Below are 57,671 nucleotides of genomic sequence, written 5' to 3' on the forward strand. Positions count from 1 at the left end.
GAGCAATTGCGGCCAAATCTGCCAGTTTAAGCAATGGGTTGGTTGGCGTTTCCACCCAAATCATTTTTGTATCAGGTTGGATAGCCGCTTCCAGTGCCGCAGTATCTCCCGCTTCGACATAGGTGACACGCAATCCGGCAGTCCGGCGACGCACTTTTTCCAGTAATCGGTAAGTACCGCCATACAGATCATCCACAGCAACGATGTGACTGTCTTTATCAAGTAATTCCAGAATCGTCGAACTGGCTGCTAAACCCGAGCCAAATGCATAACCCCGGCTGCCATTTTCCAGTTCAGCAATCGCCCGCTCCAGAGCATCCCGCGTGGGGTTGCCACTACGGGAATACTCGTATCCCGTATGCTGACCCGGTGCAGGTTGCGCATAAGTGGATGTGGCATAGATTGCAGGCATTACAGCCCCTGTATGATCAGGGACATAGCCGGCGTGAACGCTTTTAGTATCAAATTTAGTCATTAAGTTATTCCTGAAATAGGTTAATTGAGTTGTTGACGCCATGCGTTCAGCACATCAGTACGGGTAACAAGGCCAATAAAGTTTTTATTATCATCAACAATCAGCGCCACATGACCCGCATCAAAGGTTGCAACCAGTTGCTCCAATGGTGCATTTTTATGGAGAGTCTTAACCTGGCTGGTCATGGCCTGACTGACTGATAAAGAGAAATTATGAGAATCAGCCTGAATGGCATTCATCAAGTCCCACTCATCAATAATGCCGACAATCTGGTCATTATCGAGTACAGGGAGTTGCGAAATGTCATACAACCGCATTCGCCCATGAGCAATCTGTAGGGTATCCTGTGGAGAAACAAAAACTGTCGCGCCATCCCGGTAGCGATATGTCACGTAATCACTTAAATCATTTTCTTTCTGCTGTGAACGCAGCCCTTGTTCCAGTAGCCAGTAGTCATTAAACATTTTGGATAAATATTTATTGCCACTATCACAAGCCAGAGTTACCACACGCTTTGGTGTTTTCTGTGCCCGGCAATAGCGTAATGCCGCAGACAATAACGTGCCTGAAGATGAACCAACAAGAACACCTTCCTGTAAAAGCAGCTCCCTAGCACAAGAAAATGCTTCAGCATCAGTGATCCGGTAAGCATGACTAATATTAGAAAAATCCCCCAGCGGTGGGATAAAATCCTCGCCAATCCCTTCAACGAACCAGCTTCCCGCTTCATCGTAATGGCCGTATTCAACATAATCAGCAAGAATAGAGCCTTTAGGATCAGCAAGAATAAATCGGGTATCGGGAGAAACTTCCCGGAAATACTGGCTTAAACCGCCAAGCGTTCCGCCTGATCCCACACCAACAACAACAGCATCTACATCGTGTTCCATCTGCTGCCATATTTCAGGGCCGGTCGTTGTCATATGAGCCAGTGAATTAGATGCATTATTAAACTGATCAATGTAATACGCGCCACTGATTTCCTTCGACAGACGCAACGCATAATCCTGATAATATTCCGGATGCCCCTTACCCACATCAGAACGGGTCAGACGGACATCCGTTCCCAATGCTCTCAGGTGATATATTTTTTCCCTGCTCATCTTATCCGGTACAACCAGTATCAGCTTATAACCTTTCATGGCAGCAACCAGTGCTAACCCAATACCGGTATTACCAGCCGTTGCTTCAATGATGGTGCCACCGGGTTTCAGTAACCCCTGTTTTTCTGCCTGTTCAATCATTGAGAGTGCAACTCTGTCTTTAATAGAACCGCCCGGATTCTGGTTCTCTAGCTTAATAAAGAGTTGGCATGGGCCGGTATCCAGATGGGTCAGTTCCAGCAACGGTGTATTCCCGATCAACTCCAGAACCGAACGTGGTGCAGACATATTAGCCTCTTAATATTCAGTAATATTTGAAAGTAAGACTTATAGATCCGTGAAGAATAACGCCGTTAGACAATAGATTAAAAAGAACAAATCAAAACTACATATAACTAAAAGTAATTAATTAATTCGATATTGAACAATAGTAAGTACTTTCTAATACAGACTCTTAACTAAAATGCTATATCAATGACTCAAATTCTCAGAAATCCTGTCAGGATGATATACGCTTAAATTATCCTTTCTGTATTTTTTATGCTGATAAAATTTGATATTGCAGTACAACAAAAATGACAGATACACACAGCCAATAATAATATACCCGCTGAATTTCCAGTTTCGCCTCGGCGAATGAAAAGGAACGACACAGCTAAAAGGCCACCGGAAAAACGAGCGGTATCAAGAGGAGTTAATAATAATGTATAACAATATGTTAACCAAAGAAGCTCAACAGGCATCATTGATACTGTATGCAGCAGAGATGAACAGTCAGTATTACAATAATCCGACTCCCCCCGCAGACCCGCGTTTAGCAGAAGATGGCTGGGATCTGGTAGCCTATATTAGTGGTAATGATCTCTCTTTTTCCGTAAACCCCAAAAGTAATCAGCAATTTTTAATTATGCTGCCTAACCATGTTTGTTATGGATATATTGCTAAGAATAAAAAAACGCCGGCAGAGTATGTCATTGTTATCAGGGGTACCGACAGCTCCAATCTGTTTGAAGCATTACATGATATCGTACCAGTCTTCACCTCACCGTGGGCTGATACTCCTCAACAAAAAGTCAGTATGGGATTTTATAGTGTTTATAATTCACTGAAACTGACTATTGTTGAGCCTGAATCTAAAGATAGTTACAGCCACCTCAGATTTCCCAATGCGGTTGCTCAATTCATCGGTATCAATACTGCATACACTATATTGGGTCATAGCCTTGGCGCAGTCATTGCGACCTATCTTATGAGAGATATTCCCTTGCTTGGCGATAAACACAAAGCAATCCTGTTTGCCAGCCCAAAAGCCGGTAACCATGAATTTATTAACTATATCGATAACCATTTTGCAAACTATGAAACATTCAGATATGAAAATGATCTGGTGCCTCATCTGCCTCCTGACATTCCATTCATACTGGAGTATGAATCCCTGACAAAATCAACGATCCTTAAAGCACCGGATGGCCTCAATATCACTGACAGTCTGAGATGCAACCATTATTTAACCAGTTATATCGCCCTGCTGGATCCTGAACAGTTCAAAAAACTGCTCAATGAACCTCAGGACGCAGACTCAGAAGATGTAAAAAAAACAGCAAAGTGTGTCTCTCTGACACCACCATCCAATCAGTAATATAGGCAATTCACTGAGCCAGAATACAATCATTCAGTAAAGGAGGAGAGACAATGAAACGGGGAAGTTACTCATACAGAATGTTATTGATATTAATGATAAGTGGCTTTTTCAGCCCGGTACTGTGGGCACAAGGGGAAGCTCACCTGTTATTCCACATGGGATTGGGAGCAAAAGGACAATTCTTCGTCGGGGGAACAATGCAAAATCAGGGAGATGAGCCTGTGGCTGGTGGATATCTGGCAATTTTACCCCTTAATACAACCTGCGACCCGCAATCACTCATTGTGTATTCATTTGATTCACTGGCACCGGGAGAAAAAAAGGAATTCCGTATTCCTGTGGATGCCCCATTCAGTAGTTACCATCTGACCGGTTTCGGAGCCTATGATGATATGGGATTTTCACTTCCTACTGTAGATGAAACGGCGAAAGTGATTAAAGATCGTGAATCAAATGAACGTAAGGCATGCCAATCAGCAAGGGAAGCCAAAGTAATTAATGGACCAAATACAGAGGAAAAAATCCATAAAATTCGGAGTTGAAGAAGTGCCAGCGACCAATGGATTTCAGGTTGCTTCTTTAAGACAGCCTGAAAGACGACAGGTAAAATTCTCGGTAGATCTCTGGCTGAAATACGCCTGACGGTGCCACCAGCAGGGATCTACCAAAGGGAATGTAACTGGAATTTTACCCTGCCCGAATTAATTCACGTCATCATTTATCCGTAACAATGCAAATCCATCCCAGCCTTTTTCGCCTACAGTCTGCAAAGCAGTTACGGTGATTTCCGGACGATTAAGTATCTTATCCAGTGTCTGATGAATACCTTTAGCGAATTCATCACGCTGATCATGGATAACTGCACCGCCACGAACGACATTATCCATGATGATAATACTGCCCGGACGCCCCAGTTTAATTGCCCAATCGAGATAAATCTGGCTACTCCGTTTATCAGCATCAATAAAAATCAGATCGAAAGGTGCTCTTTCACTCAACGTTGGTAAAGTCTCATTGGCATCTCCCTCGATAACTTCAATCTTATGAGTGAGTTGAGCTAATTCGATATTACGCCGTGCAATCTGTACCATTTTGGGATTTTTTTCCAGCGTGATGAGTAAACCATCATCGGGTAATGCTTTGGCCATATATTGAGCACTATAGCCACCTAACGTGCCGATTTCGAGAATGCGTTTTGCTCCGCTGATCTGAACCATCATCATCAAAAACTGCCCTTGCAGGGCGGAAACATCAATGGCAGGTAATCCCTGACTGGCGTTATATTCAAGGGTTTGTTCGAGATGAGATACAGGATGTAACAGGCTCTTCTTTAGATAACTATCAACTGATGACCATTGTTGTTGTAATTCTTCGTATTGCAGATTGCTATTCAAGACAACACTCCTCTTTATAAAAAAATAAGACAAATGTTTACTCATGCCCAGATTCAACCTGAATATAAGTTAACCAAAAATAAAAGCCAGCCATTTATGCCTGATTTATCAACTGGCTTGCCCCCCTGCTTGCCTGACAAATGTAAATAGACGCTTGCAGGCCAGTTTTTATCTGGTATTCACTTTCGATGGCCTGTCTCACATCGCTCTCCAAATCAGAGGGAAGCAATACAACGATACAACCGCCAAAACCACCTCCCGTCATACGAGCCCCTCCCTGCTCTCCAATAACATTTTTCACAATCTCCACCAGAACATCTATTTCATGGACAGTAATTTCAAAATCGTCACGCATGGAGTGGTGAGATTCAGCCATAAGCTGGCTGAGACGGGATAAGTCTCCTGACTTTAAAGCTACAGCAGCAGCCTGAGTCCGGGCATTTTCAGTGACAACATGGCGGGCACGTTTGGCAAGCACAGCATCCAATTGTTTCTGCTTCGCATTGAAATCATGAATAGAGACATCGCACAATGCCCGGACACCGAGAATTCGGGCAGCTGCTTCGCACTGCTGACGCCGCATATTGTATTCGCTGTCTACAAGACCGCGCTGCCGATTGGAATTAATAATCATCACTGTGATATTTTTCGGCATCGGAACAGCCTGTATTTCAAGGGGGCGGCAATCAATCAGCAAAGCGTGACCTTCTTCGCCGCAGGCTGAAATAAGTTGATCCATGACACCGGATTTACAGCCGACAAATTGATTTTCAGCCTGCTGTCCATTAACGGCAATCAACTTCCGATTAATGCCGAGCTGATAAAGCACGTTGATGGTCAGGCCGATAACCACTTCCAGCGATGCCGAAGAGCTGAGACCCGCCCCCTGTGGGATATTCCCGCTTATTGCGATATCCATTCCACCAAATGAGTAACCATGTTGGATCAACATCACCACCACACCGCGGATATAATTCGCCCACATTTTATCCTGATGAAAAGGGATCGGCTTAGAGAGATCGAATTCATCACGATCATTTTGATAATCAACAGCAATCACCCGGATCAGCGTATCATCGCGTTTGGCAGCAGCAGCTACCGTCTGATAATCAATCGCACAGGGTAAGACAAACCCCTCGTTATAGTCGGTATGTTCGCCAATTAAATTCACCCGTCCGGGAGCCTGAAAAAAATGAGTCGGTGAAGAGTGAAAAACTACATTAAAAGATTCAGTGACTTTTTGAATTAATGCCTTCATCACCGCGCTCCTCGTAAAATGCTGTATCAGGGATTTCAACTCCTGAAATGAACATCACTGACATCCCGCAGCCGTTGTGCAGCCTGTTCCGGTGTCAGATCGCGCTGGGATTCAGCCAGCATCTCATAACCCACTAAAAATTTACGGATAGTTGCAGAACGCAATAATGGCGGATAAAACAACGCATGTAACTGCCAGTGCTCAATATCGGCCTGTTTATTGGTAAAAAAAGGAGCGAAATGCCAGCCCATAGAATAAGGAAAGGAGCATTGGAACAGGTTATCGTATCGGCTGGTCAGTTTTTTCATCGCAACGGCCAGGTCTTCACGCTGCACTTCTGTCAGTTCATTCATACGCCGGATAGGGCTTTTCGGCAACAACATTGTTTCAAACGGCCACACCGCCCAATAAGGCACAACAGCCAGCCAGTATTTGGTATCCACGACTGTGCGCACACCGTTTTTCTGTTCAGCTCTGGCATAATCCAGTAATAAATTAGCGCCATGCTGATCATAATATTGCCTCAGTAACTCATCTTTGCGAACCAGCTCATTAGGCAAAAAATCACTGGCCCATATTTGTCCGTGTGGATGAGGCTGGGAACACCCCATCATCTCCCCTTTATTCTCAAATACCTGAACCCAGATATAGCGTTGTCCAAGTTCTTCTATTTGACTGTTCCAGACATCAATAATACGGCGGATATTTGTCAGAGATAATTCAGGAAAGGTTTTACTGTGGTTTGGTGAAAAGCAGATAACGCAGCAGGTTCCTCTTGCCGGTTGACTTATAAACAGCGGATCGTCAGTAGTGGCGACAACAGGAGTTTCCGGCAATAAGGCTGAATAATCGTTCTGAAATACGTAGATATCCTGATAATCAGGATTAATATCCCCTGAGGCACGCGTGTTATTCGGGCATAGAGCACACTGTTTATCGTAAACTGGAGATACAGGAGGCTGTAATGGTTTCTCTACCTCAATCCACGGTCGTTTCAGCCTATGTGGTGAGATAATTACCCACTGCCCTGTTAAAGGGTTATAGCGCCTGTGTGGATAATCAGCCTGATTAAATTGCATTTTTGACATAACCTAAATGCTCATTCAGGTGTCAATCCCTGTACTCATGAACGGTACATGAATCGATGGGCATAAATACCTTTATGCCCGTGTAGCTGCTATGTCTGTATGATGCGATTAAAGCACCAAGTGCGTATTATCCTGCTTTATAACCATTAGGATTTTGAGACTGCCAGCGCCATGCATCTTCGGTCATTTCCACAATAGTGCGGCTTGCTTTCCAGCCCAGTTCGCGCTCAGCTTTTTCAGGACTTGACCAGCATTCTGCAATATCGCCCGGGCGACGAGGGCAAATTTCATAAGGAACCGGTTTACCACATGCCTGACCGAATGCGGCCACCATATCCAGTACGCTTGTACCTGTTCCTGTTCCCAAGTTATAGATATGCAGACCAGATTTTTTACCGACTGCATTCAGTGCCGCAATATGACCATCAGCCAGATCCATCACATGGATATAATCGCGGACGCCTGTTCCATCCGGAGTAGGATAATCATCGCCATAAACAGACAGTTTTTCTCGACGACCTACCGCTACCTGAGCAATATATGGCATTAAATTATTAGGAATGCCCTGAGGGTCTTCTCCCATCGTACCTGATGGATGTGCGCCTACCGGATTGAAATAACGTAATAATACGACTGACCAGTCACTTTCCGCATGATGAAAATCAGACAGGCAGCGCTCAACCATATATTTACTTGTACCGTAAGGATTGGTGGTATTACCTACCGCAGACTGTTCAGTAATCGGAACAATTTCAGGATCGCCATATACCGTTGCCGATGAGCTGAAAATAATGCTTTTTACGCCTGCTTTGTGCATGCTGCGCACTAACACTAATGTACCGTTGACATTATTATCATAATATTCAAGGGGTTTTTCGACTGATTCGCCAACCGCTTTCAGACCGGCAAAGTGGATAACGGACGCTATAGAGTGACGGGAAAAAACAGAATCAAGGAAGGCTTCATCACGAATATCCCCCTGATAAAACAGTGGCCTGATACCCGTCAGCGCTTCAATGCGGGCCAGAACTTCCTGACTGGCATTACACAGGTTATCGATAATAATCGGCGTCATCCCTGCTTCAATCATCTGGACGCAGGTATGGCTACCAATATATCCCATCCCACCTGTCACTAATATTTCCACATTTACCTCTTTTTTAAATTGGACTGAATCAAACAGTTATTCAACCAATAAGATACACCCTGCTTTCAGATCCCTGTTCTTATTGGTCGAAGTACAGTATAAAAAGAGTTAACCATTTAGTGAACTAAAACTAAATGTGGCAAAATTGGCTATACACTTCGTCTTTCAAGTTGCCTCTTTGTTGGCTGCGCTCGCTCACCCCAGTCACATAGTTATCTATGCTCCCGGGGATTCTCTCTCTTGCCGCCGCGATGCATATTGAAATCCATTGTGTATAAAGACAATTTATTAACATTTCCGATGAACAATCAATAATGAAAGAAATTACTTTTACCCCTGTACAGACAACTGCCATCAATGACCCCTTTTTCACTGCGATACAAAAGGGCTTACTATCAGGGCATCCAGATATCCAGATTATGTTGGCTTATTTCACTCAAGGCAGCTATCGGGATGATTTATTTACTGAGTATGGCGTGACCTACCCTGAACGATTGCGAAATGCTGTCACTAAACGTCGGGCGGAATATCTGGCTGCCCGTTACTGTGCCTGTAATATATTAAATAACATGGGATACCCTGAATTTCAGGTGGAATCAGCTCAGGATCGTTCTCCTATCTGGCCTGAAAGAATTTGTGGCTCAATCTCTCACTCAACCAACTGCGCTGTTGTTTTCGCGGCTTCAAGTGATAAATATCAATGGGTGGGGATTGATATCGAAAAAGAGATAAAACAGGAAACTATTGATAGTGTTTCAGCCAGTATTATCAATGAAACTGAGAAAGAATTACTGGCAAAATCTCCGCTTACTTTTATTCAGGCATTCACACTTGCCTTTTCCATCAAGGAAAGTCTTTATAAAGCGCTTTACCCCCATGTGAAGCAATTTTTTGATTTCCATGCGGCAGAAATTGTGGAAGTTGACTGTATTCATCACACTGTGACCATAAAATTGCTGAAAACACTCACTGATGATTATCAGGCCGGATCTCTGTTTCACGGAAATTTTGTTCTGATGCCGCAACAACAGTTATTGACCTATATCGTTGGATGAAGAAAGCCCGAAACAAATATGCCAGCTTATAATCTGCTGGCATATTTTCTGGATTTCCAGTTGCTTCACGGCGGTAAAAGAGCAACAAAGAGGCAATTTGAAAGACGACGGGTATATTATTTTATCCGGCCGGTTGCCCGCGCATAAGAGAACAGCCCACCAGCAGCAACAATATTAGCCAGTTCTCCGACAGGATCGGTCGGGTATTTTTCACCGCTTTTCAGTATCGTTACAGTCTGATTTTCAATATCGATCTCAATGCTGTCACCGGTCACTAAGCTGTCACACAAGCGTTCCTGTGCGGCGACAGGCAATAATTCACCAGTAGAGACACAATTGCGGAAAAATATCCGGGCATAAGACTGTGCCAGAATCGCTTTTACACCCGAAGCGCCCAGTGCCACGACGGCATGTTCACGGGAAGAACCGCAGCCAAAATTCTGCCCGGCAACAATAATCGGATATTTCGCCTTACCTTTTTCTTCATCAATAAAAGGCAGCGATCCTTCAGGTAATCCACACATCGCCAGTGACGCTAATTGAGCATAACCTTCAGGTGAAGAGGGATTTACCTTGATATATTCCCCGGCCAGAATCTGGTCAGTATCAATATTATCCTCCAGAACATAAACCTGACCACGAATGATATTTTCCTTATGTTCATTTAAAACAGCATCATTCATAACGACATCACTCATAAAAATTCTCCCGGATTAGTGATCTGGCCAGTAATTGCTGCCGCAGCAACAGAGTACGGTGAAGCAAGGTAAATATTAGCGCGCTTATGCCCCATTCTTCCGACGAAATTACGGTTAGTCGTGGATATCACGGATATCGGATCATTAACGCGACCAAAAGTATCCAATGGGCCTCCACAACAGGCAGCACAACCCGCTTCAGCAGAAAGTTTCACTCCCGCATCCGTTAAAATCTGATAAACAGAAACGCCCTCAATCTGGGTTGTGATGGTTTTATGGAATACTTCTTTTGTTGCTGGTACCGCGTAAGTCGGAATTTTAACCTTATGGCCTTTTATAATACGGGCAGCAGCAACGAAATCTTCAATCTTGCCGCCGGTACAGGAACCGATATAGGCCTGAGAAATAGCAACATTGGCAACTTTTTCAATGGAAACCACATTATCCGGAGAATGCGGTTTGGCTATCTTCGGCTGCATATCCGATACATCAATATTTAATACACGGGTATATTGGGCGTCTTCATCCGGGTAAACAATCTCAAACGGCACCTCATTCCGCTCTGCCAGATAATCAAGCGTTGCCTGATTCGGTACCATAATGCCATTTTTGGCACCGCACTCGACGACCATATTACAAATCGTCATACGCTCTTCGACAGATAATTCATCAATGACATTGCCACCGAATTCAATCGCCTGATAGGTCGCGCCATCTACTGTCAGTTCTGACAATACCGCCAGGATCATATCCTTAGCCAGAACATGAGCTGGCTTCGTGCCGGTAAAATTCACACGAATGGTACTCGGAACTTTCAGCGGAATTTCTCCCGTTCCTATGGCATAAGCAGCATCAGTAATCCCCAGTCCAATCGCGAATGTTCCGAATGCGCCGGCGGTAACAGTATGAGAATCCGTCCCCAATAAAACTTCTCCGGGGCGAGTATGGCCTCCCTCCGCCAATCCGATATGACAAACACCTTTGTAATTGGGGGTTCCGACATCATAGAAATACTTAACATTCTGTTCTGCGGCAAATTCACGCATTACCCGTATATTCTGGTTAGCCTGCGGATCAGCAGAGTAAACAAAATGGTCTGGGATCATAATGAAACGGGTCGGATCCCAGATCTTGGCATCCTGACCAAACTCTTTTTTAAATACGCTGGCAACGCCGGGGGCACAGGGATCATGGGACATCAGGATATCCACTTTTGCCCAAACCACTTCGCCCGGTGTGACCTGTTTACGCCCACTCGCCCGAGCGAGAATCTTTTGTGTCATAGTTTGGTTCATCTCACATTGCCCTCCAGAATATTTAGACATGCTGAAAAAGAACAGCTTGTTATTGTTATAAAATAATTACTCTTTATCGCAGCAAAATGCCACCGTTCGGCTCACTGTTTCTGTCATGGAACAGTCGTTCGTTAAATGAAAAATTTCTACAGAGAATAAAGCCCTTCTGAACAGAACCTGTGATATGTTATCGTTTTTCGGAGTAAATCATCAGGTTACTTTATGAATAATATTGAGAATCTCAGCTCAATGGTGATCTTTGCCCGTGTCGTAGAGACATTGAGCTTTACCGAAGCGGCAAAATCATTAAGGCTTTCTAAGTCTTCCGTCAGTCGTGAAATCGCACAGTTAGAAATCAGGCTCGGTACTCAGTTACTCAACCGAACCACACGCAAGATTCAGGTGACAGAAGTCGGAATGAGCTATTACCAATATTGTCAGCGTATTCTGAATGAAGCCAAAAATGCCGAACGTTTTATCCGTAATTTCCATGAAGAACCGATGGGAAGCCTGCGCCTGATTGCACCGGTATCTTTCGGCAGTCAATGCATTGTTCCGGCCCTGAACAATTTTGTTGCCGGAAATATCCATGTCAGCGTCGATCTGGAACTGACCGACAGGATCATTAACATGGAAAAAGATCAATGTGATATCGCCATTGTGGTAGGCCGTGAAACACCAGACCATCCACTTGTGATGCCCCTGATTGATATCACCTGGGGGCTTTACGCTACTCCGGACTATCTCAGCCAGTTTCCGACTATAGAGAGGCCAGAAGATCTTCCCCGTTATGATTATCTGCTGTTTCGCGGCCCTGCTCATACTATCTCCCTTCCGTTTCAGAAAGAGAGAAATAAATTTGATATTGAAGTGCGCAGCCGTTTTCGCATTAATAATAGTGTAGCATTAATGAGTTCGGCGCTGGCTGGAGCGGGTATTGCTTACCTACCGGACTATATCACCCATGAATCCGTCACCGCCGGAAAACTGATAAGGCTTCTGCCCGAATGGGACATGGATATCTATCAATCCTGGGTCCTGTTTAAATCTGAAGAAACGCTCTCTTCACGTGTACGGCTTTTTGCCAATACCTTGCAGCATAAGCTGATGGATCAGATGCAACGTACTGAGTAAACGATGACGCTGCTCTGATGTTAAACGCAGATAACGGCGGGTCGCCGGAAACCGGCTGACAATTTCAGAAGCAGCAAAATGTTCAATTTCGCAACACCATTTTCCTTCCGTGATTTGCAGGCTGCATGACCGGAAATCCAGTTCCTCTAACGTCTGTCGAATCACAGGATATTGCGCCAATTGTTCAATCAATTTGAGTCCATCTTCCTGTTTTGAACAGAATCTCACCCGCTTTTTACGCAGGCTACCTCCCGTCTTTACCTGTATATCGGCATTCAAAGGTTGATCTATCACACCGGAAACAGAAAAACGCGTATAAACGATGAATGCCATAAACAACTTTTTCACCCTTTCGCTGACACATATTGCCAACTGGTCTTCTGGTCTGACGATCAGCTCTCCCGGCTCCGTCCTTTCACAATCATAAGGCTGGAGATCACGCTCCAGCCGATTAAGAGTCAGGCCTGCCTGATAGTCGGCAGGCAAGCGCTGTTGATTGATCTTTTGCCAGAAAGAAGATTTAGCGGAGGCTGCGTAATGGCTCAAGTTTAATCTCCTTCAATTCAGTTTCAGAGAACGTTTTAGACAGTACGTCTTCCACCTCGACAGGCTTAAATGGATTAACTTTCTGAACAAATATCGTCCATACCAGTGCATAGGCCGCTGTTAAACCAAGCATTATCATAAACGGAATATAAACATCCGCTTTATCCATGCCCGGAGGCGTAATGTAAATAAGAGCGATGACAATTCCCACACCGGAAATAATCTGCGGTAAAGGGAAAAACGGTGATTTATAGGCACGATGCAGGTCAGGACGACGGATACGTAGCAGGATGACAGAAATTGTGACTAACAGATAAGCCGTTCCCCAAGAACAAACCGCAGCCAATACCAGCGGCATAATGCGATTCAAATCGCCCTGAATGGCAAAAGCATGGATACAGGGGATCAAAACAGCCACTAAAATACCAAATACGGGCGTTTTAAATCTTGGGTGCAGGTAGATGAAAATACGGGGTAAAGTACCGTCAAGTGCCATACCGTATAAAATACGGGGAACAGCAGCCATCAGCGTATTAATCGTTGCCGCTCCCGCCAGCAGCAGGCCAAAACCAATCCAGTATTTACCAAAATCCCCCATGACCTGACCGGCAAAAGCCGGAATTGCCATCGGAGTTTCCAGTAACCTGACATTATTTGCTGGGTCAACAATGACGTTTTCCACCTGATGTGTCATCGCAGCACCGTACATAAACATACAGAACGCGACACCACACAATCCGATTGCCATTGCACGAGGGATGACTGTTGCTGAATTTTTAATTTCTGGTGCCATTGGCGTCACCAGCTCACAGCCCATAAACATAAACATCGCCATGCCGATCAAACTTAATATCACGGTCGGTTCAGCAATATTCAGCGGCTCACCAAACCAGCCATCAACTGAAGTGTGAAATGGCATAAGCAGGCCACACAAACTAAAGATCACTAACGTACTCCACATGGCAAACGTCAGTACAATCTCCACTCTACTGAATGCCTCGATCCCAAACGCATTAAGTAGACCAAAGGTGATCACTAGCCCTACTCCAACCATCCAGGACGCATTATTGCTCTCCATCACGGTATTGAGGCTTTCAAAATTCACCAATGCCATAATGCCGGAAAGAATGGTTTCCGCAGTACCGGCAAAAACATGCACGATTAAATAGGCAGAAAGTGCTCCGGTTATTGCCCAGAAACGTCCCATACCACAAGAAATATAATCATATACTGAGCCGGAAGTAGGCAAAATCGCGGCAGCCTCAGCAAACGTTGTTAACTGAGCCTGCATCACAATAAAGCTGAGAAACACAGCCAGAGCGAATGTATCACCCCCTATCCCGAACCCGCTGGTGACGGTTAAAATAACCGGACTTGCCATAATCACACCAACAGAACTGGCAAGTGTCGTCGGAAAACCGACTTTACCCTTCTCAATATGTGAGATTAACTTTGAGGACATATTCATTTTTCTTCCCCCTTTTACCCTGAGATACAGTCGGTTTAATTGTGAATTTTTTGTAAACGAACGGTGACTGTGATTTAACTATAGGGATAAGGGGAAAAGTGTTGCCATCATTCTAAAGAACGATACCCAAAAGGGGTATCTCATACTGTTTTTTGCCGAAAAGTACCAAAGAAAAAGATAAAAAATACCGTAACTCAAGAAATATCAGGCGATAATGAAAAAACAATCAATTAATATGTTAATAAATAAAAGGCAATATGTACAAAGTCAGTCTAAAAGCAGATAAAACATGAAAGAATAAGTTTTTAATAATGCAATCAATCTCACATTATTAATATGTATATTTTGTATTCATAATCAGAAAAGCCATGATAAATTCACAACTGGATCAGATAGGTACGATCAATGAATACATCACCACTCAGCCATCATCAACAGACACTGGTTAATTGCTGCCTGAATACTATTGCTCACATCATTCCCGTGTCTGCCGCTGTTTATTATCTCGTTAATGAAAAGTGGCAGCCCGAACACCATATCCTGTATGGCATCACACCCGATATGTATCAGGCATATGTCGCGTATTTTTGTCAGTTAGACCCGCTGCATCCGGAAAATTTCAGACACAATGAACAGCGTCTTGTCAGCATGAACGACAATATGAAAGAGAGTGGCCAACAGTTCTATCATGATTTTATGCAGCCCAATAAATTAACGGATAGAATCGAAATCTTTATCCGCCGTGGGAATAAAATTCTCGCGGGTCTTTCAGTTTTCAGGGACTATCCGTTTCAACATCAGGAAATCATCAGACTTCACTCTATTATTCCTGTGGCCGAATTAATGACTTTTGATATTTTGCCCGATGCACAGGTCACGTTCACCGCAAAAGAACAAGAAATTATTCAGTGGGTCAGGGAAGGAGCGAGTAATAAACGCATAGCATTACAGCTCAGTATTTCTCTCTCTACGGTAAAAACTCATCTGCGTAATATTTTTGCCAAAGCCAGTGTGACCAACCGGACAGAATTAGTTTCTTCTGGCTTTATTCGCCGTAATTTGAGCGGGTACGGTGCCGCACCCGCAGCGATTATCAATAATAGTTGCCGTGACGGTAATCCCATGTTGTGAAAATATCAGACATTATTACCATGATCTTATGGACATCCAGCCCCTTACGGATCAATACCGGGCACGGTGTAATATCACGCTGACCATTTTGTGTCGGTACTAATTTACCATTGTCATCTACCATTGAAATCATCACACCCTGCTCATAACGGGTTTGCTCAGTCTCATTCGGCTGAATAGATTTCACATAATCATTGGCAGTAATAATCAGATCTGCACGCTCCTCAATGCGTTCACCAATACACTCCACCAAACCACGATTACCTTTGCCTGATGGGTTAGCTGAGCTGGCGAAAGAGAATTTACCGTATTTTTCCCACAGCTCTTTCGCCAGAATTTCACCGGGCTTACCAAATTTAATGACAAAACAGCTTGTACCACGACCATCCATCATCAGCTCTTTGGAACCATCATCGGGAATACGATTAAGCGCTTCTTCTTTCCACGGCAAGATACAGCCCAATAACACATCTGCATCCCAGTGTTTCTGATAAAGCTCTTCAATTTCCGGGTTAAGCTGAGCCAGCTCTTTCAACTGTTCCAGAGATCCACACAATACAACTCCGGGCTTATTACGATTGCGCTGCTTAGCCTCAAATTTGCGCTCCAGCCCTTTCGCATCAGACGTCATAATGATGTAACCCACTTTAGTCGGGCAGACAATCATTCCGCCATCATTAGACAGGATCTCGACGGCTTCCTGTTGTAATCCCTGATTCCATTGAACTTTCTTTGGAGAAGAAAAAGAATTGCTGCTCATATATTGATACCCTTTTTTTATAAACTGAAGATCTTAAAACCGGAAAACAATGAATCAGTTAACGCTGGTAATAACCGGTAATAGTGGCGGTTGCCAGACTATTGGCGTAGATCATAAAACGTGCGACCGCATTTGTTATTTCAGCGTCAATACCCAGTTTTTCTACTGACATAGCATGTACCGTGAAAATATAGCGATGGGCTTTATCTCCCTCTGGCGGACACGCTCCACCGAAACCAAACTGCCCGTAATCATTTCTGCTCTGAATGATGCCAGCTGGTAATTTGCTGCCATCACTCCGTCCGGCATCTGGGGATAAAGCCTGTATTTCCAACGGAATATCAAATGCCACCCAGTGCCAGAAACCACTGCCCGTTGGGGCATCAGGATCATAAACCGTGACCGCAAAACTTTTTGTTCCGGCAGGTGCATCTGTCCAGACAAGCTCAGGTGAGCGATTACCACCGTTACCACCAAACTCATTGAATTCCTGCTCTTTACTCAGGAAATCATTATTCTTAAATTCAGTTGAAGTGATTATCATGCTTGTATCCTCATAAGAATGCCTTTTAAAACATCCTAACGCAGTTTTTCTATGCTGCAAGGTTAAGCGATGGTTTTGCGGGATTGTTTCAATTTGGGAACAATAGGTGCGTTTGGGAATACTTTTTATCTGAATGGAAGCTAACTAAGCCATCCTTGGCCTGAAGTATTAACTAAGATTAATACCGCTTATCATTACATTAATCGTCTTTTTTTGAATTTCCGTTCAGCATACTAACAGCACGGGCAATACAATAAGGCACTACCGAACATGCAACTGCAATAGCTGCTCCAGCGGCTTCTTGGGGAGCACTGTTAGACAAAAATAACGCGGGCAGTAGCCCCATTATGAGTCCTAAGACTGAACCAATAATTACAACAAACCATAAGATGCGCATATTTAATACCTTTAAGTTATAGTTAATAATAGAAATTATTATGCGCTACTATAGACCAACATCTTTTCTTTGTCTCATTTGTTGCAAGGATAATCCACAAGATGTAACAAAACCGACATGTCAATATACCATCCGAATTACCACTGATTTTCTCTTTATAGATATAAATGGCAGCTTTAATAGCACTCACTGAAGCGAGTGCTATTACAACATTAAGAGGAACTTTCAAAATGGAAATTATAATCGCGGTTGAAGCTAAACAGCTTTTTTCGAAGCCTGCAAATACAGTAATTCCAGACCGATTGTTGCTGCTGCCAGCGCGGTAATTTCTGACTGATCATAGGAAGGAGCAACTTCCACCACATCCATACCAACGATATTCAGCGGTTGCAGAGCGCGCAGAATTTTCAGCGCACGATCTGAAGTTAAACCACCGATCACTGGTGTTCCTGTACCGGGCGCAAATGCCGGATCAAGACAATCAATATCAAAAGTCAGGTATACCGGCAGATCGCCGACAACAGATTTGATCTGCTCAACAACATCTTCAACGCTGCGATCATTCACCTGCCCTGCATCTAATACCGTGAAATCATTATCTGTATCGTGTTCAGTACGAATACCGATCTGGACAGAATGCGCCGGATCGATCAACCCTTCGTTTGGCGCATGGTAAAACATCGTACCGTGATCAAACTTACTGCCGTTAGGATAAGTATCGGTATGAGCATCGAAATGAACCAGAGCCATTTTACCGAAATGCTTCGCATGAGCACGCAACAGCGGTAACGTGACAAAGTGATCGCCACCAAAAGTCAGCATTTTTTTGCCTGATGCCAGCACTTTCTCAGCATGAGCCTGTAGTTTGTCGCTCATATCCTGCGCATCACCAAAATTAAAGACCAGATCACCACAATCAACCACATTCAGGCGCTTGCGCAGGCTGAAGTTCCAGGGCCACCGGCTGCTTTCCCAAGCCAGATTTGTCGAGACCTGACGAATAGCGGCTGGCCCGTGGCGACTACCAGCCCGGCCGGATGTTGCCATATCAAAGGGTACACCGGTAATAACCCACTCCGCATCACCGGAATAAGGCTGGAAATTCAACGGGAAGCGCAGGAAGCCAAAGGCGTTTGAAACCAGAGAGTTATCGATTTGGTTTCCTAAGGAACTAATACTCATAATATATCCTCTAAAGCCTTCTGTTTAATTAACATAGGGCTTGATTACATTACGCTAACTTCACAAGAAGTCTGACTTTTTAAATAACCTTTAAAAACAACCAATTAATATCAAAAAACAGATAATTACTCATACCTACCAATATTCGGGCATATAGTATTAGACATCATTTTTTCTTGCTACACTTTTGAGGTAATTAGATGAAATAAACGCAGCAACTATCTGGAAAAAATGGAACCCCTCAATTTAGTACACAATAACCATGCTTCCGTTACACCAATTCTATAAGAATCGTTGAATAGTCTCCGCTGTTCCGGTAATTTTAATTTTGATTGAATCTCTAGCTAAATCATCTCAGTTATCGTCTTTTTTGATTCTATTTTTTTATTCTTGATATCTTGATATAAAGAGAGTAACCATGCTTTCAACAAAACGATTATTTGACGAAATTCCCTATGAAAAACATTTCGAAGCTACTGTCATCTATGTAGGTGATGATCACATAGTTCTGGATCAGACATTATTTTATCCTCTTTCCGGGAATCAGGATTTCGATATTGGTTCCATTGGCGAATATCCGGTAACCGCTGTACATGTCGACAATACCGATGAAGGGAAATTAGATTTTAGTGCTCCGATAAGACACTATGTCACAACTGATAATTTCAGTATCGGGCAGAAAATCGAGGGGCAAATCGATAGTACCAGAAGACTGAATACAATGAGGCTGCATACTGCCAGCCATATTGTCGAATTCTTCATGCGAAAAATGCCCACTTTTTTGTCTATCGAAGGCTCTTTTGTTAATAATGAAAAAGACCGTGCAGACTATTTTCTTTCACAGAATATTGATCCTCAATCCCTCTCTGCACTGGAACAAGAAGTCAATCGCTTTATCAGTCAAGGACACGAGATAGTTTTTAAATATCAGGATGGAATAAGATTATGGTGTTGCAACGAAATAGAAATGCCTTGTTGCGGTACGCATGTGAGCAATACAAAAGAAATAGGAACAGTTAAATTATCCAGAAAGAATAAAGGAAAGGGATTAAACCGAATAGAGATTAAATTAGTTTGATTTTTTGTTATAATAAGCGCTGTTCACAGCGCTTATTATGTTAATAATTATGAAATAACCCATTATGAAATTCCCCTGAAAATTTTTGTAAATTATCCACATAATATGTATTTAATCGTTCAAATAAAAATGACAAAGAATTTGGTTTTTTAAGTTATGTTTACATTATTATTTTCGAAGGTGGATAATCCCAGTCTTTAACTTTTATTATAGAACGAAATTCTGGATTGAAAATATAAACATCCAGTGAAGAATCGATAAAAACGTTAACCGCGCCAATAGTATTATCGTTTTGAGTAAAATACATGATTCCAACAGCATACCCATGCGTTAATTCTTTATTGTATGCATGCTTTGATGCTTCTGATTTGTATACATAGCAAAAGTCTTCACTAGTAAATGAATAATCTCTAATTTTATATTTATCTAATCCAGACTCATTATATATCTCATTAATTGTTATATTACTAATTGCTTCATAGTTTTGTTTTTTCATATGGAAATAAATTTCAGCAGTGGGCCAGGTATTTTTTAGTTTTTCAAATATATCATTTTGATCAATAAAACAAGATTCAAAGGTAAAAAGAGTATAATCTTTAGAAGATACATATCCCCACTCGTCATCTGCTCTGCAAAGGAACATGTCTGTTCCATTATTATCCCAAATAAGTTTATACAGGTCACCCACTATCGATTGCCCAGCATATTCTACTCGCATCCTTATTAATAGCTCTTTAGAGCTTTCACCTGCTTTATCCCAATAAATCCAATTCCATGATGTTTCGGGTCCATTAGCATAAAGAAAATATTTATCATATTTATTTTCCTTATAACCAGTTACTAACTGACCACCTTCGCTTGGATCTCCATAAAACTTGATAATAACCACATCATTTGTATGAAAAGGTATATCTTTTGCAAAAAAAACGTATCGTTTCCCGGATATAATTCCCTTTCTATCCATTGCTAACAAAGAGCCATCTTTAGCCCTTAATTTATATGAAATATTATGTGATATTTTACTAAAAATTTGAGGTGATTTTTTTTCATACATTAATTCACATTTATTGTTAAAATTATCGTCTTTATACTCTGAAATATTCGGCTCAGGAAAAACATCCATCTCTTTTTTTGGTGTAATTTCATTTTTATTTTTCATAATATAAACCTTGTTTTATATTATTTAAATTAATCCCCATTCCGTCTCTCCAGACTATCTAATATTCACTCAGGAGAGTCATCTATAACAACACCAATAAGATATACATATGGAGGATTAACTTTCAAATTAACTTTTTTCTTAGATAATAAAGCCATCAACAGAGCTATATACATCTCTGTTCCTTCCAGTGCATCCCTCCGAGAAAAATAATAGGGTCCATAATCAGTACGTTTTTTTCCATCGAAAGTATAAAAATAGAGTTTAACAGTATTGGCATTATCTATATATTCAGGAGGAAGCACCTCTAATTTAGATATATATACGTTTTCAATAACTTTAAGTTCAGTCATGATAATACTCCTAATTTTTTAGATAAAAAATAGAACTTTTCTCTAGAAAAAGAAACATTTCTTCGTTTCTCAGAAAGGATGTATTTTTATAATATAGGATTATAATTAAGATTAATATAAAGTATTAATTGTTTCACCCCTCAATCTAACTTTAATATTTTTTCATGAAAAAATTACGCTTTAATTATATTAAGTGTAGATTGATATTAATATAATTCAAATTATTTTTTATTCATTAAATTAAACTAAACTATTCTTTTATTTTAGTATAATTATCACTGACTATATTTAGCTGTTTTTTTTCAGCATTCAATATATTATGATCGTTTTAAAACATTAATTATTTTAATTTAAAAATTAATTAATTGTAACAGAATATCAACCTTGTTGGATTGAGAAGCGCCTGAAAGGCGCTTCCATTCTGAATAAAATTACCCACGGTCCTCTTTGTTGGATTCATTCCTTTACCACTTCAATACAATCCAAGATCCATGAGAATATAGCACCAACTAATTATTAGAATTACTCATCTTCTAAATAAGTATAACCATACAGGCCACTTTCAAACTCTTGCAGGAACTGTTCCTGTAGATTTTCAGCCAAATCGGTCGATTTCACCTGATCACGGAAGCGGGTCAGCAGTACCTGAGGCTCCAGTTTCACATATTGCAGCATATTAGCAACTGTATCGCCCTCTTCACTCTGTTGATAAGTCACTTCACCGTTTTCGCTAACGTAGACATCAACAGCCGCAGTATCACCAAACAGGTTATGCATATTACCCAGAATTTCCTGATAGGCACCAACCATAAAGAAACCGATCAGTGGCGGATTTTCCGGATCATAGGCTGGCATTGGCATTGTTGTTGCCACACCATCACCTTCAACATAATGATCAATGATACCGTCAGAGTCACAAGTGATATCCAGCAAAACAGCGCGACGATCCAGCGGTTTATCCAGCCCTTCAAGCGGCAGAACAGGGAACAGCTGATCGATCCCCCAGGCATCCGGCATGGACTGAAACAGAGAAAAGTTCACATAGAGTTTATCTGCCATGCGCTCCTGTAATTCGTCAATGATCGGACGATGAGCACGGTTACTTGGATCAAGATCCTGCTGAATACGGCGACAGATATTTAAATATAATTCCTCTGCCCAAGCTCGTTCAGATAGATTCAGAATTCCGTGGGCATACTGGGTATGAACATCATACAGATCAAACTGACTATCATGCAGCCATTCACGCAAAGAACGTTTGTAGCCATCATCCTGCATTTCCAGCCATGTATCCCACAAACTTGTCAGAGGACGTGCAGCATCTTCTGCCGGTGGTGTCGTCTCGGTGAATTCATTACATTCCGCTCCAATAACATTGGAGACTAAAACTGTATGATGAGCCGTTAATGCACGACCAGATTCTGTGATGACCGTCGGATGTGGCAGGCCATTTTCCTCACAGGCATCCCCAATTCCCCAAATAACGTTGTTCGCGTATTCGTTCAGGCCATAGTTAACAGAGCATTCTGATTGGGAACGTGTACCTTCATAATCAACACCCAGTCCTCCTCCCACATCAAAACACTGAATGTTGACACCCAGCTTATGCAGCTCGACATAAAAACGGGCGGATTCACGCACACCTGTTGCTATATCACGGATATTTGCCAGCTGGGAACCCAGATGGAAATGCAGCAATTGTAGGCTATCCAGTTTTCCGGCTGATCGAAGAGTTTCAACCAGTTGTAGAACCTGTGCGGCCGCCAGACCAAATTTGGACTTTTCCCCGCCACTGGACTGCCATTTACCCGCTCCCTGTGAAGCAAGACGCGCCCGCACACCAAGACGAGGTACGACATTAATACGTTCCGCTTCTTCCAGCACCATTGCGATCTCAGACATTTTCTCAATGACCAGATACACTTTGTGTCCCAGTTTTTCACCGATCAGTGCCAGACGGATATACTCACGATCTTTATAACCATTACAGACAATTACAGTCCGTGTCATACCTGCATGAGCCAATACAGCCATCAGCTCAGCCTTGGAGCCAGCCTCCAGACCGACAGGTTCGCCAGAATTAGCCAGTGATTCAATCACGCGACGCTGCTGGTTCACCTTAATCGGATAAACCAGAAAATAGTCACCTTTATAACCATAGGATTCACGCGCACGTTTAAAGGCGGCATTAATGGAACGCAAACGATGTTGCAGGATCTGAGGAAAACAGAACAATGCTGGCAACTGTAATTGTTTTTTCTCTTGTTGAACTTTCTTTACCAGATCAACAATCTCAACCTGAGCTTCCGGCAAATCAGGATTTGGACAAACACTGACATTACCCAGATCATTGACGTAGTAATAGTTGCCGCCCCAGTATGCAATATTGTAAGTCTGGCGCATTTTACGAGCGATATTATCATTCATGGCAGTCTCCTTCATGGAGTAGAGGTTTGCCTTCACCTGTAGTCAATAACCCAAGACACTATATTTAGTGTGCGTATCTTGCGCATTTATAAATGTCAGGGAATAGCATGCTCTTAAATTATAAAAACGTTTAGAGGGAGCTAAACAATATGTATATTTACGGTTTGGTAATACGGCTTCTGTCCGAAGCAACCTGTCTACTCGAATGTTTCAGGTAACATCGGAATGAATTCATATTGATAAGAAAGGAACAAGATGTGGATACACCAATGGCATAATGTGGCTGTCGGTTGTTAACAAGCAGCAAATAATGGTTCATAACCCCATTCACCCCACATGGCTTTACGAAAGCCGTTTCTCAATTGATGAGACGCAGAACACGCATAAAACGTATCCGGCAAACGCCTATAACTTGAAGTATAAAAAACCTATCAGTTATAGGGCGCTGTTTATACCTGTAATCCTACAAAATTGCAAAATGAAATTTATTGATGCCTAACAGATATAGATAATCATATCCGATAAATTTCCATCGTTATCTTTATAGAAAGTAAACAATCTCTTACTAATATAAAACACTTCTATCACTATTTACTTGGATAAATAAACCCCACCAACAAAATAACAATTTGAAAATAAAGAAATAATTATTTTTTGTATTCCGTCAATTCCGGGTGATATTAGGGCACAAAAGAACAAACTAGCCCAATCAACAACACACAAAGAGATAACGCGCAAGAAGTTAGATTTCTTTAAACTGCACATTTCAAGGAATGACAGATAAGAAATCCAAAATGTCACACAACAGAAGGTATTTGGAACCAAAAAAACTGGTATATTTAGTGATAGTGACTTAGACTAGCCGTCTAGATGGTAAAACATCCACCCTTAAACCAAGATTATATTTAAGGTATCGAAATATAATGACTACACACCTTTTTACTTCTGAATCTGTTTCAGAAGGTCATCCAGATAAAATTGCCGACCAAATTTCCGACGCTGTTCTTGATGCAATCCTAGAACAAGATCCTAAGGCTCGTGTAGCCTGCGAAACTTATGTAAAAACCGGCATGGTTATGGTTGGTGGTGAAATCACTACCAGCGCCTGGGTTGATATCGAAGAAATTACCCGTAATACAGTACGTGAGATTGGCTACACCAGTTCAGAAATGGGCTTTGATGCTAATTCCTGTGCAGTAATCAGTGCGATTGGTAAACAATCTCCTGATATCAATCAGGGTGTAGACCGAGCTGACCCTCTGGAACAAGGAGCAGGTGATCAGGGATTGATGTTTGGTTATGCAACCAATGAAACCGATGTTCTTATGCCAGCACCTGTTACCTATGCTCACCGTCTGGTTGAGCGTCAGGCGCATGTACGTAAAAACAATACATTACCTTGGTTGCGTCCGGATGCCAAAAGTCAGGTTACATTCCAGTATGACAACGGCAAAATTGTCGGCATTGATGCCGTTGTACTTTCTACTCAACATTCAGAAGAAATCGGTCAGAAAGAGCTGCAAGAAGCAGTTATGGATGAGATCATCAAGCCTGTTTTACCAGCAGAATGGCTCACTCCGATGACAAAATACTTCATCAACCCAACAGGCCGTTTTGTGATTGGTGGCCCAATGGGTGACTGTGGTCTGACAGGCCGTAAGATCATTGTTGATACGTACGGTGGTATGGCTCGTCACGGTGGTGGAGCATTCTCAGGAAAAGATCCATCTAAAGTTGACCGTTCTGCGGCTTACGCGGCACGTTATGTAGCTAAAAATATCGTTGCCGCAGGTCTGGCTGACCGCTGTGAGATTCAGGTTTCTTACGCTATCGGTGTTGCTGAACCAACTTCTATCATGGTTGAGACGTTTGGAACTGAAAAAGTGCCAACATCAACATTGGTTCAACTGGTACGTGAGTTCTTCGATCTGCGTCCTTATGGGCTGATCAAAATGCTGGATCTACTGCATCCAATCTATCGTGATACTGCGGCATACGGTCATTTCGGTCGTGAGCAGTTCCCGTGGGAAGCAACAGATAAAGCTGAGATCCTGCGTGATGCAGCCGGGCTGAAATAATCCCACAACATTAAAAAGCCCGCTCATAACACGCGGGCTTTTTTTGTGTTAAGTTACTATTCAAATTCAGTTACCACATAATTATCGCTGTTTATGAAATCCGTTAAGGTTCCTTTTCCACTACAGCAAGCAGTCATGCGCGCTTTACGGCAAAAAATGATTCAGGCCAGTGAATTCCTTCAGCAAACGTTTCCTGAACCCTGTGTGACCTACCAGCAAAGAGGGACAATTGCAGGAAGTGCTCGTTTACAAGATTGGGAAATTCGTCTTAACCCAATTTTGCTTATTGAAAACGAGCAGTCGTTTATTGATGAAGTCATCCCCCACGAATTAGCTCACTTATTGGTTTATCATCAGTTTGGCAAGGTTGCTCCTCACGGCAAAGAGTGGCGTTATATTATGGAAACCGTGTTTAAAGTACCTGCCAACCGAACCCATCAATTTTCAGTACAATCCGTTTGCAGCAAGATATTCATCTATGGTTGTCACTGTCAGCAGCATGAATTAAGCATCAGACAACATAATAAGGTGCTCAGAGGTAAAAGCTGCTATATCTGCCGACAATGTGGGGAACGATTAACGCTTTTGGGAAAAAATAAACCGGATAAGCCTCAATAACCGCTAAAATGCCCCGCAATCAGGGCGCTTTATTATTTTTCTTAATTTTTTCTGCTTCATTAATAATCTGATCAGCGGTTTTCCCATTCAATGACTGGTAAAAGCTTTTTTCCAGGCTTTCCATAGCATCATATTTTATTTTTCCCTGCTTGTTGTTCTTAAACAGTTCATCAAAGTCGATATTATGAAACATAACAATATTCAATGAATCATCGAATTTTAGTTTTTTATCTTCAGGTAAGGTATCCCTGATTTTTTCAATGGATGTTTTTACCGCTATTCCATTCGTTCCATCAATCTTCAGCGGATTGTCACACCCTGCTAATGTAAAACCCAATAAACAAATTACTAACAATTTTCTCATAATCAACCCCGCCCAATTAGCTGTAGTGTAATAATAGCAGAGAGCGATAAAAATAAACTCACTTAACTGAAAAAATTATTATTAAATAAGGTGCATTTACAAATTGTTTACCATCGTCTTGTATTTTTAGATTAAGCTATTTTTATTCTATAATATTTTTCACTAGTTACCTGAAAAACCTATAATGTAAGTCGATAGCGATAATAAATTATATTGATAATAAAATTGACGAGATAATAATTAAAAATCTATTTATGATTTAATGAAAAATAGAATGTTTATATTAAAAACACAACAGAACCGCACATAAATAATAATAAAACCACATCAACAATCATTCACTGAATTTATTTCCAGTGTTTATTACTTCGTTAAAATATACACATTACCCTCTTATTTATTGATACAGGTCTTATATATTTAAATCCAGAATTAAGAATAGACTCAATAATTTTTTTGAATATATGGTTTAGCATACCAAAAATCAAAGTATCTGGAGAATATAATGAAGAAGTTACATGATATCGCAACAGAACTATTACCAGCCAAATCTTATAGAATGCTGATTGGCGGCGAATGGGTAGATAGCACTTCAAAAGAAACCATGAAGAGCTATAATCCGGCAACCGGAGAATTACTGACTGAATATGCAGCAGGAAATGCTCAGGATGTTGAACTGGCTGTCCGGGCGGCAAAAAAAGCTTTACCGGCATGGCGAAAAACTTCAGCCGAAAAAAAACAATCCCTCCTACTGAAAATTGCCGATTTACTGGAAGCTGAAGCAGAACGTTTTATCACTCTGGAAACCTTAGATGGGGGTAAAACACAATCTTTATGCCGTAATTTTGATATCCCATTCGCTATCGATCATTTCCGTTATTTTGCTGGAGTGATCCGTGCTCACTCTGATGCATCTGATGTCATTGATGAAAATACTCTCAGTCTGGTTATCAGAGAGCCAATAGGTGTCATTGGTCAAATTATTCCCTGGAACTTCCCTCTGCTGATGGCAGCCTGGAAAATTGCGCCTGCTCTGGCTGCCGGTAATACTATCGTTATCAACCCAGCCAGCCTGACGCCTATCACGCTGTTAGAACTAGGCCGTATCATTAATCAGGTTCTTCCTGCGGGCGTTGTCAATATCGTCACAGGCCGTGGCTCTGTTGTTGGTCAGGCGATCCTCGATCATGAAGGCATTGACAAGGTAGCCTTTACAGGCTCAACAGAAGTCGGTTACAACGTTGCCGCCGCCGCCGCTAAAAGACTTATTCCCGCGACGCTCGAGCTGGGAGGTAAATCTGCCAATATCGTTTTCCCTGATGCCAATATGAAAAAAGCAGTCAAATGTGCAGCCCACGCTATTTTGCTGAATCAGGGGCAAGCTTGTGAGTCTGGTGCTCGTCTATTCCTGCATAAAGATATCTATGATTCATTCCTGCAATCATTAAAAACCGTCTTTGAATCTATCCGCGTCGGTGACCCGATGGAGCCGGCCACTGAGATGAGCTGTCAGGTCAGTGAAGAGCAGATGAATACGATTCTGAGCTATATTGACCTCGCTAAACAGGAAGGTGCGACTATTCTTACCGGTGGTAAACGCATTACTGGTGCAGGTTATGACGATGGCTTCTTTGTCCAGCCAACGATCCTGACCAATGTGACTAATAATATGCGGGTAGCTCAGGAGGAAATTTTCGGGCCAGTGCTTTGTGTCATTCCTTTCAGTCATGAAGACGAAGTTGTGGAAATGGCTAACGATTCAGAATATGGTCTGGCGGGAGCAGTCTGGACACAGGATATCAACCGTGCCCTGCGTGTCGCCAAAGCCATTGAGGCAGGCCGTATATGGATTAATACCTACCATGAACTGCCAGCTCACACACCATTTGGCGGTTATAAGAAATCAGGACTTGGGCGGGAAACGCATAAAATGATTCTGGATGCCTATACTGAAGTTAAAAATATCTACATCAGTACCAAAGAAGATTAAGCTATGCCATAACATCCCTTGTTAGGGTTAAGAGGATGCCAACCGGCATCCTCTTTTTTCTTGCTATGAATATCAATTAAATCCAGAAGAACCAAGCCACTACAGAGATAATTGCGATACATGCCAAGTTCAATACGATACCCACACGTACCATTTCAGTCTGCTTGATATAGCCGGAGCCATAAACAATCGCATTCGGTGGTGTTGCTACAGGCAGCATGAATGCACAGGATGCACCAATACCAATAATCATAGTCAGCACAATCACCGGCATGCCTAACGCTTCCGCAACTGTGGCAAAAATAGGAACAAGCAGTGCTGCACTGGCTGTATTACTGGTAAATTCCGTCAGGAAGATAATAAATGCTGCGATAGCAACAATGATCACAAACCAAGGACTTGAACCAAATGTTGCCGCCATGCCATTTGCCATCACTTCGCTGGCACCAGAGTTTTTCAGAACAGCACTTAATGTCAGGCCGCCACCAAACAGCATCAACACGCCCCATTCAGTGTTATTTTGGATCTGTGACCATGTTGATACGCCTGTGATACCAATCAGGATAGCCGCACTCACCGCAATGATGGTATCCAAATCTTTAATGCCGCCCAGAGCATCACTGATGAGAGAGCTGGAAATCCAACACACAACTGTCAGCAGGAAAATAAACATGGTGATAATACGTTTACCATTCCATTCCAGATGTTCAAGTTCCAGATCAAATTTATGATTCAGATTCGGACGCAACATGATGTACATCAGCATAACCATAACCGGCAACAGAATAATCACCATTGGTACGCCATATTTCATCCATGTCACAAAATCCATGCCCAGCTGTGCCGCGGCAATTGCGTTAGGCGGGCTGCCGACCAACGTACCCAAACCGCCAATACTGGCGCTATACGCTACACCCAGTAACACAAAGACAAATGTATTACGTTCGGTACGTACATCCAGATTAGCCAGAATACCCAGAATAAGCGGCAACATCATTGCAGCAGTTGCCGTGTTGCTGATCCACATTGAAAGCAGAGCTGTGATACCAAATATCAGCATCACCGCCACTGACAAACGCCCACGGGCAATCAGCAGAAGACGGTTGGCTATCAGTCTGTCCAAACCTTGGATATGTAGCGCCGTCGCCAGTGCAAAGCCACCAAAAAATAAGAATATAATTGGGTTTGCAAAAGATTTCAGCGCGTCACCGGTATTCATCAATCCCATTCCAACCGCCAGAATTGGAATACACAGTGCAGTAATTGTGACGTGAATAGCTTCGGTAAGCCATAACACACCGACAAATGCCATCAATGCCAAACCTGCATTTGCTTTTTCGCTATAAGGCAAAAACTTCAGCAAAGCAACCAGCAAGATGATATCCAGCGCAAGAATAATAAAGCCTCTTTTATTTGAGGGCATCGGCCCGACCGCTGGGGTTAAAGATTCTGAAGCGTCCATGAAGACTCCATACAACAATGAAACATAACTCCGTAATGTATAAATAATAATTAATGAATCATTGCTCTAAATGTTAAAGAATTACATTACATGTGAAATAATAAGGAGTCTGAACGATAAATAAAATACGAGGTGTGCGATTTTGGGATCTGCTACGCGAGATTTGCTTAATTAATAATTAAAAGAGCAAAAAAACAGCATATTTTATGGAGTTATGTCACATTTCTGGTTTTTGAGTTGCCTGAATAATTATCTATTATCCGGCAGAGAAAGAAAAGAAGAATAAGGCGAAAGGGTATAACTCTTTCGCCAAATCATAAATAAAAATTACTATTTATTGAAGTAAATCAGCAATTATGCCTGACCTTTAACTTCTTTCAGACCATTGAAAGGAGCACGGTTGCCCAGCGCTTCTTCGATACGGATCAGCTGATTATATTTAGCAACACGGTCAGAACGGCTCATTGAACCTGTTTTGATTTGACCCGCCGCAGTACCTACTGCCAGATCAGCAATGGTTGCATCTTCAGTTTCACCTGAGCGGTGAGAGATAACCGCTGTGTAACCCGCTTCTTTTGCCATTTTGATTGCAGCCAGAGTTTCGGTCAAAGAACCGATCTGGTTGAATTTAATCAGAATGGAGTTAGCGATACCTTTTTCGATACCTTCTTTCAGGATCTTGGTATTAGTTACGAACAGATCGTCACCAACCAACTGAATTTTATCACCCAGAACTTTAGTCTGGTAAGCAAAGCCGTCCCAGTCAGATTCGTTCAGGCCATCTTCGATAGAAACGATTGGATACTCTTTGGTCAGACCTTCCAGATAGTGAGTGAACTCCTGAGAAGTGAAAGTTTTACCTTCGCCTTTCAGTTCATAGTTACCCGTTTCTTCGTTATAGAATTCAGAAGCTGCGCAGTCCATCGCCAGAGTGATGTCTTTACCCAGTACATAACCCGCTTGTTCTACCGCTTCTTTGATAGCGGCCAGAGCAGCTGCGTTGGATTCCAGGTTTGGTGCATAACCACCTTCATCACCCACTGCAGTGTTCATGCCTTTTGCTTTCAGAACTTTTGCCAGATTATGGAAAACTTCAGAACCGATGCGTACCGCTTCTTTCAGCGTGCTCGCACCTACTGGCTGGATCATGAATTCCTGAATGTCTACGTTGTTATCAGCGTGCTCACCACCGTTGATGATGTTCATCATTGGCAAAGGCATAGAGAATCGACCCGGAGTGCCGTTCAGTTCAGCAATGTGCTCGTACAGAGGCATACCCTTTGACGCTGCTGCCGCTTTAGCGTTTGCAAGAGAAACAGCCAAAATCGCGTTAGCACCGAAGTTGGATTTGTTTTCAGTTCCATCCAGCTCGATCATGATTTTGTCGATATTCGCCTGATCTTTCGCATCCTGACCAGCCAGAGCCTGCGCAATCGGGCCATTTACCGCAGCAATTGCCTTCAGGACACCTTTACCCATGAAACGGGATTTATCACCATCACGCAGTTCCAATGCTTCACGGGAACCTGTTGATGCACCTGATGGTGCCGCAGCCAGACCTACAAAGCCGCCTTCCAGATGTACTTCCGCTTCTACCGTTGGGTTACCACGGGAATCGATGATTTCACGGCCGAGCACTTTAACGATTTTGGACATTAGGTTTTCCTCAGTACAAGTTAAATTCCGGGCAATTGATGGTTACTCAAAAGGTAGAGCAAAACTCCATCAATCGCCCTATATCTTATTTCAACTGGCTTTTCTGGTATTTGCCTGCGGCTTCAACGAAACCGGCAAATAACGGATGGCCATCGCGAGGCGTTGAAGTGAATTCAGGATGGAACTGACATGCCACAAACCACGGGTGATTCGGGTTCTCAATAATTTCCACCAGCTTATTATCGATTGAACGACCAGCAATGCGCAGGCCTGCATCTTCAATACGTTTCAACAATAAGTTGTTCACTTCGTAACGATGGCGGTGACGTTCGATAATATCGTCCTGACCATACAAGTTACGCACCAGACTGTTTTCAGTCAGACGGCACAGCTGGCCACCCACACGCATCGTTCCGCCGAGATCACTCTCTTCGCTACGTACTTCAACGTTGCCGTTCTCATCACGCCATTCGGTGATCAGACCTACAACCGGTAACTTACATTCAGGTTCAAACTCAGTCGAGTTAGCCCCTTCCATACCCGCAACATTGCGCGCAAATTCAATCAGAGCAACCTGCATTCCCAGACAAATTCCCAGATAAGGGATTTTGTTTTCACGGGCGTAACGTGCTGTCATAATCTTGCCTTCGATACCACGGCCACCGAAGCCGCCCGGCACCAGAATCGCATCCAGACTTTTCAGGACTTCAACACCACGGGTTTCAACATCCTGAGAATCGATCAGTTTGATGTTGACGGTCAGACGATTTTTCAGACCAGCGTGTTTCAGTGCTTCAATCACGGACTTATAAGCGTCCGGCAATTCGATATATTTGCCCACCATACCGATGGTCACTTCGCCCGATGGATTAGCTTCTTCATAAATGACCTGTTCCCATTCGGACAGATCCGCTTCCGGGCGTTCGATGCTGAATCGATTACAAATATAATCATCTAAGCCCTGAGATTTCAAGAGGGCTGGGATTTTATAAATAGAATCAACATCTTTTAAAGAGATAACTGCTTTCTCTGGTACGTTACAGAACAGAGCAATTTTTGCCCGCTCGTTGGCCGGAATAATGCGATCTGAACGGCAGATCAAAACATCAGGCTGGATACCAATGGAAAGCAGTTCTTTCACTGAATGCTGAGTAGGTTTGGTTTTCACTTCACCGGCTGCTGCCATATAAGGAACCAGAGTCAGGTGCATGAACAGCGTGTTCTCACGGCCTACTTCTACTGCCATCTGACGAATGGCTTCTAGGAATGGCAGGGATTCGATATCACCGACAGTACCGCCGATTTCCACCAGCACAACATCATAGCCTTCTGCGCCACGGATGATGCGGTCTTTGATTTCGTTAGTGATATGAGGAATAACCTGAATAGTTGCGCCCAGATAATCGCCACGGCGTTCTTTGCGCAGAACTTCGGAATAAACACGACCCGTCGTAAAGTTATTGCGACGTGTCATTTTGGTTCGAATGAAACGTTCGTAATGACCTAAATCGAGATCAGTTTCAGCGCCATCTTCGGTTACGAAAACTTCCCCGTGTTGGGTTGGGCTCATTGTACCTGGATCAACGTTGATGTACGGGTCCAGTTTCATAATGGTGACATTGAGTCCACGGGCTTCGAGTATGGCCGCCAAAGAGGCTGCGGCAATGCCTTTACCCAGAGAGGATACGACCCCGCCGGTCACAAAAATATAATTAGTTTTCATGCTGAACCTGAAAGTTTAGGTTTAAAAGGATGATGAATATAACAGGACGGGAAAGCAGTATACCCTAACCTTAAATGCGCTACAAACCCTATCTCTTTTATCTATGCAAGTGTAGCAATTTCCAAGAGAAATTAATCACTACCCAGATCAAAAAAGTCCGGTTATCTCTGGAGATACCGGACTTTTATGTAAAATCAAGCTTGCTGCTTTTTCACCTGCTCCCACATTTTATCCATTTCCTCTAATGTCGCAGTTTCCATTGTTAAGCCACTATCGAGGATGAGCTTTTCAACATTACGAAAACGGTTTTCGAATTTCTGGCAGGCTTTCTGGAGTGCCATTTCAGGTTTATGTCCCAGATGACGGGATAAGTTAACTACCGCAAATAACAAATCACCCAGCTCTTCTTCTACGCGCTCATCATCCACAACTGCCTGTTTAGCTTCATCCATCACTTCATCAATTTCTTCATAAACTTTGTCCAATACCGGGCCGACTGTATCCCAGTCAAATCCGACAGAGGCACAGCGTTTCTGGATTTTATAGGCTTTCATTAGTGATGGCAGGCTGGCAGGAATATCATCCAGAACGGAGTGCTGGTCTTTTTCCGCTCTTTCTGCGGTTTTGCGCTGCTCCCAGCTACCGATAGCTTCTTCGCTGCTGATACCCGCCTGTTGGTTGAAGATATGTGGATGCCTGCGTTCCAGTTTGTTACAAACAGCTTCACAGATATCGTCGAAATCAAAAAGCTGTTCTTCCTGCGCCATTTGGGCATAAAACACAATATGGAACAGTAAGTCGCCTAATTCTTCTTTCAGAGCACTGGTATCATTACGCTCAATGGCATCAATGACTTCATAAGTCTCTTCCAGCGTGTAAGGTGCAATGGTAGCCGAAGTTTGTACCTTATCCCACGGGCAACCGTGCTGAGGGTGGCGCAATTGCGCCATAATCTCTTTCAGTCTTTCAATGCTTTTCATACTATCAGTCATATTTGCAACTGAGTGCGTGTTTACTTTATCCATAACTGTTTAATTTCCATGCAGACGTCTGGCTTCAATCACATCAGGCAGTTGATTCAGTTTTGCCAGAACCCGACCCAGTACCTGCAAGTTGTAAATCTCAATATTCATATCGATAGTTGCCAGTTGCTGCTTCACATCGCTGCGGCTACTGACACCTAATACATTCACTTTTTCGTTAGCAAGGATTGTGGTGATATCACGCAGTAATCCGCTGCGATCATTGGCGAGCACTCTCACCACCAGAGAATAACCACTGGAGTAACTTTCTCCCCATACCGCATCCACCACACGCTCTGGCGCACTTGCTTCCAGTTCAGTTAACTGATCACAATCTGCCCGATGGATGGAAATACCGCGTCCGCGTGTAATAAATCCGGTAATCTCATCCCCCGGAATCGGCTGGCAGCAGCGGGCGATATGGTGCATCAGGTTGCCTACCCCTTCTACAACAACCCGACCATTATCTTTTTTATTGTTACGAGGAGTGAACGTCTTGCTTTCTAAAGTACGGAGCGCCTCGCGATCCGCCTCTTCCGCTGTCGTTTTATTAAATTTGCTTTGCAGGAAATTCGCCAGCTGATGAATTCGGATATCACCGACACCAATCCCCGCCAGCACTTCCTCCAGCGAATTCACGTTATAACGGGCAATCAGCTCTTTTTCTGCTTCTTTAACTGTGACACCCAAATGTGCCAGTTCACTATCCAGCATCTGGCGCCCGGCAATAATGTTTTTATCGCGATCCTGTTTACGGAACCAGTTGTGGATCTTCGCCCGTCCACGGCTGGTCGTGACATAGCCAAGATTAGGATTCAGCCAGTCACGGCTTGGGTTCGGTTGTTTCTGGGTGATAACTTCAATCTGATCACCCATCTGGAGCTGATAACTGAACGGCACAATGCGCCCGCCAATTTTCGCACCGATACAACGATGCCCGACATCGCTATGAATGTGATAGGCAAAATCCAGTGGTGTTGAACCAGCAGGTAAATCAATCACATCACCTTTTGGTGTGAAAACATAAACACGATCATCGAATACCTGACTGCGGACTTCATCCAGCATCTCTCCGGTATCCGCCATCTCTTCCTGCCATGCAATCAGCTTCCGCAGCCATGCAATCCGGCTTTCATAGCTGCCGGATTTACCCCCGCCAATCGCCGTACCTTCTTTATATTTCCAGTGAGCAGCCACACCCAGTTCAGCATCATCATGCATCTGGCGGGTACGGATCTGAATTTCAAGTGTTTTACCGTTTGGCCCCAACACCACGGTATGGATTGACTGATAACCGTTTGGTTTCGGATTGGCAACGTAATCATCAAACTCATCCGGCAAATGGCGATAGTGAGTATGCACTATTCCCAATGCAGCATAGCAATCCTGCAAACGTTCAACGACAATGCGCACAGCACGCACATCAAACAACTCATCAAACGCCAACGATTTTTTCTGCATCTTGCGCCAGATGCTATAAATATGTTTGGGACGCCCGTAAATTTCTCCCGAAATTCCTTCTTTGAGCATATAACGGCGCAGCGTCGTGATAAATTTTTCAATGTATTGTTCACGGTCAATCCTGCGCTCATGTAAAAGTTGGGCAATTTTCTTATATTCATCGGGATGCAGGTAGCGGAAGCAGAAATCTTCCAGCTCCCACTTTAACTGACCAATCCCTAAACGGTTGGCAAGAGGTGCATAGATATTGGAGCACTCTTTCGCAACCAATACCCGTTCATCTTCACTGGCATCCTTAACTTCCCGCAGGTAGGCGATCCGCTCCGCCAGTTTAATAATCACGCAGCGGAAATCTTCTACCATTGACAACAACATCCGGCGTACATTATCCACCTGCACTGAACAGGTAGCATCGGTATGCGTGGCTTTCAACTGGCGGATTGCATCCATTTCCAGCACACCATGAACCAGATCTACGATGGGTTGACCAAACGTTTCTGTCACGGTTTCGCTGTTAAGTAGCCGGGCATCAAGAAGGGGAAAAAGCAGTGCCGCACGCATACTGTCATTGTCCATGCTCAGGGTGGACAGAATTTCCACCATTTCAACACCACGCCACAATAACAACTCGGCATTAGGGTGATTCTGAACTTTTTCGTGACAGTAATGCCATGTTTCGGCTAATTTTTCACTGGATTGTGGATTAACAATATTTAAACTCGCAATCCACTTATCGACAGCAAATTCACCTGCCGGTGTGAGATGAGCACTTCTTACTGCAACCATAATTTCTCCCTACTCGATAGTCATCGGCTCTCGGCTGAATAAAGCCATAGATTCCAGATGACCGGTGTGCGGAAACATATCCAGCATCCGCACACTGACAAGATGATAACCGGCCTCCAGCAGAACTTTGCTGTCCCGCGCCAGGGTTGTGGGATTACAAGAAACATAAACCACTTTTTCAGGAGCCAGTTTTACTATATGTGACATGACACCAGCAGCACCTGCACGAGCGGGGTCCAATAATACTTTATTGAAGCCCTGTGCGGCCCACGGCTGCTGATGGATATCCGATTCCAGATTTTCGTGGAAAAAACTGACGTTACTAAGCCCATTTAACCGAGCATTATATTGCCCGCTTGCAACCAATGCCGCAACGCCTTCTACACCAACAACCGCCTGAACTCTAGCCGCTATTGGCAGAGTGAAATTTCCCATACCACAGAAAAGATCCAATACCCGGTCTTCCGGCTGCAAATCCAGCCATAACAGGGCCTGAGCGACCATTTTCTGATTAACCACATCATTAACCTGAATAAAATCCTGTGGGCTGAATATCAATTTTAAACCATCCACCTGATACCACGGCTCAGATTGTTCTTCTTCAGGAGACAACGGCTCAAGGGGAGTTTCATCGCCAGCCAAATAAATCATCACCTGATTTTGCTTCGCAAAAGCCCGCAATATTTCTTTATCTTCATGCTTTATGGGGGCGAGATGACGTAAAACAACCAACGGGCCATTATCTGCTAACACTAATTCAACATGTCCCAGTCGTTTCACCACTTTCAGGCTGTTTAAACAAAGGGATAAGGGTTGCAATAATTTTTCCAGTTCAGGATGCATGACCGGACAATGCCCGATATCCACCAAATCATTGGTCTGGCTCTGACGAAATCCCATCACTAATTTACCCTGTCTGGCCTGATATTGCAGGCCAAGCCTTGCTCTGCGCCGATACCCATACTCAGGGCTGTGAATAATGGGCTGAGCACTGATACTGATTCCGGTCTCCCGCTGGATCAGGCGTTCCAGTACACTGGCTTTCGTTTTTGCCTGTAACTCAGGGGCGACATGCTGCTGCTGGCAACCTCCACACATTTTGAAATGCGGGCAGCGCGGAGCCACACGAGACGGGCTGTCTGATAAACGTTTTACCACTTTGGCTTTCGCAAACTGGCGTTTCTCTTCTGTCAGTTGAACTTGCGCCTGCTCGCCGGGCAATAACCCCGGAATAAAGATCGTTTTGCCTTGATGGCGGGCAATACCCTGCCCCTGAGCATCAAGATTGTCTGCGGTAACGGAAATAATGCTTCGGTTTACGGAGCGGCGATTTGGGGAGTAAAATTGCACCATGATTCTGACTGACTTTGAAAAATTGAGTTTTGATTTTCCCACAATGGATGCTTATGACCAAATATAGCCTGCGCACCCGTATGATGAGCCTGATTTTGGTTCCTGTCTTATTGGTCGGAACACTTGTGAGTATATCATTTATCTCATACCGCTATTATGAGTTGAAGAGCCTGATAGTCCGCAGTGGGATCAGCATTATTGAGCCGTTGTCCATTGCCAGCGAGGTAGGAATAAATCTGGATAACAGTAAGGGCGTAAAATCATTGATAAATCGCCTTCATCGCCGGAATTCTGAAATCGTTATGGCCATTGCGATTTTTGATGAACACCATCAGCTTTTCGAAATTTCCAATGATAAATATGATGTCAACCTGTTGCGACTCAGGCCGAATGATCCTATTCCGACAACACTGACTAAAGAAGAAGACAGCAACAGCATTATCCTGAAAATGCCGATTATCTCGGAAAGCAGTGCTTCTAACGGGTGGCCGGAAACACCACATAAACCCGTCCCCATCGGTTATATCGCCATTGATTTGGATTTACGGGCAGCTCAACTCCAGCAATATAAGGAGATTGCAACTTCTATCATTTTGCTGATCCTCTGTCTCGGCGGAACGGCACTGTTTGCCCATATTCTGGTGCGTAAAGTTACAGAGCCTTTGGAATGTATGGTCAAAGCCGTTAACCGCATCCGGCAGGGGCAGTTGAATACCCGAGTAACGGGAGCCATGCCGGGCGAGTTATCCGCACTCCAGAATGGGATTAATACCGTCGCGGAATCGCTGTCAAAATATAAAGACGATATGCAGTTGCATATCGATCAGGCGACTTCTGACCTACAAATTACAATGGAACAGTTGGAAATTCAAAATGTGGAACTGACTATCGCTAAAAAACGGGCACAGGAAGCAGTCAGGATAAAAACCGAATTTCTGGCGAATATGTCTCATGAACTGCGAACCCCACTTAACGGTGTTATCGGTTTTACCCGCCAGATGCTGAAAACACCGATAACCTATCAACAGGCAGAATATCTTCATGTCATTGAACGTTCTGCCAACAATCTGCTGAAAATCATCAATGACATTCTGGATTTTTCTCGTCTGGAATCCAATAAACTAATATTAGATCAAATACCATTCTTACTGCGTGATACCGTCAATGAGGTGATCGAATTACTGACACCTTCTGCCAGTGCGAAAAATCTTCCCCTGCACCACTATATCGATGACCAGCTACCAAACCTGATGATTGGTGATCCCATCCGTTTGCAGCAAATACTCACGAACTTAATTGGCAATGCGATTAAATTCACAGATGAAGGCAATATCACACTGGAAATAAAGCTGCGCCAGCAAAGGCACCATATGGTGCAAATCGATTTTACCGTGACTGATACCGGGATTGGTATTAAATCAGAATACCGCCCTATTCTGTTTCAGGCATTCAATCAGGCCGATGCCAGCATTACACGTCATTACGGCGGCACAGGGTTAGGGTTAAGCATCACCAAGCGGCTGGTTAATGAAATGGACGGAGAAATCGATTTCATCAGTGAACCCACCAAAGGGACGGTCTTTTATTTTGATATCTGGCTGGAAAAAGAGGAGTTCCTGTTAGATTCAGTGCCTGCACATTTATCTCAGCCCCACTCGTCATTCCGCCTGCCTATGACGGTTATGGCAGTCGATGATAACCCGGCTAATCTGAAATTAATCGGCACACTTTTAAGCGAGCAAGTGGACAACACTATTCTGTGCAGCAGTGGTATGGAAGCCCTGAAAATGGCGAAAAAACATTCTCTGGATCTTATCCTGATGGATATTCAGATGGCAGATATGGATGGAATTCAGACTTCAGAGCAAATCCATCAATTACCGGACCATAAGCAAACCCCCATTGTTGCTGTCACCGCTTTTATCTGCGATGAAACCTGCAATCAGGGACATTCTCCTTTTATCGACTGTTTGTCTAAACCACTGGATGAAGCTCGCTTAAAAGACTTACTGCATCAGTACAGCCCAACGAAAAAGCCACAAGCCATAGACTGGAAACTGGCTTTACAGCAAACCGCCGGCAAAGAATCACTGGCGCTGGAAATGCTGGCAATGCTGGTACAATCCCTGCCGGAGATGAAAATGCGAATTGAACAGGCATTGAGCGCAGAAGGTGAGGCTCACCGTAAACAGTTTTTGCATCATGTTCATCAGCTGCACGGCAGTTGCTGCTATAACGGCGTACCTAAATTAAAGATGATTTGCGAACTGATTGAAAAGCAGTTAAGGCAGAATATTTCTCTGGCTGATTTAGAGCCTGAGCTACTCGAGTTTATTGACGAAATCGACCATGTTATTGCGGCAGCTCCTGACATACTGAGAGCCGCCAGAGCACTCACTTCGATACCATAAACTTGCGGTATTCTTCGTAAGCATAATGGTCTGTCATGCCACTGATATAATCCTGAATAAGACGTGCCCGATAGTAAAATTCAAGCACGTCTTTTTCAGTTTCGTCAGTGGCAATAATTCCCTCCACTGCTTCGTTATAAGCCAGCCGGTGTTTAGTTGAAAGCTTGTGCAACAAGCGGGTTTCAATAAAGTATTTTTTGTGGAAGTTATTCTGGTGTAGTTCCCAGAAATCTTGGCGGGATAATTCCAGTAACGGACTATAAACATCCAGCAAACCGGTAATAATCCGGTAGCCCTGTAATTCAAGTTCTTCCACTTCAGGGTGATTGAATACCCGTTTGCGCGTCACGCTCTTTAAGGTACTCAGTAAACGGTGTTCTTCGCCATTGGCTTCCAGTAAAGCATGATTGAAAGTACCGGCATAAATTTCTGGTAAATGTTCAATAAAACGCTGTGCCGTATAAGGGACTAATTTGCCGGTAATAAACACCCGCAGATACATGAAAAATTGTTCGTGAATATTACGGCGGGCTTCATTATTGGTCGTTTTTTTATAAGCCTGAATTACCGTCGATTCGAACAAATCGCCTTTGTGGTGACCACCATTCTCTTCCCATTCTTGTTTCAGATATTCCACCAGCTGATCAACATTAAAAATCCCTTTCTCAACCGCATCATCCAAATCAGCGATACAGTAAGAAATATCATCAGCGGCTTCCATAATATAGGTCAGTGGAAAACGGCAGAAATCCCCCAATTGCAGCTCTTTTTTCAATTCACGGATAAAACAATCTTCTGACCAGTAATAACCTTTTTTCTTCATCAGATAACTGAATTCTTCCGGAGATTCTTCGAGACGATAAGCCGGACAGGTATATTTGAGAATACAGCCGATTTGAGCATACGTCAGATTCAGTTTAAGCAGGCTGTGTGCCAGCCGGATAGCCTGCGCATTTCCTTCAAACTGGCATAGATCCATCCGCAACTGGCGTCGGAATAGATCTTTTTTCTCTTCTCCACTCAAACACAGTGCTGCAACCTGACAATTATCCTGCCGGTTGGTCTGTTCGGTCTCAGGTAATTCAGTCTCAGGTAAATAGTCAGGATCTAACCGACGGGAAAACCAGTCCTTAATCGCCGCCTCGCCAAAATGACCAAACGGGGGGTTGCCGATATCATGCATCAGACAAGCCATCTCAATCAGGCTTTCAAAAGCACTCAGACGTTCACTCAGTCCATATTTTTCCAGCAAATTCTGTTTTGTCAGTTCGGCAATAATGGTTTTAGAGATATAACGACCAATTTGTTGCACTTCCAGTGAATGCGTTAACCGGCTGCGCACCGCCGCATTACGTTCCAGCGGAAACACCTGTGTTTTCTGCTGCAACCGCCGGATAGCCGCAGAGTTGATGATCCGCCCGCGATCACTTTCAAACTGCCGGTTTATCTGCTCTTCATTAGCATCATGGATAGAAGCGTTTCTGTACTTGCGCTGAAAATTCAGTTTTTGCTTGAAATCAATCTTAGGCATCAATCCCCCCATATCGAATGATACGATTATTTATAGCCTGAACCTCTGGCAGACGATTATTTAATGATACACTGCCGCATTAATCAGGCCTATACCCGTCGCTTTCAAGCTGCCTCTTTGTTGGCTACGCTCACTCACCCCAGTCACATAGTTTTCTATGCTCCCGGGGATGTGTTCCCTCGCCGCCGCGATGCAACTCGAAATCCATAGGGTATATATGAATAGGCACAAACTAATAACAAAAGAGAGTATGACACATGAAAGTAGGTGTAATAGGTGCAATGGAACAGGAAGTGACTTTGTTACGCGACCAGATCGAAGGTCTGCAAACATTGTCGCGCGGTGGATGTGAGATTTATACCGGTAAGCTGAATGGTGTTGATATCGCCTTGCTGAAATCCGGGATCGGTAAAGTCTCTTCCGCACTTGGCACTACTCTGTTAATTGAACATTGTCAGCCGGATATCGTAATTAACACCGGTTCAGCCGGCGGTCTGGATCCGAAACTGAAAGTGGGTGATATTGTGGTATCTGAAGAAGTGCGCTACCACGATGCCGACCTTACCGCTTTTGGTTATGAACCGGGCCAGATGGCGCAATGCCCTGCGGCATTTATTGCTGATGAAAAATTAATTACTTTAGCTGAAAAATGTATCCAGTCTCTGGAGCTGAACGCTGTTCGTGGTCTGGTTTGCAGTGGCGATGCCTTTATCAACGGCTCAGAACCACTGGCACGCATCCGGGCGACTTTCCCAAATGTTGCAGCGGTTGAAATGGAAGCGGCAGCAATTGGTCATGTTTGTCATCAATATAAAGTGCCTTTCGTTGTTGTTCGCGCTATTTCTGACGTTGCAGATCAAGAATCTCATATCAGCTTTGATGAGTTTCTGGTTGTCGCGGCACAGGAATCCACACGAATGATCAACGCAATGCTGACTGAACTCAGCAAGCAGTAATCGCTTAGAGCCTATTTTATAGGCTCTAAAGTTTGGAACATCAATTAATGAAATTCTACTTGAAAACCACCGATTATCACTCGGTCTGGATGGTATTTTTATTTCTACTGTATAGCTTTTTAAGTGTTTTCAGTGCTCCACTTTACGCAACAGCTTCCCGTGTGATCAGCCTTGCCCCCTCCACCACTGAACTTGCTTATGCCGCAGGCATGGGCGATCAGCTTGTCGCTGTCAGTGCTTACTCCGATTATCCTGAAGCAGCAAAAAAACTGGAACAGGTCGCCGATTGGCAGGGTATCAATGTTGAGCGGATCATCGCCCTGAAACCTGATTTAATCTTGGCATGGCGAGGTGGTAATCCACAAAGGCCACTGGAGCAACTCGCTGCACTCAGTATTCCAATTTTTTACTCTGATGTGAAAAAAGTAGAGGATGTTGCCACTGATTTAGAGCGGCTGGCAGCCTATAGTTCACATCCGGATACAGCTAAAAAAGCCGCTGCGGATATCCGACAAAAATTCAGTCAGTTAAAACAAACTTATGCCAAAGCAAACCCTACCCCAGTATTTATCCAATTTGGTATAAATCCAATTTTTACTTCATCCAGCCATACCATTCAGAGTGAAATTGTTTCTGCATGTGGAGGCAGAAATATCTTTGCCGATAGCCCCGTACCGTGGCCTCAGGTTAACCGTGAACAGGTTCTGGTACGTAAACCGGAAGTCATTGTGATGGGCGGAACGGAAGCTCAAAAACAGAGAGTAGCCGAATTCTGGCAGCCACAGTTGAATGTCAGAATTGTCACTATCAATGATGACTGGTTCAGCCGTGCCGGACCGAGGATTATTCTCGCAACTGAGCAATTGTGTCAGCAATTGACACTGCATTAAAAATAAGAATTCAAACATTACTGCTTCATTATTTTTATATTTTAAAATCTCTGTTTTCTGGTTATAATCCACACATCGGTTTTATACTGGTAATTATTACTAATATAAAATTGATATCAAAAAAATAACTTATGTTATTAGAGGTATTAATTATGAAAAGAACACGAAAAATAGCTAAACCATCAGCTTGTGAATAAACTCATAAACCTTTTTATAAATAACAATCAGGAATAGGATTAACTCCTATTCCTGATTTATCTATGTAAAATAAAAGGGATTAAGAAAATGACAAAAGAAGAATTCACTGAAAAAGTCAAACTCCTTGATCTTACGTGGATTATTAAGAAAATCACTCAAAAAGACCCGAATATAGCCAAAGTATGGACAGAAGAGGGAGCAAATGATGCAATGGAACAATATAAGAATTTTATGTTTATTCTATATAAATATAAAGGCTCAGATATAAAAATCGTTCCCTCTATCGAAGTAGATGAAATATGGCATCATCATATTCTTGATACTCAACGTTATCAAAATGACTGTCAAAACATTTATGGTCACTTTATGCATCACTCACCCTATTTCGGATTGCGGGATGATAATTATCTCAAAGAATTAAATAAAGATTTTATGATAACTCAAGAGCTTTATTTCAAAGAATTCGGGGATTATATGTACGAAGTTGACTTTTAAGCATTAAATAAATTTAATTAACATCCATCTATAATAATTAAATTTTATATAAGTAAAATTATTTAGATCAATAAGTGCAATGAAAAAATGACTCAACGCGAAAACTCTATAAGCTTGATAGCGCCTTAAGGGCAACGTAAACGTTGCCCTTAAGTTTTACATTGAAATGAGTGTTCAATGTTCCCAATCAGATACTAAAAGAAGAGCCACAACCACAAGTCGTTTTTGCGTTCGGATTAGTGACGATAAAGCGGGAGCCTTCCAGACCTTCGGTATAATCGACACAGCCGCCCACCAGATATTGCAGGCTCATCGGGTCAACGACCAGTTCAACACCCTGTTTCTGAATTGTCATATCACCTTCGTTCATTTGGTCATCGAAAGTGAAACCATACTGGAAACCGCTACAACCACCACCTGTAATATAAACCCGCAAACGCAGATTCGGGTTCTCTTCATCAGCAACCAATACTTTCACTTTGTTGGCTGCGGCATCAGTAAACTGCAAAGGCAATGCAGCATCATCGCTCATATTTTTACTCCAGTCCGGTTTTCCGGTAAAAATTCTCGGAAAGTTACTGTATACCCAATAGGGGGCATAAACCTTCAGATCAGTTAACAGCGATTATCTAATACCTGACTGATTCGTTCAAGTTTTGCCATACATACTTATTCCTTTGCTTCTAATTTGGCTTACCTACTTGGGTGATTTAGAATGGCAAATCTACATATCTCTCGTCTTTCAGGAGCATTGATTAATGAGCCAGTCCGAAACACTTTACTCTCAGGCAAAACATGTTATACCCGGTGGTGTAAACTCCCCGGTGCGCGCTTTCAATGGAGTTGGCGGTACACCTGTATTTATCCAACGTGCCAACGGTGCCTATCTTTACGATGTCGATGGTAATGCCTATATCGATTATGTCGGTTCATGGGGACCAATGGTTCTGGGGCACAATCACCCTGCTATCCGCAACGCTGTCATTGAAGCTGCTGAACGTGGTCTGAGTTTTGGTGCTCCGACGGCTGCCGAAGTAGAAATGGCAAAACTGGTAACAGAGCTGGTTCCTTCAATGGATATGGTTCGTATGGTGAACTCAGGCACGGAAGCAACGATGAGTGCCATCCGTCTGGCTCGTGGCTATACTCAGCGCGATAAAATCATCAAATTCGAAGGTTGCTACCATGGTCACGCAGATTGCCTGCTGGTAAAAGCAGGCTCCGGTGCTCTGACTATCGGACAACCAAATTCTCCGGGAGTTCCTGCCGATTTCGCCAAACACACTTTGACCTGCGTCTACAATGACTTGAATTCAGTGCGTGAAGCATTCGAAAAATTCCCGCAAGAGATTGCCTGTATTATCGTCGAGCCAGTTGCCGGCAATATGAACTGCATCCCACCGCAACCTGAATTTTTGCCGGGGCTGCGTAAACTGTGTGATGAATTCGGCGCTCTGTTGATTATTGATGAAGTAATGACAGGTTTTCGTGTTGCTTTAGGTGGCGCACAGGAATATTACGGAGTTAAACCCGATCTCACTTCCCTTGGAAAAATCATCGGTGGTGGTATGCCTGTCGGTGCATTCGGTGGCCGTCAGGAAATTATGGAAAAACTGGCTCCAACCGGCCCTGTTTATCAGGCGGGAACCCTTTCCGGCAACCCGATTGCGATGGCGGCAGGTTTAGCCTGTCTGAAAGAAGTTGCTCAAACTGGTGTCCATCAGCGCCTGAGTGAACTGACGGATAAACTGGCAACGGGATTAAAAAATGCGGCTGCCAAAGCTGATATTCCTCTGGTTATTAACCACGTTGGCGGTATGTTCGGTATTTTCTTTACCGATGCGAAAAGCGTTACTTGCTATCAGGATGTGATGAAATGTGATGTTGAACGATTCAAGCAATTCTTCCATTTAATGTTGGATGAAGGCGTCTATCTGGCACCATCCTCATTCGAAGCTGGTTTTATGTCTATCGCCCATTCAGAGGAAGATATTCAGCGTACCGTTGATGCTGCTGCTCGTTGTTTTGCTAAGTTGAAATAATCTGTTTCCCATAACACCGTAATAATAATTACGGTGTTATGGGTTAATCTTCACACCAACACCCGTATCGCCTGAATTGCAGACATTACCGCCAATACTCCCAGCAGAATAAGCATCAGCCCGCGAAAATGCTGAGCACTGATACGAGTTCTCAGACGAGTGCCAATAAAAAGAAAGAGGACAGATAATACTGTCAGTAACAGTACAGGCCATAAATAATCCGAAGAGAATAGTTCAAAGGCTTCGTTACGCAATACTACCAATTGGCTGATTTTGCCGAGCAAAAAGCAGAGATTAGCCGCCCGCGCGATTTCATGACGATCACTGCTCATTGCCAGCAGACACATTATCAATATGGGTGACATGGCATTTGTCGCCCCACCGATAATGCCCGCCACCAAGCCGAATAGTGACAAAATAACCGGATTTGTAGATAAACGAAGGTTCGTGCTACGGATACTATTGATAATGTAAAATGCAATAATTCCACTTAATAGTAATTGCAAATAAGCCGGATTAACCAGAAATAAAAGTTTTGCTCCAATAAAACTGCCGACTAAGGAAAATAGTGCCAGCAAACTGTATTTATGTAATATCGGGCCAATTTTCCCACCGGAAATGACACTTAACACATTGATCAATAATGTTGGCCATAAGGCTAAAACTACCGCCTCTTTTAATGGCATAAATAAACTTAATGCCGTTGTACTGGCAATTGGGAAACCAATGCCACTGATGCCATGTAATAAAGCAGCGGTAATAAATAGTAGGGATAAGATAATAATATTCATAAATTGAAGTTTTTTATATTTTACTAAAAAGATCCTGTAATGGATCATAACCCATGATACTTTGATTATGAGCATTCAGGACTAAAAAACCATACAAAATAGAAATAATCACTTCTGAGAAAAATAAATTTAAAATATGCTTACTTCATACATATGTCAAAATTTTCGTGTATAAAATCACAACAACATTTCATCTGAAAACAGACAAGATCAAGGAAAATAATGTCAAAACGTACTATTTTGTTAACTGGAGCAAGTGGGCGTATAGGACGGACTTTTTTTCTGGCAATGCAGGATCGTTATATTTTCACTCTTGTAGATCAAAAACACCCTGACTATCACATTCCTGCCCCACATTGTTTCATACTGGCTGATTTATCTAATCCCTCTGTTGCGGAAGATTTAGTTTCTGATGTAGAAAACATTATCCACCTCGCCGGTATTCCCTACGCAAATGCAGAATTTGAAGATTTATTACCTGCCAATATCTTAACCACTAATTATCTACTTCAGGCCGCTGCCAAATCACAATGCCGACGTTTTATTTTTGCTAGTAGTGCACAAACGATTGAAGGGTATCCGATAGATAAGCAAATACCTGACAATATTGCGACATCACCTGCCAATATATACGGTGTAACAAAATGTTTTGGGGAAGCGCTTTGTTCCTATTTTGCAACCCAGAAAGGTTTGTCTTCCATTGCAATTCGCATAGGTGCATTTGAATTTAAAGATAATCACGAACTGAAAACTGCCCGTGACCTCAGTGCATGGCTCAGCCCAAATGATGCAGTTCAGTTAATTACTTGTGCCATTGAAGCAGAAGAAATTACGTTTTTTATTGCTCACGGCATTTCTGATAATCGTTTTAAACGTCTTGATTTAACTGAAACAAGAAAAGTGTTGGGATATTCCCCAAAAGATGATGCATTTCAAACATTTGATCTACGTTTATTCGAATCTTGATAAATGCGTCAAAATTAAATTCCCCACCTGTAAAAGTGGGGAATTACATGTAATTACAACCTATTTAAGATAACTCTTTACTGTCCAAACATCTCTTTCAGCCAGCCCGGAGCCTCTTCTTGCCCCTCCTCAATTGGCTGCTGTACAGATTGCTGACATAACGCCTGTGGATCATCCGTCCAGATCGGTAATATTCTGATACCCTCTCCGGCGCAGTTAAAGGAGCCATCTTCATTAACTGACATATCGACAATACCTTCCGGAGCACGATTATCCAGCGCCAATGGAGTCTCATTCGCCAGATAACGTTCGTAAATCTTCAATGCTCCTGTTGCTCCCGTCAGCCTAGTCGGCTTGTTGTTATCCAATCCAGCCCAGACAATCGCGACTTCTTTACCATCGATCCCGGCGAACCAAGTATCACGCAGTTCATTGGTGGTTCCCGTTTTTCCTGCCAGATTATATTTGCCATATTTCCCGGTCAGTGAACGGCCAGTTCCCCGCGCCACAACCTGCTGCATACCATATAACGTCAGATAAGCTGCCTGAGCAGGTACAGCTCTTTCCGCCTGTGGGTAACTCTGGTAAACCACGGTGCCATCTTCAGCAATGATAGAGCGCAGTGCGGAGAGTTTGGCCCTATTTCCTCCACTGGCAATAGTCTGAAACTCCTGTGCCATTTCCATCGGGGTCAGGTTGATACCTCCCAGCAACATTGCCGGTACTTTCTGAATCTCTTTAGCAGGAATGCCCAGTAACACCAAGGTATTGGCGATATGATCCAATCCCACGTCCAGCCCCAGATTGACTGTCGGGATGTTGATTGAACGTGCCAGCGCATCAACCAGCATCACTCGTTCACTGAAATTACGGCTGAAGTTTCTCGGTTCCCACGGTTTCCCCCCCGCCTGAGGTATTGAGATAGGTTCATCCGCCAGCCAGGTATTCAGGCGATATTTATCTGGTTCACTTAATGCAGTCAGATAAGTTGCAGGTTTAGCAAGCGAACCGATTAAACGGCGAGCATCCATAGCACGGTTAAAACCCGGATATTGTGGCTGCGAGCCTCCGACCATTGCCCGGACTTCACCACTGAAACGGTCAACAACGACCATTGCACCTTCCAGATTAGGCACCGGACGATTTTTATCTTTGCGCAACGCCGCAATACCGTTTTCTATCGCGTTTTCAGCCGCATCCTGCGCAACTGGGTCTAATGTTGTGAATATTTTGACGCCAGATAAATCATCAATCTTATCACCCAGCTTTTCTCGTAGCTCCTGACGTACCATCTGCATAAATGCAGGTTGCGGTGCTATCACATCACTTTTAGGTTTTACACCGAGTGGACGCGCACTTAACAGGTCATACAGCTCCTGATCAATCACTTTTCGGTTCTGGAGAATTTTCAATACAACATTACGGCGTTCCAGTGCACTTTTAGGATTACGCCACGGGTTGTAATACGAAGCTCCTTTAACCATCCCTACCAACAATGCCTGCTGATCCAGACTCAGTTCATCAATCGGACGGCCGAAATAGTAAAGACTCGCTAACGGAAAACCGCGGATCTCTTCATCGCCACTCTGACCCAGAAAAACTTCGTTCAGATAGAGTTCGAGAATACGATCTTTGCTGTAGCGAGCCTCCAGCAGTACGGACATTAAGGCTTCATTGGCTTTACGGCTGAAAGTCCGTTTGTTCGTCAGGAATAAATTTTTGACTAATTGCTGGGTTAAGGTACTGCCCCCCTGCACAGCACGGCCTGCCAGCAGGTTTTCCAGCGCAGCACGAGCAATCGAAAGTGGCCTGATACCACCATGTTCGTAGAAATAGCGGTCTTCCGTTTCCAGTAAGGTCTGAACCAGTAGATCAGGAAAACCGGAACGTGGAACAAACAAACGCTGCTCACCGTTCGCCGACTGCATCATTGTGATAAGTTTCGGATCAAGACGGAAGAAACCAAACTGGCGCTGGTTCTCCATGTTTTCAATACTGGTTAACTGATTGTTATCGAAAGTCAGACGAGCCTGAATCTGGCCTTCTTTGCCATCAGGAAAATCAAATGGCCGACGCAGCATTTCAATGCTATTGCCTCTGACCACAAATTCACCTGCACGGGTTGTTTTAGTTACCTGCCGATATTGCATGCCTTCCAGTAACCGAATCATTTCGGCCTTACTGTAATTCATGCCCGGTTCAAGATTTACCATACGGCCATACACCGCCGCAGGGAGCTGCCACACTCTACCATCAATGCGATGACGAATTTTGCCATCCAGATAAAAACCATATATGCCAATGAGTACTGCCAGCACAATCAAGATTTTCAATAGCAGCAACCAGATCCATTTACGTCCCTTTTTGACCTGAGGGGATTTCTTCCCTTTTTTTGTCATGAGTTCCCCCTCATCATCGGTGTCATTTTCGTCTTCAACATCATTATATTCATAATCATCATAGTCATCCCGTCGATGACGTTTATTTGCCTGACGCCCACGACGATGTTTTGATTTTTTACCCTTACGTCCGATTGGCTGACGGTCATCATCAGACATACCGAATTCTCCAGTTAAATGCTTTCTCTAACAATTAAATATATTTTTTTACCCGCCTTGTCGGTGCTGTGTTTGCGGGGTCATCGGGCCATAAGTGTTTTGGATAACGCCCTTTCATCTCTTTTTGCACTTCACGGTAAGCCCCCTGCCAGAATGCGGCAAGATCCTGCGTGATCTGCAACGGCCGCTGAGCCGGAGACAATAGCTCAACAACGACAGGTACACGCCCTTTTGCCACAGCCGGATTTTGCTGTTCTCCGTACATTTCCTGCATTTTTACGGAGAGTACGGGAGGTTTATCATAAAAATATTCGATACCAATCCGGCTTCCGGTTGGCACAGTGTAATTAGTAGGCAATTCATTATCCAGTATTTGCCGCTGCTGCCAGTCAAGTAAACTCACCAGAGCTGTTGACAGTTCAACCTGCTGCAAGCCTTTCAAATTTCTCACGCCTTCCAGCACCGGTTGTAACCACTGTTCAAGGGAAGCCAATAATGCTTCATCATCAACCGCTGGCCATTGTGTTTCCGGCAGCCATTCCTGCGCCCGCTGTAAACGAACACGCAACTGCAATGCTTCCTGTGACCAGTTCAGCGCTGCCAGACCCTCCTGCCGAACCCAGTTCAGCAGAGCTTCCTGCAATTCGGTATCTGAGGGTTTTGCCAGAGGTTGTGACCTGACCGTCAATCGTCCACATTTCAGTCTGTTCCATGCCCGCAAGGTGCCTTTACTATCATCCCATTCAATAGCTGTCTGTTCTGTAAACAGAGAAGGATATTGCCGGATGATTTGCTCAATATCTAATGGACAAGCAAGCAAAATATGTGCATCTGGCATCTTATTGCCTTGCTGTAATAAAGGAGCCACCAGCCATGTCTCCCCCGAAAGCGGTTCTTCTCGTGCAAGCATAGCTCCCAGCCCTGTAGCCAGTTGGAACCGCCCGAGATTATCACGATTTTTTGCAATTCTGTCGGGGAACCCCTGTACCAGTAACTCAGGTATATACTCCACATTAATATCGGCAGCATTTTCCATATTATTACCCGCCAGTTCCCTGAATAGCTGTTTTGACCGTTGCTGCCAGTTCGGTTGAAGAGTATTAAGGCAATGAGTGAGATCCAACTGTCCCCTACGCGGTGGTTCTTCAAGGATCGCGACAAGTTTTGCTGCCGTTGCCAATATTCCCCGATCTGAATCCTGCCTGTCATACTGTTCTTTAGCTAGGCACAACATGGCGGCTAAACGAGGCTCACAACCTGATTCTGTCATTTGCCAGCCTCGGGCGGTTAACTGCTGCTTATCGTCCAGTGCTCCCAGCCGTACAAGCAGAGTACGGGCAACAGCCTGTGCGGCCTGCGGTGGATTATCCAGCCAGCGTAGTTGAGAACTGTCACGGCATCCCCACTGTAGTAACGAAAGCAGCAAGCTACTCAAATCGGCATGCAGAATCTCAGGTTCGCTGTGTTCCGCTGCCCGTTCTGCCTGCTCCTGACTGAACAAATGCCAGCAGACACCCGCTTCCAGCCTGCCGGCTCGCCCTGCCCGCTGCACCATTGATGCCTGACTGATACGCTGGGTGATCAAACGGGTTAAGCCTGTCCGGGGTTCAAACCGGCTGGTACGTTCCAGACCACTGTCCACCACCAGACGAATACCTTCAATAGTCAGGCTGGTTTCTGCAATATTGGTCGCCAGTACAACCTTACGCTTCCCGGCCGGAGCGGGCATTATCGCCATCCGCTGGTCTGTTAACGATAACGCACCATATAGCGGACACAATAATGTATCGCTACCGACTTTTTCTTCTAAGTAAGCCTGCACCCGCTGAATTTCCCTCACACCGGGTAAAAACAGCAGTAATGACCCCGATTCCTGCTGCAACAAACGTAATACTGTTGACGCCACTGATTGTTCAAAAGGCAAATGAGCAGGCAGGGGATGATAACTTCTCGTTACCGGATAACTACGCCCTTCTGAAACCACAACCGGTGCTTCTGGTAATAAAGAAGAAAGGCGCTGGTTATCCAGCGTTGCGGACATCACCAAAATACGCAAATCATCGCGTAATCCTTCCTGTACATCTAACAACAGCGCTAAACCCAGATCGGCCTGTAAGCTACGTTCGTGGAACTCATCAAGGATAACGAGAGAGACATCACTCAATTCAGGGTCCTGTTGCAACATCCGGTTCAGGATACCTTCTGTGACGACTTCAAGACGTGTGTGAGCACTGACTTTTGTTTCCAGACGCATCCGGTAACCCACCGTTCTGCCGACAGGCTCATTCAATTGTTCTGCCAGACGCTCCGCAACACTGCGTGCCGCAATACGCCGGGGTTCCAGCATGATGATCCGCCCACTAAACCGTGACTTGTTGAGAATTGCCAACGGTAAGCCGGTTGATTTTCCGGCTCCGGTCGGGGCATGCAGTAATATCTGTTTTGAGGTTTCAAGCTGAGCTATGACTGAGTCCACAACGTCATAAATGGGTAATAACAAAGGTTCACCATAACGATTAACTTTCAATGAGTGCCATTGTAGCATTAGCGACTTTAATTTCAGTTTCCGTTTAATTTTAGTTCATGTGGCTCCCGCGCAGGTTACGTCATGATGAAACTGTCAATTGAGGTATAAAGGAAAGTTTATGGAATTTTCACCACCGCTAAAGCACGCTACATTAATTCGCCGTTATAAACGTTTTCTGGCCGATGTTCTGACTCCGGAAGGTGAAACGCTGACCATACACTGTGCCAATACCGGAGCAATGACCGGGTGCGCAACACCGGGTGATACCGTTTGGTATTCCACCTCTGATAATCCAAAACGTAAATATCCCAATAGCTGGGAGCTGACACAGACTCAGGACGGGCACTGGATTTGTGTCAATACTCTCAGAGCCAACGATCTGGTTTTTCAGGCCATTGAAAAAGATCTCATTTCAGAATTATCCGGTTACGAAAAAATCAGCCGCGAAGTGGGCTATGGAAAAGAGAAAAGCCGGATAGATTTATTGTTAGAGTCAAAACAAAAAGTTAACTGCTATATTGAAGTGAAATCAGTCACCCTGTTGCAGGGAAATAATGGTTATTTTCCTGATGCTGTGACAATTCGTGGGCAAAAACATTTACGTGAACTATCATTGATAGCACAACAGGGACAGCGGGCTGTCCTGTGCTTTGCCGTGCTACATTCCGGCATTAGTCACGTTATGGCAGCAAAACATATTGACCACGATTATGCTTTTCTTTTGGAACAAGCATGCAATTTAGGGGTCGAAGTAATCTGTTACGGGGCCAGCATGACAGAAAACAGGATGGTTCTAAGTCACAAATTGCCTTTTGTATCAATGGGATGATTTGTAAACAGATCATGCTGATGAGGTGAGTTTTGCAGCATATTTAGGCAGTAAACACGGCTGCCTTCACACCATTGCAAAACTAATGGTAGGAATAATTGCCAACCTCGCAGTCATCTGCTATTTATAGCGGCCTATTTTTTTCCCCCTACTGTCAGGGGGCTCGTTTGATAGTGCGTGTGTAAGGAGAAGCATTATGCAAGAAGGGCAAAAACGTAAAACCTCGTCCTTGAGCATTCTCGCCATCGCTGGGGTAGAACCTTACCAAGAGAAGGCTGGCGAAGAATACATGAACGATGCCCAGTTAACGCATTTCAAGCTCATTCTGGAAGCATGGCGCAATCAACTCAGGGATGAAGTAGACCGTACTGTATCTCATATGCAAGATGAGGCAGCGAACTTCCCTGATCCGGTTGACCGTGCGGCGCAAGAAGAAGAATTCAGTCTTGAATTACGTAATCGGGATCGTGAACGTAAGTTGATCAAAAAGATCGAAAAAACGCTGAAAAAAGTCGAAGATGATGATTTTGGCTTCTGTGAATCCTGTGGGGTTGAAATCGGCATCCGTCGTTTGGAAGCGCGTCCTACAGCTGATTTATGTATTGACTGTAAAACATTAGCCGAAATTCGCGAAAAGCAAATGGCTGGCTAATGGGTAGGTGAGTACGGCGCTGAAAGGCGCCGTATATACCCTGCATCTTTCGAGTTACCTCTTTGTCGGCTACGCTCGCTACCCCAGTCAGCGTTTTTATAAACAAACGGTTATCTGTATTGCCGGGGATAGTTCCCTTACCGCAGCGGTGAAACTCGAAATCTAATGGGTATACTCCCTTAAATTGATTTTTATATGACTCAATCTGAATCCGAACACTCCTCATTATACGTCGGGCGTTTCGCACCATCCCCATCTGGCGATCTCCACTTTGGCTCTCTGGTGACAGCTCTGGGTAGCTATTTACAGGCCCGTGCTCACCACGGTAAGTGGCTGATGCGTATTGATGACATTGATCCACCACGGGAAATTCCCGGTTCAGCAGATAGAATACTGCATGCCTTAGAGCACTATGGGCTTCACTGGGACGAAGAAGTGCTGTACCAGTCCCAACGCCATGAGGCTTATCGGGCAATATTGGCTCAGTTACAGCAGCAGGGAAACAGTTATTACTGTACCTGTACCCGCCAACGCATTCATCAGCTGGGCGGATTTTATGATGCTCACTGCCAGCATCTACAACTACCAGGCCATCATGCCGCTATTCGCCTGAAACAGGATCACCCTGTGTATGATTTTTACGACAAATTACAAGGTAATGTTACCGTACCGGTAAAAATGGCTGAAGAGGACTTCATTATTCATCGCAAAGATGGATTATTCGCCTATAATCTTGTCGTTGTTATTGATGATAACTATCAAGGCATCACTGAAATTGTCAGAGGAGCAGATTTGATTGAACCTACGGTTCGCCAAATATCCTTATATCGGTATCTGAATTTTACAACACCGGACTATGTACATTTGCCTCTTGTGTTAAATAAAGAGGGAAATAAACTTTCCAAGCAAAATCATGCAAAACCGATCCCTCTTGATGATCCACGTCCATTGCTGGTGAAAGCGTTATCATTTTTAAACCAGCCAACGATTGCTGGTTGGCAGGATATCACCACGGAACAACTGCTAAAGCAGGCAATTATTGGCTGGAATATAAATCATGTTCCGCCTCAGAACATAATCAATGGACAATTTAAATAAAGTGTTTCTATTGATACTGCAAGCATTCTCAAAGAATGCCCAGTAAGTTATGATTAGCGGCTGTTTTTGTTTTAATTTTATCCGTCACTATCGAGGTGTACCATTTTTAACCGAGTAGCAACTTTCTGCCGTAATTTGCTGATCCGCGAAACCAAGATAAAACGCGAAACACAGGCAGCCAGTGAAAGGCCAGTCACCATATCTGACCATCCTGCTTATAAAAAGAGCAGCACTCTGCCTAAACGCCGCAGAGTGAATCGCACATCTTCATCAAATGCTGAAAACATCAAAATGAAGAATAAATCCGGAAAGGCAAAACCTTCTGATTCCCCAATTACCGTTATTCCACGGGAACAGCATTCTATTTCACGTAAAGATATCAGTGATAATGCATTGAAGGTTTTATATCGCCTGAATAAATCGGGTTTTGAGGCTTATTTAGTCGGCGGCGGTGTACGTGATTTACTGTTGCATAAAAAACCCAAAGATTTTGATATCGCGACCAATGCTACCCCTGAACAGGTTCGCAAATTATTCCGCAATTGCCGTCTTGTTGGTCGTCGCTTCCGTCTCGCTCACATTATGTTCGGGCCGGATGTCATTGAAGTTGCCACATTCCGTGGGCCACATGAACAAGTTGAAAGCAATGATCGTAATCAGTCTCATAAAGCCCAGAGCGGAATGCTATTGCGAGACAATATCTTTGGTTCTGTGGAAGAAGATGCTGCACGCCGCGATTTTACAATTAATAGCCTTTATTACGGGATTGAAGATTTCGCATTACGGGATTATGTCGGTGGAATGGCAGATCTGGAAAAAGGGATCATACGCCTGATTGGTGATCCGGAAACCCGCTACCGGGAAGATCCTGTGCGGATGTTGCGTGCAGTCCGCTTCGCCAGCAAGCTTAACATGACCATCGAAAAGAACACGGCTGAGCCAATCCCACGTCTGGCATTTCTGTTACGGGATATTCCATCAGCACGTCTGTTCGAGGAGTCTCTGAAACTTCTGCAATCAGGGCACGGTTACAGCACATATAAAATACTGTGTGAATACCAGTTGTTTGAGCCACTATTCCCGTTAATCCAGCGCGGTTTCACCCAATCCGGTGATTCGCCGATGGAAAAACTACTGGAACAGGTATTAAAGAATACCGATTACCGTCTCCAGAACGATCAACGGGTCAACCCGGCTTTCCTATTTGCGGCAATATTGTGGTATCCATTGATTGAACATGCCGAGAAGCTGACTCAGGAAGGGGGCTTACAGTATTACGATGCTTTCGCCCTGGCCATGAATGATATTCTTGATGAACAGTGTCGTTCTATCGCCATTCCGAAGCGTCATACCACAACAATGCGTGATATCTGGCTGTTGCAGCTTCGCCTGCCGCGCCGTCAGGGTAAACGGGCAAATAAATTAATGGAACACCCGAAATTCCGGGCAGCCTACGATTTATTAGAATTACGCGCCAGCATTGAACCACGCCATGAGCTGAAAGAACTGGTACATTGGTGGACAGAATTCCAGCAATCAACCGCATCACAGCAGCGGGGCATGATCTCCGAGCTTGGCAGCGAGCCTGTTCGTCGCAGAACCCGTCACCGCCGTGGCAACCACCTTCGTCATAACAGGAACAACAACTAGTATGACCCGGGTTTATATCGCCATTGGCAGTAATCTGGCCTCCCCCTTGCAGCAAGTTAATAATGCACTTGCTGCACTTAAATCGATCCCTGATACAACGTTTATTAACCGTTCCTCATTTTATCGGACTAAACCTATGGGGCCGCAGGATCAGCCTGATTACCTCAATCTGGTTGTTGCATTAGATACAAACTTACAACCGGAAATATTGCTTGATCACACTCAGGCCA

Annotated in this window: 50 protein-coding genes (2 of these 50 cut by a window edge); 21 read left to right on the forward strand and 29 right to left on the reverse strand. The window is 43.7% G+C overall.

Features of this window, described 5'->3' with window-relative positions; all coding sequences use genetic code 11:
* Together AACS92_RS03255 and AACS92_RS03260 are read right to left on the reverse strand one after the other, a co-directional pair.
* Positions 1-475, reverse strand: the 5' end (the start) of a protein-coding gene (locus AACS92_RS03255) for a trans-sulfuration enzyme family protein (RefSeq protein WP_099109929.1). The gene continues 680 nt to the left of window position 1, outside the view; the window shows 475 of its 1,155 coding nt (coding positions 1-475); it begins with the start codon at positions 473-475; its stop codon lies off the left edge, out of view.
* A 20-nt stretch (positions 476-495) separates the two neighbouring features.
* Positions 496-1,866, reverse strand: coding sequence for a pyridoxal-phosphate dependent enzyme (locus tag AACS92_RS03260; RefSeq protein WP_099109930.1), 1,371 nt, complete (start codon positions 1,864-1,866; stop codon positions 496-498).
* A 415-nt stretch (positions 1,867-2,281) separates the two neighbouring features.
* On the opposite strand from AACS92_RS03260, the gene AACS92_RS03265 reads away from it, so the two are divergent.
* Positions 2,282-3,217, forward strand: a complete 936-nt coding sequence (locus AACS92_RS03265; protein ID WP_099109931.1) for a lipase family protein — start codon at positions 2,282-2,284, stop codon at positions 3,215-3,217.
* 53 nt (positions 3,218-3,270) lie between these two features.
* Complete coding sequence (locus AACS92_RS03270) at positions 3,271-3,762, forward strand: membrane-associated Zn-dependent protease 1 (protein ID WP_099109932.1); 492 nt, start codon at positions 3,271-3,273, stop codon at positions 3,760-3,762.
* 159 nt (positions 3,763-3,921) lie between these two features.
* Here the strand turns inward: AACS92_RS03270 and AACS92_RS03275 are convergent, their stop codons facing one another.
* From AACS92_RS03275 to galE, 4 genes are all read right to left on the reverse strand, one after another.
* Positions 3,922-4,614, reverse strand: coding sequence for an O-methyltransferase (locus AACS92_RS03275; RefSeq protein WP_241537934.1), 693 nt, complete (start codon positions 4,612-4,614; stop codon positions 3,922-3,924).
* A gap of 94 nt (positions 4,615-4,708) precedes the next feature.
* Positions 4,709-5,872, reverse strand: coding sequence for a galactokinase (gene galK, locus AACS92_RS03280; RefSeq protein WP_099109934.1), 1,164 nt, complete (start codon positions 5,870-5,872; stop codon positions 4,709-4,711).
* Between the two features lie 35 nt (positions 5,873-5,907).
* Positions 5,908-6,960 carry a UDP-glucose--hexose-1-phosphate uridylyltransferase gene (locus AACS92_RS03285; RefSeq protein ID WP_099109935.1) on the reverse strand — a complete coding sequence of 351 codons (1,053 nt, stop codon included), beginning with the start codon at positions 6,958-6,960 and terminating at the stop codon, positions 5,908-5,910.
* A 127-nt stretch (positions 6,961-7,087) separates the two neighbouring features.
* Positions 7,088-8,107, reverse strand: a complete 1,020-nt coding sequence (gene galE / locus AACS92_RS03290) for a UDP-glucose 4-epimerase GalE (RefSeq protein WP_099109936.1) — start codon at positions 8,105-8,107, stop codon at positions 7,088-7,090.
* A 314-nt stretch (positions 8,108-8,421) separates the two neighbouring features.
* Here galE and AACS92_RS03295 point away from each other — a divergent pair, with 314 nt between their 5' ends.
* The gene (locus tag AACS92_RS03295; RefSeq protein ID WP_099109937.1) at positions 8,422-9,162 is read left to right on the forward strand and encodes a 4'-phosphopantetheinyl transferase family protein; all 741 of its coding nucleotides are present in this window, start codon (positions 8,422-8,424) and stop codon (positions 9,160-9,162) included.
* Between the two features lie 116 nt (positions 9,163-9,278).
* Here AACS92_RS03295 and AACS92_RS03300 read toward each other — a convergent pair whose 3' ends face one another.
* Both AACS92_RS03300 and AACS92_RS03305 read right to left on the reverse strand, forming a co-directional pair.
* Positions 9,279-9,860 carry a LeuD/DmdB family oxidoreductase small subunit gene (locus tag AACS92_RS03300; protein ID WP_228859330.1) on the reverse strand — a complete coding sequence of 194 codons (582 nt, stop codon included), beginning with the start codon at positions 9,858-9,860 and terminating at the stop codon, positions 9,279-9,281.
* Positions 9,857-11,155, reverse strand: a complete 1,299-nt coding sequence (locus AACS92_RS03305) for a 3-isopropylmalate dehydratase large subunit (RefSeq protein WP_099109938.1) — start codon at positions 11,153-11,155, stop codon at positions 9,857-9,859. The genes AACS92_RS03300 and AACS92_RS03305 overlap by 4 nt, the downstream gene beginning before the upstream one ends.
* Before the next feature lie 222 nt (positions 11,156-11,377).
* On the opposite strand from AACS92_RS03305, the gene AACS92_RS03310 reads away from it, so the two are divergent.
* Positions 11,378-12,289 (forward strand): LysR family transcriptional regulator, encoded by a 912-nt coding sequence (locus AACS92_RS03310; RefSeq protein ID WP_099109939.1) that lies wholly within the window; start codon positions 11,378-11,380, stop codon positions 12,287-12,289.
* Here AACS92_RS03310 and AACS92_RS03315 read toward each other — a convergent pair.
* A complete protein-coding gene (locus AACS92_RS03315) occupies positions 12,221-12,835 on the reverse strand; it encodes a DUF3156 family protein (protein WP_099109940.1) in 615 nt (204 codons plus the stop codon). The genes AACS92_RS03310 and AACS92_RS03315 overlap by 69 nt on opposite strands.
* Positions 12,810-14,303 carry an APC family permease gene (locus AACS92_RS03320; protein WP_099109941.1) on the reverse strand — a complete coding sequence of 498 codons (1,494 nt, stop codon included), beginning with the start codon at positions 14,301-14,303 and terminating at the stop codon, positions 12,810-12,812. The genes AACS92_RS03315 and AACS92_RS03320 overlap by 26 nt, the downstream gene beginning before the upstream one ends.
* A gap of 405 nt (positions 14,304-14,708) precedes the next feature.
* On the opposite strand from AACS92_RS03320, the gene AACS92_RS03325 reads away from it, so the two are divergent.
* Positions 14,709-15,434, forward strand: coding sequence for a helix-turn-helix transcriptional regulator (locus AACS92_RS03325; protein WP_099109942.1), 726 nt, complete (start codon positions 14,709-14,711; stop codon positions 15,432-15,434).
* Here AACS92_RS03325 and AACS92_RS03330 read toward each other — a convergent pair.
* The 4 genes from AACS92_RS03330 to speB form a co-directional block, all read right to left on the reverse strand.
* Positions 15,397-16,194, reverse strand: a complete 798-nt coding sequence (locus AACS92_RS03330) for an L-threonylcarbamoyladenylate synthase (RefSeq protein WP_099109943.1) — start codon at positions 16,192-16,194, stop codon at positions 15,397-15,399. The two genes, AACS92_RS03325 and AACS92_RS03330, sit on opposite strands and share 38 nt — an antisense overlap.
* Positions 16,195-16,252: 58 nt before the next feature.
* Positions 16,253-16,738 (reverse strand): YbhB/YbcL family Raf kinase inhibitor-like protein, encoded by a 486-nt coding sequence (locus AACS92_RS03335; RefSeq protein ID WP_099109944.1) that lies wholly within the window; start codon positions 16,736-16,738, stop codon positions 16,253-16,255.
* A 199-nt stretch (positions 16,739-16,937) separates the two neighbouring features.
* Positions 16,938-17,135: a hypothetical protein gene (locus tag AACS92_RS03340; RefSeq protein WP_099109945.1), complete on the reverse strand. Its 198-nt coding sequence runs from the start codon at positions 17,133-17,135 to the stop codon at positions 16,938-16,940.
* 255 nt (positions 17,136-17,390) lie between these two features.
* Complete coding sequence (speB, locus tag AACS92_RS03345; protein ID WP_099109946.1) at positions 17,391-18,317, reverse strand: agmatinase; 927 nt, start codon at positions 18,315-18,317, stop codon at positions 17,391-17,393.
* A 418-nt stretch (positions 18,318-18,735) separates the two neighbouring features.
* Here speB and AACS92_RS03350 point away from each other — a divergent pair, with 418 nt between their 5' ends.
* The gene (locus AACS92_RS03350; protein ID WP_099109947.1) at positions 18,736-19,395 is read left to right on the forward strand and encodes an alanine--tRNA ligase-related protein; all 660 of its coding nucleotides are present in this window, start codon (positions 18,736-18,738) and stop codon (positions 19,393-19,395) included.
* A gap of 160 nt (positions 19,396-19,555) precedes the next feature.
* Here AACS92_RS03350 and AACS92_RS03355 read toward each other — a convergent pair whose 3' ends face one another.
* From AACS92_RS03355 to speA, 3 genes are all read right to left on the reverse strand, one after another.
* Entirely contained in the window at positions 19,556-20,554 is a 999-nt protein-coding gene (locus AACS92_RS03355; RefSeq protein ID WP_099109948.1) for a lectin MOA-related protein, read from the reverse strand.
* A gap of 65 nt (positions 20,555-20,619) precedes the next feature.
* Positions 20,620-20,907 (reverse strand): hypothetical protein, encoded by a 288-nt coding sequence (locus AACS92_RS03360; RefSeq protein WP_099109949.1) that lies wholly within the window; start codon positions 20,905-20,907, stop codon positions 20,620-20,622.
* A gap of 522 nt (positions 20,908-21,429) precedes the next feature.
* Positions 21,430-23,334, reverse strand: a complete 1,905-nt coding sequence (gene speA / locus AACS92_RS03365) for a biosynthetic arginine decarboxylase (protein ID WP_099109950.1) — start codon at positions 23,332-23,334, stop codon at positions 21,430-21,432.
* A 923-nt stretch (positions 23,335-24,257) separates the two neighbouring features.
* Here speA and metK point away from each other — a divergent pair.
* Positions 24,258-25,412 (forward strand): methionine adenosyltransferase, encoded by a 1,155-nt coding sequence (gene metK, locus AACS92_RS03370; protein WP_099109952.1) that lies wholly within the window; start codon positions 24,258-24,260, stop codon positions 25,410-25,412.
* Between the two features lie 93 nt (positions 25,413-25,505).
* Entirely contained in the window at positions 25,506-26,030 is a 525-nt protein-coding gene (locus tag AACS92_RS03375; RefSeq protein ID WP_099109953.1) for a SprT family zinc-dependent metalloprotease, read from the forward strand.
* A 19-nt stretch (positions 26,031-26,049) separates the two neighbouring features.
* Here AACS92_RS03375 and AACS92_RS03380 read toward each other — a convergent pair whose 3' ends face one another.
* A complete protein-coding gene (locus tag AACS92_RS03380; protein WP_099109954.1) occupies positions 26,050-26,394 on the reverse strand; it encodes a DUF6694 family lipoprotein in 345 nt (114 codons plus the stop codon).
* 505 nt (positions 26,395-26,899) lie between these two features.
* Between AACS92_RS03380 and AACS92_RS03385 the strand changes: the two genes are divergently transcribed.
* A complete protein-coding gene (locus tag AACS92_RS03385) occupies positions 26,900-28,384 on the forward strand; it encodes an aldehyde dehydrogenase family protein (protein WP_099109955.1) in 1,485 nt (494 codons plus the stop codon).
* A gap of 76 nt (positions 28,385-28,460) precedes the next feature.
* Here the strand turns inward: AACS92_RS03385 and AACS92_RS03390 are convergent, their stop codons facing one another.
* The 6 genes from AACS92_RS03390 to rlmD form a co-directional block, all read right to left on the reverse strand.
* A complete protein-coding gene (locus AACS92_RS03390) occupies positions 28,461-29,846 on the reverse strand; it encodes an SLC13 family permease (protein WP_099109956.1) in 1,386 nt (461 codons plus the stop codon).
* Between the two features lie 354 nt (positions 29,847-30,200).
* Positions 30,201-31,502, reverse strand: a complete 1,302-nt coding sequence (gene eno, locus AACS92_RS03395) for a phosphopyruvate hydratase (protein ID WP_099109957.1) — start codon at positions 31,500-31,502, stop codon at positions 30,201-30,203.
* Positions 31,503-31,587: 85 nt separating this feature from the next.
* Positions 31,588-33,225, reverse strand: a complete 1,638-nt coding sequence (pyrG, locus tag AACS92_RS03400) for a glutamine hydrolyzing CTP synthase (RefSeq protein ID WP_099109958.1) — start codon at positions 33,223-33,225, stop codon at positions 31,588-31,590.
* A 194-nt stretch (positions 33,226-33,419) separates the two neighbouring features.
* Positions 33,420-34,205 carry a nucleoside triphosphate pyrophosphohydrolase gene (gene mazG / locus AACS92_RS03405; RefSeq protein ID WP_099109996.1) on the reverse strand — a complete coding sequence of 262 codons (786 nt, stop codon included), beginning with the start codon at positions 34,203-34,205 and terminating at the stop codon, positions 33,420-33,422.
* Between the two features lie 51 nt (positions 34,206-34,256).
* On the reverse strand, positions 34,257-36,494 hold the full coding sequence (gene relA, locus AACS92_RS03410; protein ID WP_099109959.1) for a GTP diphosphokinase: 2,238 nt from the start codon (positions 36,492-36,494) through the stop codon (positions 34,257-34,259).
* 9 nt (positions 36,495-36,503) lie between these two features.
* On the reverse strand, positions 36,504-37,847 hold the full coding sequence (gene rlmD / locus AACS92_RS03415; protein ID WP_099109997.1) for a 23S rRNA (uracil(1939)-C(5))-methyltransferase RlmD: 1,344 nt from the start codon (positions 37,845-37,847) through the stop codon (positions 36,504-36,506).
* A 53-nt stretch (positions 37,848-37,900) separates the two neighbouring features.
* On the opposite strand from rlmD, the gene AACS92_RS03420 reads away from it, so the two are divergent.
* Complete coding sequence (locus tag AACS92_RS03420; RefSeq protein ID WP_099109960.1) at positions 37,901-40,258, forward strand: ATP-binding protein; 2,358 nt, start codon at positions 37,901-37,903, stop codon at positions 40,256-40,258.
* Here AACS92_RS03420 and dgt read toward each other — a convergent pair.
* Positions 40,242-41,789, reverse strand: coding sequence for a dGTPase (gene dgt / locus AACS92_RS03425; RefSeq protein WP_099109961.1), 1,548 nt, complete (start codon positions 41,787-41,789; stop codon positions 40,242-40,244). The genes AACS92_RS03420 and dgt overlap by 17 nt on opposite strands.
* A gap of 257 nt (positions 41,790-42,046) precedes the next feature.
* Between dgt and mtnN the strand changes: the two genes are divergently transcribed.
* The 3 genes from mtnN to AACS92_RS03440 all read left to right on the forward strand — a co-directional run bounded on the left by mtnN (position 42,047) and on the right by AACS92_RS03440 (position 44,328).
* On the forward strand, positions 42,047-42,745 hold the full coding sequence (gene mtnN / locus AACS92_RS03430) for a 5'-methylthioadenosine/S-adenosylhomocysteine nucleosidase (RefSeq protein ID WP_099109962.1): 699 nt from the start codon (positions 42,047-42,049) through the stop codon (positions 42,743-42,745).
* Between the two features lie 89 nt (positions 42,746-42,834).
* Complete coding sequence (btuF, locus tag AACS92_RS03435) at positions 42,835-43,635, forward strand: vitamin B12 ABC transporter substrate-binding protein BtuF (protein WP_369800387.1); 801 nt, start codon at positions 42,835-42,837, stop codon at positions 43,633-43,635.
* Between the two features lie 285 nt (positions 43,636-43,920).
* Complete coding sequence (locus AACS92_RS03440; RefSeq protein ID WP_099109964.1) at positions 43,921-44,328, forward strand: glycine-rich domain-containing protein; 408 nt, start codon at positions 43,921-43,923, stop codon at positions 44,326-44,328.
* A gap of 187 nt (positions 44,329-44,515) precedes the next feature.
* On the opposite strand, the gene erpA is transcribed toward AACS92_RS03440, so the two are convergent.
* Complete coding sequence (gene erpA / locus AACS92_RS03445) at positions 44,516-44,860, reverse strand: iron-sulfur cluster insertion protein ErpA (protein ID WP_099109965.1); 345 nt, start codon at positions 44,858-44,860, stop codon at positions 44,516-44,518.
* A gap of 226 nt (positions 44,861-45,086) precedes the next feature.
* Between erpA and hemL the strand changes: the two genes are divergently transcribed.
* A complete protein-coding gene (hemL, locus tag AACS92_RS03450) occupies positions 45,087-46,370 on the forward strand; it encodes a glutamate-1-semialdehyde 2,1-aminomutase (protein WP_099109966.1) in 1,284 nt (427 codons plus the stop codon).
* Between the two features lie 50 nt (positions 46,371-46,420).
* Here hemL and AACS92_RS03455 read toward each other — a convergent pair whose 3' ends face one another.
* Positions 46,421-47,161 (reverse strand): sulfite exporter TauE/SafE family protein, encoded by a 741-nt coding sequence (locus tag AACS92_RS03455; RefSeq protein WP_193756925.1) that lies wholly within the window; start codon positions 47,159-47,161, stop codon positions 46,421-46,423.
* Positions 47,162-47,383: 222 nt separating this feature from the next.
* Between AACS92_RS03455 and AACS92_RS03460 the strand changes: the two genes are divergently transcribed.
* Complete coding sequence (locus AACS92_RS03460; RefSeq protein WP_099109968.1) at positions 47,384-48,127, forward strand: NAD-dependent epimerase/dehydratase family protein; 744 nt, start codon at positions 47,384-47,386, stop codon at positions 48,125-48,127.
* A gap of 77 nt (positions 48,128-48,204) precedes the next feature.
* Here AACS92_RS03460 and mrcB read toward each other — a convergent pair whose 3' ends face one another.
* Positions 48,205-50,685: a bifunctional glycosyl transferase/transpeptidase gene (gene mrcB, locus AACS92_RS03465; protein ID WP_099109969.1), complete on the reverse strand. Its 2,481-nt coding sequence runs from the start codon at positions 50,683-50,685 to the stop codon at positions 48,205-48,207.
* 34 nt (positions 50,686-50,719) lie between these two features.
* Complete coding sequence (hrpB, locus tag AACS92_RS03470) at positions 50,720-53,230, reverse strand: ATP-dependent helicase HrpB (RefSeq protein ID WP_099109970.1); 2,511 nt, start codon at positions 53,228-53,230, stop codon at positions 50,720-50,722.
* Between the two features lie 100 nt (positions 53,231-53,330).
* On the opposite strand from hrpB, the gene sfsA reads away from it, so the two are divergent.
* The 6 genes from sfsA to folK all read left to right on the forward strand — a co-directional run.
* Positions 53,331-54,041 (forward strand): DNA/RNA nuclease SfsA, encoded by a 711-nt coding sequence (gene sfsA, locus AACS92_RS03475; protein ID WP_099109971.1) that lies wholly within the window; start codon positions 53,331-53,333, stop codon positions 54,039-54,041.
* Positions 54,042-54,237: 196 nt separating this feature from the next.
* Positions 54,238-54,693: an RNA polymerase-binding protein DksA gene (gene dksA / locus AACS92_RS03480; protein ID WP_099109972.1), complete on the forward strand. Its 456-nt coding sequence runs from the start codon at positions 54,238-54,240 to the stop codon at positions 54,691-54,693.
* A gap of 7 nt (positions 54,694-54,700) precedes the next feature.
* The gene (locus tag AACS92_RS03485; RefSeq protein WP_169926675.1) at positions 54,701-54,859 is read left to right on the forward strand and encodes a hypothetical protein; all 159 of its coding nucleotides are present in this window, start codon (positions 54,701-54,703) and stop codon (positions 54,857-54,859) included.
* Between the two features lie 29 nt (positions 54,860-54,888).
* Positions 54,889-55,791, forward strand: a complete 903-nt coding sequence (gluQRS, locus tag AACS92_RS03490; protein ID WP_099109973.1) for a tRNA glutamyl-Q(34) synthetase GluQRS — start codon at positions 54,889-54,891, stop codon at positions 55,789-55,791.
* A 291-nt stretch (positions 55,792-56,082) separates the two neighbouring features.
* Complete coding sequence (gene pcnB, locus AACS92_RS03495) at positions 56,083-57,441, forward strand: polynucleotide adenylyltransferase PcnB (RefSeq protein WP_241537939.1); 1,359 nt, start codon at positions 56,083-56,085, stop codon at positions 57,439-57,441.
* 1 nt (position 57,442) lies between these two features.
* Positions 57,443-57,671, forward strand: the 5' portion of a protein-coding gene (gene folK, locus AACS92_RS03500; protein ID WP_099109975.1) for a 2-amino-4-hydroxy-6-hydroxymethyldihydropteridine diphosphokinase. 254 nt of this gene lie beyond the right edge of the window; only the first 229 of its 483 coding nucleotides appear in the window; the start codon lies at positions 57,443-57,445; its stop codon lies off the right edge, out of view.

This window comes from Xenorhabdus sp. KJ12.1, from assembly GCF_963876495.1.
Classification (GTDB): domain Bacteria; phylum Pseudomonadota; class Gammaproteobacteria; order Enterobacterales; family Enterobacteriaceae; genus Xenorhabdus; species Xenorhabdus stockiae.

Bases quoted from the DNA above. Each gene is read 5' to 3' on its own strand.
- speA (WP_099109950.1), bottom strand. From the start codon at position 23,334: ATGAATGATAATATCGCTCGTAAAATGCGCCAGACTTACAATATTGCA.
- AACS92_RS03260 (WP_099109930.1), bottom strand. From the start codon at position 1,866: ATGTCTGCACCACGTTCGGTTCTGGAGTTGATCGGGAATACACCGTTG.
- pcnB (WP_241537939.1), top strand. From the start codon at position 56,083: ATGAAGAATAAATCCGGAAAGGCAAAACCTTCTGATTCCCCAATTACC.
- hemL (WP_099109966.1), top strand. From the start codon at position 45,087: ATGAGCCAGTCCGAAACACTTTACTCTCAGGCAAAACATGTTATACCC.
- AACS92_RS03440 (WP_099109964.1), top strand. From the start codon at position 43,921: ATGACAAAAGAAGAATTCACTGAAAAAGTCAAACTCCTTGATCTTACG.
- AACS92_RS03375 (WP_099109953.1), top strand. From the start codon at position 25,506: ATGAAATCCGTTAAGGTTCCTTTTCCACTACAGCAAGCAGTCATGCGC.
- mrcB (WP_099109969.1), bottom strand. From the start codon at position 50,685: ATGTCTGATGATGACCGTCAGCCAATCGGACGTAAGGGTAAAAAATCA.
- AACS92_RS03295 (WP_099109937.1), top strand. From the start codon at position 8,422: ATGAAAGAAATTACTTTTACCCCTGTACAGACAACTGCCATCAATGAC.
- relA (WP_099109959.1), bottom strand. From the start codon at position 36,494: ATGGTTGCAGTAAGAAGTGCTCATCTCACACCGGCAGGTGAATTTGCT.
- AACS92_RS03270 (WP_099109932.1), top strand. From the start codon at position 3,271: ATGAAACGGGGAAGTTACTCATACAGAATGTTATTGATATTAATGATA.
- sfsA (WP_099109971.1), top strand. From the start codon at position 53,331: ATGGAATTTTCACCACCGCTAAAGCACGCTACATTAATTCGCCGTTAT.
- AACS92_RS03455 (WP_193756925.1), bottom strand. From the start codon at position 47,161: ATGAATATTATTATCTTATCCCTACTATTTATTACCGCTGCTTTATTA.
- galK (WP_099109934.1), bottom strand. From the start codon at position 5,872: ATGAAGGCATTAATTCAAAAAGTCACTGAATCTTTTAATGTAGTTTTT.
- AACS92_RS03265 (WP_099109931.1), top strand. From the start codon at position 2,282: ATGTATAACAATATGTTAACCAAAGAAGCTCAACAGGCATCATTGATA.
- AACS92_RS03330 (WP_099109943.1), bottom strand. From the start codon at position 16,194: ATGAGCAGCAATTCTTTTTCTTCTCCAAAGAAAGTTCAATGGAATCAG.
- AACS92_RS03385 (WP_099109955.1), top strand. From the start codon at position 26,900: ATGAAGAAGTTACATGATATCGCAACAGAACTATTACCAGCCAAATCT.
- AACS92_RS03360 (WP_099109949.1), bottom strand. From the start codon at position 20,907: ATGACTGAACTTAAAGTTATTGAAAACGTATATATATCTAAATTAGAG.
- AACS92_RS03350 (WP_099109947.1), top strand. From the start codon at position 18,736: ATGCTTTCAACAAAACGATTATTTGACGAAATTCCCTATGAAAAACAT.
- eno (WP_099109957.1), bottom strand. From the start codon at position 31,502: ATGTCCAAAATCGTTAAAGTGCTCGGCCGTGAAATCATCGATTCCCGT.
- AACS92_RS03390 (WP_099109956.1), bottom strand. From the start codon at position 29,846: ATGGACGCTTCAGAATCTTTAACCCCAGCGGTCGGGCCGATGCCCTCA.
- hrpB (WP_099109970.1), bottom strand. From the start codon at position 53,230: ATGCTACAATGGCACTCATTGAAAGTTAATCGTTATGGTGAACCTTTG.
- mazG (WP_099109996.1), bottom strand. From the start codon at position 34,205: ATGAAAAGCATTGAAAGACTGAAAGAGATTATGGCGCAATTGCGCCAC.
- mtnN (WP_099109962.1), top strand. From the start codon at position 42,047: ATGAAAGTAGGTGTAATAGGTGCAATGGAACAGGAAGTGACTTTGTTA.
- AACS92_RS03380 (WP_099109954.1), bottom strand. From the start codon at position 26,394: ATGAGAAAATTGTTAGTAATTTGTTTATTGGGTTTTACATTAGCAGGG.
- erpA (WP_099109965.1), bottom strand. From the start codon at position 44,860: ATGAGCGATGATGCTGCATTGCCTTTGCAGTTTACTGATGCCGCAGCC.
- dksA (WP_099109972.1), top strand. From the start codon at position 54,238: ATGCAAGAAGGGCAAAAACGTAAAACCTCGTCCTTGAGCATTCTCGCC.
- AACS92_RS03300 (WP_228859330.1), bottom strand. From the start codon at position 9,860: ATGAGTGATGTCGTTATGAATGATGCTGTTTTAAATGAACATAAGGAA.
- AACS92_RS03355 (WP_099109948.1), bottom strand. From the start codon at position 20,554: ATGAAAAATAAAAATGAAATTACACCAAAAAAAGAGATGGATGTTTTT.
- AACS92_RS03340 (WP_099109945.1), bottom strand. From the start codon at position 17,135: ATGCGCATCTTATGGTTTGTTGTAATTATTGGTTCAGTCTTAGGACTC.
- btuF (WP_369800387.1), top strand. From the start codon at position 42,835: ATGGTATTTTTATTTCTACTGTATAGCTTTTTAAGTGTTTTCAGTGCT.
- AACS92_RS03285 (WP_099109935.1), bottom strand. From the start codon at position 6,960: ATGTCAAAAATGCAATTTAATCAGGCTGATTATCCACACAGGCGCTAT.
- AACS92_RS03420 (WP_099109960.1), top strand. From the start codon at position 37,901: ATGACCAAATATAGCCTGCGCACCCGTATGATGAGCCTGATTTTGGTT.
- AACS92_RS03460 (WP_099109968.1), top strand. From the start codon at position 47,384: ATGTCAAAACGTACTATTTTGTTAACTGGAGCAAGTGGGCGTATAGGA.
- AACS92_RS03335 (WP_099109944.1), bottom strand. From the start codon at position 16,738: ATGATAATCACTTCAACTGAATTTAAGAATAATGATTTCCTGAGTAAA.
- rlmD (WP_099109997.1), bottom strand. From the start codon at position 37,847: ATGGTGCAATTTTACTCCCCAAATCGCCGCTCCGTAAACCGAAGCATT.
- AACS92_RS03320 (WP_099109941.1), bottom strand. From the start codon at position 14,303: ATGAATATGTCCTCAAAGTTAATCTCACATATTGAGAAGGGTAAAGTC.
- speB (WP_099109946.1), bottom strand. From the start codon at position 18,317: ATGAGTATTAGTTCCTTAGGAAACCAAATCGATAACTCTCTGGTTTCA.
- pyrG (WP_099109958.1), bottom strand. From the start codon at position 33,225: ATGAAAACTAATTATATTTTTGTGACCGGCGGGGTCGTATCCTCTCTG.
- AACS92_RS03325 (WP_099109942.1), top strand. From the start codon at position 14,709: ATGAATACATCACCACTCAGCCATCATCAACAGACACTGGTTAATTGC.
- gluQRS (WP_099109973.1), top strand. From the start codon at position 54,889: ATGACTCAATCTGAATCCGAACACTCCTCATTATACGTCGGGCGTTTC.
- AACS92_RS03310 (WP_099109939.1), top strand. From the start codon at position 11,378: ATGAATAATATTGAGAATCTCAGCTCAATGGTGATCTTTGCCCGTGTC.
- dgt (WP_099109961.1), bottom strand. From the start codon at position 41,789: ATGCCTAAGATTGATTTCAAGCAAAAACTGAATTTTCAGCGCAAGTAC.
- AACS92_RS03305 (WP_099109938.1), bottom strand. From the start codon at position 11,155: ATGAACCAAACTATGACACAAAAGATTCTCGCTCGGGCGAGTGGGCGT.
- metK (WP_099109952.1), top strand. From the start codon at position 24,258: ATGACTACACACCTTTTTACTTCTGAATCTGTTTCAGAAGGTCATCCA.